The organism is Cupriavidus sp. 22TCCZM01-5, assembly GCF_057798915.1.
This window is the reverse complement of the sequence record NZ_JBYOJR010000013.1, coordinates 113,934-164,094: the sequence shown is the minus strand read 5'-3', so window position 1 is coordinate 164,094 and position 50,161 is coordinate 113,934. Positions and strand designations below refer to the sequence as shown.

Annotated in this window: 44 protein-coding genes and 5 pseudogenes (1 of these 49 running past the window's edge); 33 read left to right on the top strand and 16 right to left on the bottom strand. The window is 62.4% G+C overall.

What is annotated here, in order from left to right; genetic code table 11:
- A partial coding sequence (locus tag AC3FNH_RS15055; protein ID WP_488720595.1) for a S1 family peptidase occupies window positions 1–725 on the bottom strand: 725 nt, incomplete at its 3' end.
- Between the two features lie 761 nt (window positions 726–1,486).
- Window positions 1,487–1,672 (bottom strand): DUF2188 domain-containing protein, encoded by a 186-nt coding sequence (locus AC3FNH_RS15050; protein ID WP_276102092.1) that lies wholly within the window; start codon window positions 1,670–1,672, stop codon window positions 1,487–1,489.
- A gap of 531 nt (window positions 1,673–2,203) precedes the next feature.
- Here AC3FNH_RS15050 and AC3FNH_RS15045 point away from each other — a divergent pair.
- From AC3FNH_RS15045 to AC3FNH_RS15030, 4 genes and pseudogenes are all read left to right on the top strand, one after another.
- Window positions 2,204–2,371: a hypothetical protein gene (locus AC3FNH_RS15045; RefSeq protein WP_488720594.1), complete on the top strand. Its 168-nt coding sequence runs from the start codon at window positions 2,204–2,206 to the stop codon at window positions 2,369–2,371.
- A gap of 302 nt (window positions 2,372–2,673) precedes the next feature.
- A pseudogene (locus tag AC3FNH_RS15040) lies at window positions 2,674–3,012 on the top strand (acetate/propionate family kinase); the annotation flags it as partial.
- 489 nt (window positions 3,013–3,501) lie between these two features.
- A complete protein-coding gene (locus tag AC3FNH_RS15035; protein WP_488720593.1) occupies window positions 3,502–5,094 on the top strand; it encodes an aspartate:alanine exchanger family transporter in 1,593 nt (530 codons plus the stop codon).
- A gap of 52 nt (window positions 5,095–5,146) precedes the next feature.
- The gene (locus tag AC3FNH_RS15030; protein WP_276102089.1) at window positions 5,147–6,142 is read left to right on the top strand and encodes a 2-hydroxyacid dehydrogenase; all 996 of its coding nucleotides are present in this window, start codon (window positions 5,147–5,149) and stop codon (window positions 6,140–6,142) included.
- Between the two features lie 1,553 nt (window positions 6,143–7,695).
- Here the strand turns inward: AC3FNH_RS15030 and AC3FNH_RS15025 are convergent.
- Window positions 7,696–9,039, bottom strand: a complete 1,344-nt coding sequence (locus AC3FNH_RS15025) for a uracil-xanthine permease family protein (RefSeq protein ID WP_488720592.1) — start codon at window positions 9,037–9,039, stop codon at window positions 7,696–7,698.
- A 522-nt stretch (window positions 9,040–9,561) separates the two neighbouring features.
- Here AC3FNH_RS15025 and AC3FNH_RS15020 point away from each other — a divergent pair.
- From AC3FNH_RS15020 to AC3FNH_RS15005, 4 genes are all read left to right on the top strand, one after another.
- Window positions 9,562–9,780, top strand: coding sequence for a CHAD domain-containing protein (locus tag AC3FNH_RS15020; protein ID WP_488720591.1), 219 nt, complete (start codon window positions 9,562–9,564; stop codon window positions 9,778–9,780).
- Window positions 9,781–10,047: 267 nt separating this feature from the next.
- On the top strand, window positions 10,048–10,218 hold the full coding sequence (locus AC3FNH_RS15015) for a hypothetical protein (protein WP_488720590.1): 171 nt from the start codon (window positions 10,048–10,050) through the stop codon (window positions 10,216–10,218).
- A gap of 513 nt (window positions 10,219–10,731) precedes the next feature.
- Window positions 10,732–12,426: a SulP family inorganic anion transporter gene (locus AC3FNH_RS15010; protein WP_488720589.1), complete on the top strand. Its 1,695-nt coding sequence runs from the start codon at window positions 10,732–10,734 to the stop codon at window positions 12,424–12,426.
- A 267-nt stretch (window positions 12,427–12,693) separates the two neighbouring features.
- Entirely contained in the window at window positions 12,694–13,914 is a 1,221-nt protein-coding gene (locus AC3FNH_RS15005; RefSeq protein WP_488720588.1) for a DUF2252 domain-containing protein, read from the top strand.
- 149 nt (window positions 13,915–14,063) lie between these two features.
- Here AC3FNH_RS15005 and AC3FNH_RS15000 read toward each other — a convergent pair whose 3' ends face one another.
- Window positions 14,064–14,753 carry a lipid-binding SYLF domain-containing protein gene (locus tag AC3FNH_RS15000; protein ID WP_488720587.1) on the bottom strand — a complete coding sequence of 230 codons (690 nt, stop codon included), beginning with the start codon at window positions 14,751–14,753 and terminating at the stop codon, window positions 14,064–14,066.
- Between the two features lie 190 nt (window positions 14,754–14,943).
- Here AC3FNH_RS15000 and AC3FNH_RS14995 point away from each other — a divergent pair, with 190 nt between their 5' ends.
- The 5 genes from AC3FNH_RS14995 to wrbA all read left to right on the top strand — a co-directional run bounded on the left by AC3FNH_RS14995 (window position 14,944) and on the right by wrbA (window position 21,736).
- Entirely contained in the window at window positions 14,944–15,531 is a 588-nt protein-coding gene (locus tag AC3FNH_RS14995) for a hypothetical protein (protein ID WP_488720586.1), read from the top strand.
- A gap of 441 nt (window positions 15,532–15,972) precedes the next feature.
- Entirely contained in the window at window positions 15,973–17,961 is a 1,989-nt protein-coding gene (locus AC3FNH_RS14990) for a hypothetical protein (RefSeq protein WP_488720585.1), read from the top strand.
- 408 nt (window positions 17,962–18,369) lie between these two features.
- On the top strand, window positions 18,370–19,527 hold the full coding sequence (locus AC3FNH_RS14985) for a hypothetical protein (RefSeq protein ID WP_488720584.1): 1,158 nt from the start codon (window positions 18,370–18,372) through the stop codon (window positions 19,525–19,527).
- Between the two features lie 614 nt (window positions 19,528–20,141).
- Window positions 20,142–21,092, top strand: a complete 951-nt coding sequence (locus AC3FNH_RS14980; RefSeq protein WP_488720583.1) for a ring-cleaving dioxygenase — start codon at window positions 20,142–20,144, stop codon at window positions 21,090–21,092.
- Between the two features lie 17 nt (window positions 21,093–21,109).
- A complete protein-coding gene (gene wrbA / locus AC3FNH_RS14975) occupies window positions 21,110–21,736 on the top strand; it encodes an NAD(P)H:quinone oxidoreductase (protein ID WP_276103760.1) in 627 nt (208 codons plus the stop codon).
- A 555-nt stretch (window positions 21,737–22,291) separates the two neighbouring features.
- Here the strand turns inward: wrbA and AC3FNH_RS14970 are convergent.
- Together AC3FNH_RS14970 and AC3FNH_RS14965 are read right to left on the bottom strand one after the other, a co-directional pair.
- Window positions 22,292–23,200, bottom strand: a complete 909-nt coding sequence (locus AC3FNH_RS14970; protein WP_488720582.1) for a tryptophan 2,3-dioxygenase — start codon at window positions 23,198–23,200, stop codon at window positions 22,292–22,294.
- Window positions 23,201–23,250: 50 nt separating this feature from the next.
- Complete coding sequence (locus AC3FNH_RS14965) at window positions 23,251–24,369, bottom strand: iron-containing alcohol dehydrogenase (protein WP_488720581.1); 1,119 nt, start codon at window positions 24,367–24,369, stop codon at window positions 23,251–23,253.
- 255 nt (window positions 24,370–24,624) lie between these two features.
- Between AC3FNH_RS14965 and AC3FNH_RS14960 the strand changes: the two genes are divergently transcribed.
- Together AC3FNH_RS14960 and AC3FNH_RS14955 are read left to right on the top strand one after the other, a co-directional pair.
- On the top strand, window positions 24,625–25,308 hold the full coding sequence (locus tag AC3FNH_RS14960; RefSeq protein WP_276103763.1) for a nitroreductase: 684 nt from the start codon (window positions 24,625–24,627) through the stop codon (window positions 25,306–25,308).
- Window positions 25,309–25,486: 178 nt separating this feature from the next.
- Window positions 25,487–26,395 carry a SphA family protein gene (locus tag AC3FNH_RS14955; protein ID WP_488720580.1) on the top strand — a complete coding sequence of 303 codons (909 nt, stop codon included), beginning with the start codon at window positions 25,487–25,489 and terminating at the stop codon, window positions 26,393–26,395.
- Between the two features lie 47 nt (window positions 26,396–26,442).
- Here the strand turns inward: AC3FNH_RS14955 and AC3FNH_RS14950 are convergent.
- A pseudogene (locus AC3FNH_RS14950) lies at window positions 26,443–26,585 on the bottom strand (IS5/IS1182 family transposase); the annotation flags it as partial.
- A gap of 114 nt (window positions 26,586–26,699) precedes the next feature.
- Here AC3FNH_RS14950 and AC3FNH_RS14945 point away from each other — a divergent pair.
- The 11 genes from AC3FNH_RS14945 (at window position 26,700) to AC3FNH_RS14895 (ending at window position 34,786) form a co-directional block, all read left to right on the top strand.
- Window positions 26,700–27,611 (top strand): LysR substrate-binding domain-containing protein, encoded by a 912-nt coding sequence (locus AC3FNH_RS14945; protein ID WP_276104122.1) that lies wholly within the window; start codon window positions 26,700–26,702, stop codon window positions 27,609–27,611.
- 177 nt (window positions 27,612–27,788) lie between these two features.
- Entirely contained in the window at window positions 27,789–27,950 is a 162-nt protein-coding gene (locus AC3FNH_RS14940; protein ID WP_488720579.1) for a hypothetical protein, read from the top strand.
- A 41-nt stretch (window positions 27,951–27,991) separates the two neighbouring features.
- Window positions 27,992–29,332, top strand: coding sequence for an amidase (locus tag AC3FNH_RS14935; protein WP_488720578.1), 1,341 nt, complete (start codon window positions 27,992–27,994; stop codon window positions 29,330–29,332).
- Between the two features lie 67 nt (window positions 29,333–29,399).
- Window positions 29,400–30,419 (top strand): glutathione S-transferase family protein, encoded by a 1,020-nt coding sequence (locus AC3FNH_RS14930; protein WP_488720577.1) that lies wholly within the window; start codon window positions 29,400–29,402, stop codon window positions 30,417–30,419.
- A gap of 168 nt (window positions 30,420–30,587) precedes the next feature.
- Complete coding sequence (locus AC3FNH_RS14925; protein WP_488720576.1) at window positions 30,588–30,818, top strand: DUF2798 domain-containing protein; 231 nt, start codon at window positions 30,588–30,590, stop codon at window positions 30,816–30,818.
- Window positions 30,819–30,931: 113 nt separating this feature from the next.
- Window positions 30,932–31,369 carry a GNAT family N-acetyltransferase gene (locus AC3FNH_RS14920; RefSeq protein ID WP_488720575.1) on the top strand — a complete coding sequence of 146 codons (438 nt, stop codon included), beginning with the start codon at window positions 30,932–30,934 and terminating at the stop codon, window positions 31,367–31,369.
- Window positions 31,366–31,677, top strand: a complete 312-nt coding sequence (locus AC3FNH_RS14915) for an NADPH-dependent FMN reductase family protein (RefSeq protein WP_488720574.1) — start codon at window positions 31,366–31,368, stop codon at window positions 31,675–31,677. Before AC3FNH_RS14920 ends, AC3FNH_RS14915 begins: the two co-directional genes overlap by 4 nt.
- A gap of 39 nt (window positions 31,678–31,716) precedes the next feature.
- Window positions 31,717–32,469 carry an SDR family oxidoreductase gene (locus tag AC3FNH_RS14910; RefSeq protein ID WP_488720573.1) on the top strand — a complete coding sequence of 251 codons (753 nt, stop codon included), beginning with the start codon at window positions 31,717–31,719 and terminating at the stop codon, window positions 32,467–32,469.
- A gap of 74 nt (window positions 32,470–32,543) precedes the next feature.
- Window positions 32,544–33,023, top strand: coding sequence for a carboxymuconolactone decarboxylase family protein (locus AC3FNH_RS14905; protein WP_276103773.1), 480 nt, complete (start codon window positions 32,544–32,546; stop codon window positions 33,021–33,023).
- 4 nt (window positions 33,024–33,027) lie between these two features.
- Window positions 33,028–33,432: a cupin domain-containing protein gene (locus tag AC3FNH_RS14900; RefSeq protein WP_276103774.1), complete on the top strand. Its 405-nt coding sequence runs from the start codon at window positions 33,028–33,030 to the stop codon at window positions 33,430–33,432.
- A gap of 346 nt (window positions 33,433–33,778) precedes the next feature.
- Window positions 33,779–34,786, top strand: a complete 1,008-nt coding sequence (locus tag AC3FNH_RS14895; protein WP_488720572.1) for a bestrophin family protein — start codon at window positions 33,779–33,781, stop codon at window positions 34,784–34,786.
- 616 nt (window positions 34,787–35,402) lie between these two features.
- Here the strand turns inward: AC3FNH_RS14895 and AC3FNH_RS14890 are convergent.
- The 4 genes from AC3FNH_RS14890 to AC3FNH_RS14875 form a co-directional block, all read right to left on the bottom strand.
- The gene (locus AC3FNH_RS14890; RefSeq protein WP_488720571.1) at window positions 35,403–36,965 is read right to left on the bottom strand and encodes a DHA2 family efflux MFS transporter permease subunit; all 1,563 of its coding nucleotides are present in this window, start codon (window positions 36,963–36,965) and stop codon (window positions 35,403–35,405) included.
- Between the two features lie 69 nt (window positions 36,966–37,034).
- On the bottom strand, window positions 37,035–38,357 hold the full coding sequence (locus AC3FNH_RS14885; protein ID WP_488720570.1) for an EmrA/EmrK family multidrug efflux transporter periplasmic adaptor subunit: 1,323 nt from the start codon (window positions 38,355–38,357) through the stop codon (window positions 37,035–37,037).
- On the bottom strand, window positions 38,354–39,802 hold the full coding sequence (locus AC3FNH_RS14880) for an efflux transporter outer membrane subunit (RefSeq protein ID WP_488720569.1): 1,449 nt from the start codon (window positions 39,800–39,802) through the stop codon (window positions 38,354–38,356). The genes AC3FNH_RS14885 and AC3FNH_RS14880 overlap by 4 nt, the downstream gene beginning before the upstream one ends.
- 110 nt (window positions 39,803–39,912) lie before the next feature.
- Window positions 39,913–40,350, bottom strand: coding sequence for a MarR family winged helix-turn-helix transcriptional regulator (locus AC3FNH_RS14875; RefSeq protein ID WP_488720568.1), 438 nt, complete (start codon window positions 40,348–40,350; stop codon window positions 39,913–39,915).
- Window positions 40,351–40,453: 103 nt separating this feature from the next.
- Here AC3FNH_RS14875 and AC3FNH_RS14870 point away from each other — a divergent pair.
- The 4 genes and pseudogenes from AC3FNH_RS14870 to AC3FNH_RS14855 all read left to right on the top strand — a co-directional run.
- A pseudogene (locus AC3FNH_RS14870) lies at window positions 40,454–40,750 on the top strand (carboxymuconolactone decarboxylase family protein); the annotation flags it as partial.
- Between the two features lie 1,086 nt (window positions 40,751–41,836).
- Entirely contained in the window at window positions 41,837–42,316 is a 480-nt protein-coding gene (locus AC3FNH_RS14865) for a carboxymuconolactone decarboxylase family protein (RefSeq protein ID WP_488720567.1), read from the top strand.
- A 172-nt stretch (window positions 42,317–42,488) separates the two neighbouring features.
- On the top strand, window positions 42,489–44,186 hold the full coding sequence (locus AC3FNH_RS14860; protein ID WP_488720566.1) for an FAD-dependent oxidoreductase: 1,698 nt from the start codon (window positions 42,489–42,491) through the stop codon (window positions 44,184–44,186).
- A 207-nt stretch (window positions 44,187–44,393) separates the two neighbouring features.
- Window positions 44,394–44,594: pseudogene (locus AC3FNH_RS14855) on the top strand (catalase-related domain-containing protein); the annotation flags it as partial.
- 3 nt (window positions 44,595–44,597) lie between these two features.
- Here AC3FNH_RS14855 and AC3FNH_RS14850 read toward each other — a convergent pair.
- Window positions 44,598–44,837 carry an SDR family NAD(P)-dependent oxidoreductase gene (locus AC3FNH_RS14850; RefSeq protein ID WP_488720603.1) on the bottom strand — a complete coding sequence of 80 codons (240 nt, stop codon included), beginning with the start codon at window positions 44,835–44,837 and terminating at the stop codon, window positions 44,598–44,600.
- Window positions 44,817–44,879: pseudogene (locus tag AC3FNH_RS14845) on the bottom strand (catalase); the annotation flags it as partial. The pseudogene AC3FNH_RS14845 and the gene AC3FNH_RS14850, both read right to left, overlap by 21 nt.
- A gap of 158 nt (window positions 44,880–45,037) precedes the next feature.
- Here AC3FNH_RS14845 and AC3FNH_RS14840 point away from each other — a divergent pair.
- Window positions 45,038–45,250 carry an AMP-binding enzyme gene (locus AC3FNH_RS14840; protein ID WP_488720565.1) on the top strand — a complete coding sequence of 71 codons (213 nt, stop codon included), beginning with the start codon at window positions 45,038–45,040 and terminating at the stop codon, window positions 45,248–45,250.
- A gap of 19 nt (window positions 45,251–45,269) precedes the next feature.
- On the opposite strand, the gene cynS is transcribed toward AC3FNH_RS14840, so the two are convergent.
- From cynS to AC3FNH_RS14825, 3 genes are all read right to left on the bottom strand, one after another.
- Window positions 45,270–45,740, bottom strand: a complete 471-nt coding sequence (gene cynS, locus AC3FNH_RS14835) for a cyanase (protein ID WP_488720564.1) — start codon at window positions 45,738–45,740, stop codon at window positions 45,270–45,272.
- A gap of 28 nt (window positions 45,741–45,768) precedes the next feature.
- A complete protein-coding gene (locus AC3FNH_RS14830; RefSeq protein ID WP_276103786.1) occupies window positions 45,769–46,428 on the bottom strand; it encodes a carbonic anhydrase in 660 nt (219 codons plus the stop codon).
- Window positions 46,429–46,655: 227 nt separating this feature from the next.
- Window positions 46,656–47,516 carry an isochorismatase family protein gene (locus AC3FNH_RS14825; RefSeq protein WP_488720563.1) on the bottom strand — a complete coding sequence of 287 codons (861 nt, stop codon included), beginning with the start codon at window positions 47,514–47,516 and terminating at the stop codon, window positions 46,656–46,658.
- Between the two features lie 530 nt (window positions 47,517–48,046).
- On the opposite strand from AC3FNH_RS14825, the gene AC3FNH_RS14820 reads away from it, so the two are divergent.
- Together AC3FNH_RS14820 and AC3FNH_RS14815 are read left to right on the top strand one after the other, a co-directional pair.
- Window positions 48,047–48,877, top strand: coding sequence for an alpha/beta fold hydrolase (locus AC3FNH_RS14820; protein ID WP_488720562.1), 831 nt, complete (start codon window positions 48,047–48,049; stop codon window positions 48,875–48,877).
- A gap of 123 nt (window positions 48,878–49,000) precedes the next feature.
- Window positions 49,001–50,161, top strand: the 5' portion of a protein-coding gene (locus AC3FNH_RS14815) for a catalase (RefSeq protein ID WP_488720561.1). Its footprint extends 270 nt past the window's final position; only the first 1,161 of its 1,431 coding nucleotides appear in the window; it begins with the start codon at window positions 49,001–49,003; its stop codon lies beyond the right edge, outside the window.

Sequence of the window (50,161 nt, the reverse complement as noted above, 5' to 3'; positions counted from 1 at the left end):
TCGGTCAGAGGCAGCAGGATGTCGGCATACCAGGCGGAATTCAAGCCCAGGGCTTCGTCCAGTTCAAAGTCCCGCGAACCCACGTCCAGTCTAGCCGAATGGGTGCCGAGCAGCATCCACGGCAGAATGCGCGTGGATGCATCGGTCCTTGGCATGCGCATGACCACCGGTGCTCCGCTCGTGCCGCGATGCGTCCTCGCATCGGTCAGGAAGTAGCCATGCCCCTGAAAGCGCATGCCGAACGAGGATGAGATGACTGCCTGGCGTACGACAGGCAAATGATGAAGCGTGTCATGGAAACCCAGCGGGAAGCCGACGATCAGCACCGGAGTGCCTGCTTCGATGAGGTCGCGTGGCCGGTAAAGGTGGGTCGGCGTAAAGGCCCGGTAGACCATACTCGACGGCAGAGCGGTGCGGTCGAGTTCGATCACGGCCACGTCGATACCGCCGCCGCCATCGAGCCCATCGCGCCAAACACTCTTGCCGTCGCGATACAGTGGAATTGAGAAGCCGATAGACTCTGCCACGTTGTCCGGATTGACATGCAGCTCTATCTCGATCCGGTCGGGGAAGTGCCTGGTCGGCTCGTCGATCAGCACATGCCGGCTTGTCACAACGAACAGACGCTGCCCTCGCTTGAAGAAAAAGCCAGTGGCGTTTGTCTTTGCTTGTTGATCCTCGAATGTGGCAACGCGCGTGACGGCCAGCAGGATAGATTCGATCATGATTTGGTGGTTACTCCCTGCTTGCTCAACAACATGGTTGGAATGCGCCGTGGTTCAGTGCTTGCCAATTCGATTCGCCGTTCTTGCATGAAAAAATCGTGCTGGCGTTGGCACCCATCCACTACAGACTTGCGTTCAAGGCGCTACCTTCGCCTGTCTCTTCGCTCAACACCCGCGACCAGCCTTGTGGAGCGTTGTCCTTTGCTTCGCGGTAGGGCCAGATCGCGCCACAGTCGGAGCAGCGGAATGTGCTGATAGTGACCGTGGCAGCTCGGGGGAGCTTACTTCGCCGTGTATCGATGATATCAACGCCAGATGTCCAGGGGCATTGGAGGCGTCACGCGCCACCAGATTGTTCGCATTATGGAAGATTCCAAGAAAACGAAGCCAAATTCAAAGTACGCTCATATCAAACTGCGGTATGGCCGTGCATGCAGAAAGAGCTGGTCAGCTCCTGACACACCGATTGAGTATCCTTGAGCGTCGAATTTGGCAGTCACGGCGGCGTCTGCGCGCGCAGATTTCCCGCGTAAGGAGCGCACAGATTGAAGGTGGAGACGTCGTCTTGGCTATGCGTGGCGGGTAAGCTACTCCATCCTTGTGCAGCTTAAGCGGGGGATGGGGCGCATGTAGCGCTCCCACAACTGGCGAATCAGGTTTGTTTTCGTCGTAGGCCAAGCCTTCGAGCGGGCCTATGACCGCGCTGACGGTGGAGACCTTGCGGCGGCACGGTCAGCCCTTGAGGTTAGGTGGGTCGTAGCTTACGTGCTGTGCCTTTGGATTCTGCCGTCCCGGCTGTGAATATAGAGTTGCACGCCGTCTCGGTTAGCGATCCGCAAGCTGGCAGCAATAGCTTCCTCTTGAGTGTCGTAGTGCGACTTCGGCGTGCCCTCGCGGGTGACGACCCAGCCCTCGCCCTGCGGCATCACGTGGATGTTCCGTGGCATGGTGCGTCCTCCTGCCCCCCTAATTCATCTTTACACCTGCGGGCAGCAGATGGTTATCGGGTGCCGTCCTACAGGCGTGCCAAATGTCCGCCGTGTCAACAGGTGCAGGAATCTTGGCTGAACATGCTCACGGCCGCCCGTCTCAGTCAAGTCGAATAGCTGCAACGGCCGATGATGAGGCATGCATCTCTGGCCAATCGAAAGTCCATTAGCTTGGCGGGGAGCGACGTTCGAACGACCGAGGGATCGCGAGGGCAACGACCCTTCCTGGCCGGGTGCGGCCCCGACGCCGAGCACCACCGAGCGTTCCTCGTGGACCAGTCCGCGTAGGGTAGAAGACGACCCGCTGCCGTCATTCGCCCCAGCACCGCTCAGGCGTCAGCTTCCGAAGTACAGCGGTCATTCAGCGCTTCGTCACGGCCCGCAAATCATCGGCCGACACGCATAGGGTAAGGAGTCGGGAAACGCCGTTTCGGAAGGTCCGATTGCGTTCCATCGAATACTTGGCGGCTGAAGCCGAACTCATCTCCCATGTCCTCTTCGAAAGACGCCACATACAGCAGCGTCATCTATCGGGGCAAGACCTACACCTTCACCCTCAACCTCCTGATCTTGGAGGAGCACCGGCACATGAATATCAGCATGGGCGGCATGGGCAAGGCCACGGCCACCGTTCCTATGCCCTGCCGCCAAACATAACCACATCACGGCTTAAGCGAGCAGAGAGCACCAAACCATCGGCACACGCGGTTTGGCTCGTCAACGGAGGGCAGCGGCCGTGACGTCGATTTGACCTGCTCCCAGGGTTGATGACCCCGTCGAGCTGCCCAGCCACCGCCAGGCGCTGGCCACGCCGTACGGCTTGCGCGACGTGATGATCCAGCGCGAGCAGCAGCACGGCCGCGCGGACCTGCGCAGGCCTGCGCCACGCCCGACGCTCCGGCGTGGCCATGGACCGCGCGGTCGACGCGCTGCGCCAGCTCGAAGGGCCTGGGCACGCCCTGCGCGCGCTGCTCGCCAGCAACGATACGCAAGCCCACTTTGCCGTCGAGTTGTACACCTACCGTATTGCCCGGGAGCTTGGTTCGCTGGCCGCCGCGGCCCAGGGACTGGATGCGCTGGTCTTTACCGCCGGCATTGGCGAGCATGCGCCAATCCGCGAACGCGTATGCCGGCTGGCGACATGGCTCGGGGTGAGCGTCGATCCCGCGACGAATGCCAGCGACGGACCGCGCATCAGCGCGGCCTCCGGAAGGGTGCCTGTCTGGGTAATTCCGACCAACGAGGAGTTGATGATCGCCAGGCATACCCGGGAGGCGATCGCGGCGCCGAAGCGATGACCGCCACAATCGCTGACCAAGGGAGCGACATGGTCATCGCCGGCCCCCCGGGGGCAACTTAGCGCGTTCGGGAGACTGGGTCGCCGGCTGGAGGCGGAACAGGCCACCGACGCACGGCAGCAGGCGGAGGTGGCCGCGAGCGTTGGTTCGCATGCGGGTCAGGGGACGTCTCTGTGGTGCTCGGTCATGGCCATGCCCGCGTTCGGAATGAAAACCCACATGAAGGATATCCTGGGAAGTTTGGTAGCCCCGCTGCCGCGCCGCTTCAATTCTTGAATTCGTGCGGCGCATCGTATATTTTCGAGGGGCATTCCGGTGGTTGCCGCCGTGCCGGCCAGTGCCTGTCACGATGATCGGGTTCATACAAGCCGCACTCGATAACGCATGCCCGGAACAAGGGCTGTCGACCCCGTCCGCGCAGTGCGCGCGTGACCCTGCGCAGTTGCTTATCGCTGCCCCCTTGCTCCTGCCCATCAGAAAGGAGCTGCCATGGATGCAGTCCGGACATTGCTCGAAACCCAGCCGCTGCTCACACTGTTCCTCACGGTTGCACTGGGGTATGTCGTAGGCGAGATCAATATCAAGGGCGTGTCGCTCGGTTCGGGCGCGGTGCTGTTCGTGGGGCTGGCGATCGGCGGGTTCGCGCCGAAGTCCGCGCCGCCTGCCATCCTTGGCACCTTAGGTCTACTGCTCTTTCTCTATGGCATTGGGATCCAGTACGGGGAGCAGTTTTTTAAGGGTCTGACCAGCCCCGATGGCATCAAGGCCAACGCCGCTGCGGTCCTTGGCGTGGTTGGCTCCGGACTGGTCGCGGTTGCGTTGGTGCCACTGGTCGGCGTGAAGCTAGACGAGTCGCTAGGCATGTTCGCCGGCGCGGGCACCAGCACGGCAAGCCTGCAGGCCGCGATGGCGGCGATGAAGAGCGACGGCGCCGCGGTGGGCTACAGCGTCGCATACCCAGTCGGCGTGGCGGGGCCGATCCTGTTTCTGTATGCCCTCACCGCGCTGCTCAAGCCGAATATCGTGCGGCCGCCACCAAAGCTGATCGAGACCGCCGAGATTGCGCTGACAAACCCGGCGTTTATCGGCGTGCGGCTGTCGGAGGTGGTAGCGCGCCTACCGGACGGGGTGGCGATTGCCGCCGTGCGTCGCGCCCACCACAACCACCCGTCCGCCGACGACCTGGTCCTGCAGGCCAACGACGTGCTGCTCGCGACCGCCACCGACCCGGCCGTGCTGCGTGAAGCCACTTCGCTGTGCGGGGAACTGCAGCCGGGCCGCATGACAAGCCATCGCGAAGACCTAGACTATATGCGCGTGTTCGCCTCAAGCAGGCTCGTGGTCGGGCACACGCTGCGCGATATCCGTTTTCCCGAGGGCATGGTCTGCTCGATCGCCCATGTGCGGCGCGGCGATGCGGACCTGATGCCCCGCGATGACCTCACCCTCGAGTTCGGTGACCGCGTCGGCCTGCTGGTCAATCGCGCCCACATGAAGCCGATTCGCGCGCTGTTCGGCGACTCCATCAAGGGCACCGCCGAGCTGAGCTTTATCTCGATCGGCATCGGCGCGGCCCTCGGGCTGCTGGTGGGGCTGATCCCGGTGCCGATTCCCGGCGTCGGCACGCTGGCGCTGGGGCTAGCGGCGCTGCTGCTGGTCGCCCTCGTGCTCGGCCGGGTGCGCCGTCTCGGACCGTTCGTCTGGACCATGCCGCTGTCGGCCAACCTGGTCCTGCGCAACTTCGGGCTGACCATCTTCCTGGCACAGGTGGGCATTGCATCCGGGCCGAAGTTCTTCGCCACCATCGGCGTAACCGGGGTGTCCTTCCTGATCTATGGCGTAGTGATCCTGCTTGCCCTGCTGCTGATTACTGCGATTTTCTGCCTCTGGGTCTTCAGGCTGCCGTTCGACCTGGCGGTGGGCGTGATCTGCGGCGCGACCGGCAATCCCGCCATCCTTGCCTTTGCCAACCGCGTTGCGCCCACCGACCGGCCCGACCTCGGCTACTCGATGATCTTCCCGTCAATGACCATCGTGAAAATCCTGTTCGTACAGGTCGCCGCCACACTGGCTGGCGGATAGTGCAGGGCAACCTGGGCGAAGCGCGCCATGCGATTCGCCGCGGAGACACATCATGGAAATCGCCGTCTTCAGCGCAAAGTCCTACGATCGTCAACATCTCGATGCCGCGAATGCGGCTGAAGGCCATCAGCTCAAGTACTTCGAAGTTCCCCTGGACAGTGAGACGGTGGGCCTCGCCGCGGGCCACGGCGCAGTGTGCATCTTCGTCAATGACCGGGCCGATGCGACCGTGCTGGAAGCGCTCGGACGCGGCGGCACCAAGCTGGTCGCGCTGCGCTGCACGGGGTTCAACAACGTCGACCTGAAAGCCGCGCAGGCGCTCGGGATCAAGGTAGTGCGCGTTGTCGACTACTCGCCCAACTCGGTCGCCGAGCACGCGGTGGCCCTGCTGATGGCGGTCAACCGCAAGATCCACCGGGCCTACAACCGCACGCGGGACTTCAATTTCTCGCTCGAAGGCCTGATGGGCTTCGACCTGTGCGGCAAGACCGTGGCCGTGATCGGCACCGGTAAGATCGGCCGCGTGTTTGCGAAGATCATGGTCGGGTTCGGTTGCAACGTGATCGGCTATGACAAGTACCCATCCCCGGAATTCGAGGCCCTTGGTGGACGCTACGCGGACGAGGGAGAAATCGGCGCAAGCGCGGACTGCATCTCGCTGCACTGCCCGCTCACGCCCGAGACTCATCACATCATCAATGCCGAAACGCTGTCTCGCGCCAAGCCAGGCGCCTTGCTGATCAACACCAGTCGCGGCGGGCTGATCGACACGGAAGCAGTCATCGCGGCGCTCAGGAGCGGGCAACTCGGCGGGCTGGCGATCGACGTGTACGAGCAGGAGGCGGGTCTGTTCTTCCGCGACCTATCCGGCACCATCGTCGACGACTCCGTGCTGCAGCAGCTGATCACGTTCCCTAACGTGATCGTGACCGGGCACCAAGCCTTCCTCACGCGCGAAGCCGTGATGACCATTTGCGAAACAACCTTGCGCAGCGTGACGGAGTTCGAAAGCGGCAAGTCGCTCACGAACGAAGTCCGCGCCAGTTGAACGCGGCCGTCGGCCTCATGTCGCGCCCCGCTAATGGCTCAAACCGCTCCCCGAAAAGCCCGCCGCCCAATCCACGATCGCGCGCACTCGGGACGCCAGATGCTGGGGGAACGAATACAGCGCCACCGGCAAATCTGGCCACCGCCACGGCCAACAACTGCGACCAGCCGGCCAGCACGGATCGCGCAGCGTGCCGTGCGCGGCTAGCGAATCGGGACTGGCACACAGCACCGGGCCAAACATCCGGGCGACGACGCGCCGCGGGAAGAGGCCTACCATTCGTGGCGCAGATACGACGGCGGGGTAACCGGATTCTCATGGAAATATGGAAAACCGACCCGCAACCATCGCTTTGTTCCTACACTCAATGCGGTGGAGCATTCTGGAGAGCCACGTGTTAATCCCAACAAGAATCCTTTCTGTCTGCGTGGTGACAATGCTGGCTTCCGCATGCTCGACCACGCCCATACCGGCGAGTGAGGCGACGCCGGTACCTTCAGAGAGACTTAGCGGTTTGCAAAGCCCGCCGCCCGGCGAGTTTGCAACGTTAGTCGTGACCCGAGATCAAGGGTTTTACGGCAGCGCTTGCGATACAGTCCTATCAGTTGAAGGGAAGGAAGTGGGCCGACTCCGATCGGGTGAAGTAGCTCGGTTCTACGCCAAGCCGGGGACGATCATTGTTGGCGCTCAGACTTCGGCAATGTGTCTCGGTGGGTTGAAGGAGAGGGAGGTAAAGCTCAATCCAGCCTCGACGATCCGTTATCGCATTTCGATCGATTCGAGCGGCGGCTTGGATCTGTCGCCGACCGCATTCTGACGGAAGAGTCTCTTCACGGCACGGCGGACTCCGGAGCGCTGACGGATCCCTCGGTGGCGAATTGACGCGTGGGCGAGCGGTTTGGCACCCGCTTCGTCGAGCCGTCGTGTTCTCTCCGACATGGGTGCAAGGACACGCCTGCACACTCCCATGAGTTTAGCCCGCTTCCTCCGCGCACATGCCAGCGCGCATGGTCCGGCCTGCGGGGGTTGGGGCAGAAATAGGGACCGGGTTTTGACGAACCGGTGTTCATTACCGCATCCGCTGTGAGAAGCGCTGCCGCACCGCATAGACGGGCCGATAAACGTACGTGTTTTAGACGGGCGAAGATTGGGGTCTTATGATGACGCGAGCGATCAGTAGTTGGTCGCCGCTCGGCCAAGTGCTGGAGCTATTGAACATAGCGCCCGAACATCGAAATTTTGCCGGTTCCTGGGAAGGTTATGTTGAGGGGGAGGGCGAACGTCTGTCCGACAGTCAGCCCCTCAGTCGACCGTCGACCCCATGGCGGATGGGGCGTAGCCCAGTAGTGGCCCCTCCGCAGGGGCGCGATCGCCTTTGGCATGGCCGTCAGGCCCGGCGCGGGGCGGGGGGGTACACACCGCGCGTGAGACATGCTGAGCTTTGGCAAGCGCTTGCGGTCTCAGTGACTGTTGGAGATGCCTGAATACCGCAAGCTCGTTTTGAGCTGTGCTGGGCCGGGATGCGTAGGCTCTAGGCGTGGGAAGCCATCGGATCAGCCTTCTTGCTGAACCAGGTCGTGGATACTCCCTTCCTCCTCGCCTTCCAGGTCCTCAGCCAGCCGACCGGGCAAGAGGAGGTTAAGCGCGACGGCTACAAGGGCGCCCACCGTGATGCCAGAGCCAAGCACTTCCTTGACGAAAGCCGGCAATTTTGACAAAAGCTCCGGGCGCATGGTAACGGCGAGACCGCAGCCAATGGATACTGCCACGATTACGCTGTTGCGCTTGGTATGCTCCGACTTGCCGAGCATCTGAATGCCGGCCGAGATGATCATCGCGAACATCATCAGCCCAGCACCACCAAGCACGGGTTGCGGAATCGTAACCACCACGGCACCAAGGACCGGGAAAAGTCCCGCCAAGAAAAGCATCACGCCGGTTAGTGCTACGACAGCGCGGCTAGCGACGCCGGTCAGGGACACCACACCAACGTTCTGCGCAAACGTCGTGACAGGCGGGCTCGACATCAGCGCAGCAAAGGCGGAGCCAATACCGTCACACAGGATGCCGCGAGCCAACTTCTTGCCGGGCATCGAGGTTTGTGTGGCCGCACCCAGGGCCATGAAGGTACCGGTGGTTTCCACAATAGAAACGAGGAACGCGAGCGACATCGCAACGATGCCGGAGATTGGGAAGCTCATTCCAAAATGCATTGGCTGCGGCAACGCAAACACCGGTGCGCTGCGGACTTGGGTGAAATCCACCATGCCAAGCGACACGCACACCATGTATCCGATGAGAATACCGAGCACGACGGCTGATGCCGAGACTATGCCTTTGCCCCATTGCACAAATGCAATGACCAGCAGCAGCACGAATCCTGCAATCGACAGATTTGCAAGGGCGCCGTAGTTGCTGCTGCCAAAGCCGCCAGCGGCCCAGTCCACGGCAACGGGTGTTAGCGATAGGCCGATCATGGCTACTACCACACCAGTCACGGTATGAGGAAATAACTTGCGGATGGTTGGCATGAAGAAGCTGCCGACAATCATGACCAAGGAACCCGCCAGCGATGCACCGAGAATCCCCGGCACGCCATGCTCCAGTCCGACGCTGATTCCCGCTCCGACAAAGGTGAAGCTGGTTCCCATCACGCATGGCAGGCGAATGCCGATCGGTCCTGCGCCCCTGCACTGGATGACAGTCACAATTCCCGAACCGAGGAGCGCAGCATTCACCAACGCGATCACTTGGTCGGGCGGCAACTTGAGGGCTCCTCCTAGCACCAGAGGCACGGCAATGATCCCGCCAAGCGCAGCAAGCAAATGCTGTGTGGCCAAAAGCGTGGTCGTGAGGATCGGCGGGCGGTCCTCGACTTGGTATAGCAATTTTTCCATTCTTCGGTCTCCTCGTTTTGTTATGTGAGCAAGCCGTTTTATCACCGCGAATTGGAGACAGTATTTGGGAGTGGTGATGTGCCCCATGGCGGGCACCACTATCAATTTGGCATGAAATGCTAAGGCGTTGGCACGAGTTGCAATGCCCGATTTGTGTGCGGTGATCGTTTATGGATGGCGTCGGCGAGCGAGCAGGCGAGCAACTGCGAAAGCCCGGTGCGGGTGCGGGTCAGTTGGGGGAGCGACGTGTGTCGCATTCCAGACTCACAACGGTCATAGGACTGACTTCGACAGATGACCGTAACTGGCGGGCTGCGGCCCGACGCCGAGCACAGCGCAGCGTTCCTCCTGGACCAGTCCGCGTAGGGCGGAAGACGACCCGTCTGGACATCCGACCGCTTAGAGCATAGTGGCCGGTTCGGCCAGAACGCGGTCATCCGAGACGAGAGAAGGAGAGAGAGAGTCATACCGTCGCAGGCTGAATGCTCAGGGCGAGGGCCATTTGTCACTGGCGAATGACAAATGCGGAATTCCGGGAACGAACGCGCCATAGTCGATGGCGCCAACCCAGAAAGCGTGCATCAGACGCGCGTCGGCTTGTGCCGATTGCGCTCAGCGCTTGACAGCTTCGGGAATGCGAGTCGGACTCTCGAAGCCCGCTTCACCCTGAGGAGCGCCGGACGGTTGGCGATTGCCTCGTCCGGTCTCCGGACTCTCACCTTGTGCGGCCATGAGCCTTGACCTATCTTTGCTCACACCGGTGCATGACAACCGTATCCCAAACGGGCATCATCGGTGCTTTTTGCGATTCGATATGGAGCTAATAAGATGAAAAGTCTACTTATCGTCGCTCTGTTGGCAACCGCTGTCGCGGGTTGCGCAACATCGCCATACACACCTCCCCCAACACAGGACACCCGCGCCGTTGGCGAAAGCAAACTCGCGCCAATGGCTGCCGCTCAATGCATCGGGGAAAAGTGGGCGCAAAGCTCAGGGCAGCAAGTATGGATGCAATACATGCTCGCCAATAACCAGGCGTTCGATGTTTACGTTCCAGGGCAACAGCCGCCGAGCGGTGCAGCCGCCGTCGTGCGAGCGGCGCCCGCCGGAGCGGGCTCGTGGCTGGGCTTCCGCGGCGGCGACAGCGGTGCGGCCGGAGCACTCAGCCAGTGCCAGTGAGTCTGCCGGCGAGGCAATCTCCGCTGCGCTTCGCGAGCCAGCGCCATACCGCTGCAGAACTTGCCTGGCAATCTCATCCAGACGGCAATCTGGGCAGCGCTGTTCCTGCTCGTCGGTGAATTCTCCAGCTCGCCACGGTAACGTCGCACGCCATAGGCGTGCTGGGACCTTGTGTCGGAGCCTTCCTTTCGGCACAGGCGTGCGCTGCGCGGATCCCGAGTCGGGGATAAGCGGGCAGCGAGTTGTAAGGCCCGCACGGGCGCGTGCCAAACGGACGTCAATGATCGAGTCCGCCGGTCGGCGTGTGCCAAACTTGCTCGATGCCTGCGCAAATGTGACGCTATGATGTAAGCGCAGGGGCGAGAGTATTCCTCCGCATTTACGATCCGAGCGGGGGAACCCGCGGGCCAGTCAGTCGAGTGACTTTGCGACCGCACGCGCCGGATCGTGCAACCTCGGATGGAGGTGCACAACATCATGCCGAGTTCCCCCACCGTGGCACCCCACAGTCGCATGCCTCTCCTGAAAGGGCTGCTGCCGGTAAATCGCGCGCAACTGCCGCACGACATCATCGCTGGCATCACCCTGGCCGCCCTGGGGATTCCTGAAGTGATGGGGTACACCAAGATCTCGGGCACGCCGACCGTCACGGGCCTCTACACGATCTTGCTGCCGCTGGTGGTCTTTGCCCTTCTGGGGGCGTCGCGCCATCTGGTTGTCGCCGCCGATTCCGCAACCGCAGCCCTCCTCGCCAGTTCCCTGGTTGCGGTGGCGACGCTTGGCAGTCCGGAATATGTCGGCCTGACGAGCGCCGTTGCACTCGCTGTTGCCGTCATGCTGGTTCTGGCGCGCATCCTTCGCCTGGGGTTCCTGGCCGACTTCCTGTCCCGCAGCGCCCTGATCGGTTTCCTGACTGGTGTCGGCGTACAGGTCGCTGTTGGCGAGCTTGCCGGGCTGATCGGACTGCCCAAACAGGGACATGGTCCGCTCATGCAGTTCGCCTCGGTTTTTCAGCGCATTGGCGAAGCCAGTTATGTCACGTCTGCCCTGTCGTTTTCAGTGCTGGCAGTGATCCTGGGATGCAAACGCTTCGCGCCGCGTGCACCCGGCCCGCTGATTGCCGTGGTCGGCGCGATCGCCTGCAGTGCGGCATTCGATTTCGGGAAGCACGGCATCGAGCTGGTCGGCAAGGTGCCCAGCGGATTGCCATCGCTGTCGCTGCCGCCGCTGCATCTCGCCCATCTGGAACAGGTACTGATAACCGCCGCCTCCTGCTTCATCGTCATCATCGCGCAAAGCGCCGCGACCGCACGGGCTTACGCCAACCGCTACAACGAGCGCGGCGACGACAACCAGGACATCGTTGGCCTTGCCGGCGCCAATGCAGTGGCCGCGCTGACCGGCACCTTCGTGGTCAACGGGAGCCCGACCAAGACCGAGATGGTCGACGATGCAGGCGGTCGAACCCAGTTCGCCCACCTGACAACCGCCGTCATCGTGCTGCTGGTGCTGCTGTTCATGACCGGGCCGCTAGGCTTCCTCCCGGCTGCCGTCCTGTCGGCAATCGTGTTCATGATCGGCGTCAAGCTGATCGACGTGAAAGGCATGACCGAGCTTTACAATCTGCAGAAGGATGAATTCGTCGTTGCCCTGATCACGACGGGCGTGGTGGTGTTCGTCGACGTCATGCACGGCATCCTCGCGGCCGTGCTGTTGTCCCTGATCGACCATACGCGCTATAGCTACCGGCTGCGCACCCGTGTGCTGACACCCCACCCGAGTGGTCAGTGGACGGCAAATGAGGTGGCGCCAGACCTGTTCGCGTCGCCGGGCATCGTCGCCTATCGTTTCGAGGCCGATCTGTTCTATGCGAACGCGGGCCGCTTCATGGAGGAGGTGCTGAGGCTGGTCGAGCAGACGGATTCGAAAGTGAGCTGGGTCGTCATCGATGCCTCGCAAATCTTCAACGTCGACTATAGCGCTGGCAAGACGCTGGAGCAGCTTCGACGTGAACTGGAGCGGCGCGGCATCGGTATCGCCGCTGTCGCGATTCCCGAAGGCGTACTGGACGAACTTCAGCGCTATCGCACCTTTAGTGGTGTAACCGGGCATCAGGAGATTTTCGTGACCGTGGACGACGCCATCAAGGCCCTGCGTGACCGGCCGCCGCCAGAATCAGGGCCGGAGCCTGCCGGCAGGCCAGGTTGACACGCAAGGTCACGCGCCTTTCGAGGGCATGCCATGCCAAAGACTGCCGAGGTGCAACAAGGTAGGTCGCCGGCGGTGCACGCAGAGCCGCATGCCGCCCAAGCGCACGAGGATCTCTCCGAACTGTTTGGTGGCCGCGGCTCACCAACATCGCGTATCGACGCTGGAAGGGCCGCACGTCAGCTTGCGCCGCGGGCCAAGCTTGCAACATGTACGCTGTCCGACCGCGATCCGATTGCACTGCTCGAGGCTTCCAATGCAGGCAGGTTGCCAAGCCTCATACCGATCCGCTACGGCCGCATGGTGGCCAGTCCATTCGCCTTCTATCGTGGGGCCGCGCCGCTGATGGCCTTCGACCTGGCCCGGTTGCCGAATTCGGGAATCATCGTGCAGCTAGGCGGTGATGCCCACCTGGCAAACTTCGGCTTGTTCGCCAGTCCGGAGCGCAGGGTACTGTTCGGGCCGAATGATTTCGATGAAACGTTGCCCGGGCCTTTCGACTGGGATGTGCGCAGGCTGGCTGCATCCTTCGTCATTGCCGGACGCGAACGCGGCCTTGGCACGCGAGAGCAGCGCGCCATTGTGCGCCGGCTGTGTGCGACCTTCCGCGAGTGCATGACCACGTTCAGCGCGATGGACACGCTCGATGTCTGGTACTACCAGTTCGGTGCGGAGAGCATGCTGGCCATTGCGGACACAGTCGATGAGCGGAAGAAGGAGGAGGCGGTGATCAGCAGGGCCAGGCAGCAATCGTCGCGGCTCGTGCTGAGCCATGCCGCGGAAGTTGTCAACGGCAAGCTGCGTATCAAGGAGCAGCCGCCTCTGGTCTATCACTTTCCTGTAAAGAACCGGAAGGAAGCGAAGCAGTTCGACGATTCAGTCAGGCGCTTCTTTGCCGAGTATCGCCTGACTGTGACGGGTTCGGTACGCGCTCTGTTTGATCGCTACGAGTTGGTCGACACGGCGGTGCGCGTCGTCGGCGTGGGTTCGGTTGGCACGCGCTGCTATGAAGCGCTTTTCATGGCGGATGGCCAAAGTCCACTTTTCCTGCAGGTCAAGGAGGCACGTGCATCGGTGCTGGAGGAATACCTGCCAGCGAGCAAGTTTCCCAACCACGGTGAGCGAGTCGTGAACGGGCAGCGCCTGTTGCAGTCGTCCAGCGACATCTTCCTCGGTTGGTCCAGGGTGCGCACAACGGGCTACGACTTTTACGTGCGCCAGTTGCGCGACATGAAGGGCGCTTTCGACTTCAACACCTTCAATGCGAAGGATCTCAGCGAGTATGCGGTGTCTTGCGGGCACGCGCTGGCCCATTCGATGGCTAAGGCCGGCGATCCGGCCATGATCCTTGGGTACGTGGGCAAGTCGGATGCGTTCGACGAAGCCATCCAGCAGTTTGCCATTGCCTACGCCGAGCGCAATGAAATGGACTGGTCGGCCCTGAAGGCGGCGGTGAAGTCAGGGAGGGTGCAGGCGCTGCGCGAATGAAGCTTGGCAGTACCGCGCTCCCTTGCCTTATAGCCGGCTGCCGACCGTTTCGCCCCGCGGACGGCCCCAGCCGCTGCTGCCGACAACTCGGTCGACTCTGGCCGAGCCCGGAGAACAAAGTCATTGATCCTTGCCCTCCGTAGCGAGAGTCAACGAGGCTTGTAGCTGAATTTCTGTCCTCCAATGCTCGCCTCGTACATCAAGCCGCCCTTTGTCACGGTAAATGTCGCCATGCCCTTGTGATAGCCACCCGCAGTTTTGGCGTCTTTCTTGCCGGCGCTCGCACGCGCGGAAGTACCGGTTGTGCTTGTCTGCGCACCCGCTGCCGCTGTGATCGCAACCGCGGAGGCATCGGCGCCAAACTCAAAGTTACCGCCGGTAAATTCCTTGAGCGCCTGTTCATTTTCGAACACGATCATCTCGCTATAGGCTTCGCCGCCAAGCTGAAGGCCCACCGTGACCTGAGTCATCGAGGTGTCGCCGATATACTTTCCCTTTTCGTACACACGGCCTTTGCCATGGGCGCCTCCTATGCCGACAGCTCCCTTGCCAATCGTAGGAAATACGGCGTAGCCGTAAGCAGATTTGAGGAGCTCGCCACTTTCTCCCGCATTCCTGAACAGCTTGATCGTGTCCGTATACTCGTCCGCCCAGGCAGAAGAAATCGGTAACAGCCATGACAAGACTGTGAGAATCGATATCAGACGTTTAAGCATGATTTGTTCTCCATCATGGTTGAAATTCATCGTGTACAGCACCAGAGCTTGTTGTAGCTCGATATCAGGATAGGCGAGATATGGCTCAGGAGAACCCTCCGACCGGGGAGTAATGCCGTTCACCCGGAAGCGGGTACGACGCGCGCGAACTACCGCGCGTTTCAATGCCCCAGGGGCTCGCGTCGGGTTTGCAATTGCGTTTTGGACAAACTAATGTGAAGCACTGACATGTTCTGGAAGTGACGCAAACGCAAGCGATTCGGTCAGTGCGCTGCCCATATACGACGAACCCGATAAAAAGAAGGAGAGCGGCATGAGAAGGAAGACACTGCTGGGCGTGGCCATGATGATGGCAGTAGCCGGCGCTGCATGGGCCCAGCCTGAAACGAAGGTGGATGTCACGCAAGCTCCTGGACAGGTGAGCGCCACGAGCACCGCCAAGGTGACGGCCAAGATTGTCAAGATTGTCCCGGTAACACGAACAGTCTCGCTGAAGACAGACCAGGGCAAGGTTTTGGACTTGGTCGTGGGCGAGGAAGCCAGGAACTTCGACCAACTTAAGCTCGGCGATGTCGTCACCGTGGAGTACAGGGAAGCGCTGACGCTCAGCCTCAAGAAGGGCAGCGGCCCATTGTCCAGCCATGAGCGCGCGATCTCTGACAGATCCGCGCCAGGAGCAAAACCTGGCGGGACAATCGGGCGGGAAGTGACTGTCACCGCCGATGTCGTCGCAGTGAACGCCGAGGCCAAGACCGTTACGCTGAAGGGGCCGAAGGGGCGCACGGTAGACCTGATGGTTGAAGATCCGGACCGTCTCAAGCAGATCAAGAAGGGCGACCGGGTCCAGGCCGTCTATACGGAGGCCATGGCGGTTTCCGTACAGCCTGAATCCAGCAAATAGTTGTTCGCAGGCGGCACCGGGATTCGCCCGTGCAGCCTTGCCTAAGGGGGGAAAGGAGGCGACCATGCCACGACATGCCCTGCAGGCTTCGCGGCCGTAATGACTATGGGTTTCCAACTGTAGTCGGTCCGCAGTGCTGCGTCTGCCATCGACGATGGCGATCCTGTATCGCCTGTCTCCCCCCGCGTACCCCGAGAAATGGTATGCCGGCTCGGGGACCACTGGCCATGAGTAGGGCTCGTCTAGTGAGCGGTGGCGAACCAATATTTGGGGTTTTCTCCCATCCCCGAATCTGGCGTGTACTACTCTTGCCCATGAATGAATCGTCCCATCCAGCTTTGCATCGGGACCGCATAGCGGACGAGACAGGTCTGTGCCTCCGCCGGCGGCCGGCAGCCCTGCGCGTTACAGGAGGCCTCATGCGAGAGGGGCATCGTCCTAATGCGCTTGCTGTTTCCTGTTGCACGGCTATTGCTCCCTTACCTGTTCGCGGCCGCGAGCCTGGCCGCTGCTCCGGCGTTCGCGTGGATTTACCCTGAGCACCGGGATCTTACGCTGCTCGCTTTACAAGGGCTCGATGAGGCGCACATGTCAGTGTTTGACCGGCTCTGGCAGGACGCCCGCACCGGCGATGCGGAGCGCCTCTGTGCCCAAGGCGCCGATAGCGGGCAGGGCCTGACGCCGTCGTGCATCGACTGGGCGGCGCTACCGGCCATCGCCGGTGATCATTCATGCTCAAGCCGGGAGATGTTCGAAACGGCGAGGGCATCGTCGTGGATACTGCTTGTCGCCGATGTTGCCGCGCAACTCAAGGTGGACCTATCTCGGATTCCCGTGACGATGCCGCCCGACACCATCAGTGGCTCGAAAGGATTGGTCACTGATGCGCGGCGACGTATTGCCAGCCAGGGAGCCCGCGCCGAACGCGTGAACGTGCTGCGCACTGCCGATATTCGCTTTGAGCGATCTGATCCCGGCTACGCCACGCGAGCGGGCGCGAACAATGCGCATTTCCTGATGTCGCGTCCGTCTACTGACATCTCGCTCTACGACTACGCGCGCCTGACCCTGCGGCCCGGGTCGGAACTCAACGCGGTCGGCGTTTATTCCTTCTTCCATCTCAGCGCTTTGCAAAAGGCCAGCCGCCTTGCGAATGAGCGGCACACCGCGCAGCAGAGGCAGGCGCTTGCGCGCGCTGCCATGGCGGACGAGGCGTTCGCGCTGCATTTCCTGGAGGATGCATACGCAGCGGGCCATATCGCCGGTTCATGGGGCGACGCTTCGCAGCGGCAGGGAACGCACGATTACTACAACCAGAATGGGCTGGAAGTATTCACGTGGAGCAATGGAGGCCAGTCGGTCGTCCTGATGGGGGATGCGAACCTGCGTCCGGAGGACGCCTCCGTGGTGGCGACGTCCGTGCGCCGTAGCCTCGAGCAGGTGCTGGATGCCGCGACAGGCAGCGGCAATGCATTCGCCCACACGCCAGACGCCGTGGCCGAGCTGAACAACTTCGACATATGCCGCAACAACAAGCTGCCAGACCGCGCTCCCGGCACAGGGCCAAGGCCCGAGGATGTACGGTTTTTCGAGGCGACGCTGCGCGAAACCCCGGTACCGGGGCTCGGGCCAGGCCTCGGGGCCATGCCGCGCTTTCGCAGCGAGGTCGGACCGTTCATCGGGCTGGCCGGTTCGATCGATGCGCGCTGGGTCGACGGCGGCTTCGTAGCCTCCCAGGGTTGGGGCGGCTTCGTCGGCGGCCTCGATCTTTCCGTGCGGGCCGGCTTCGGCCTCGATGGCGTGATGGGCGAGGCGGGCGACGGGCTGGTCTATGCCTCGGTAGGCTTCCGCACCGATTCGCCATCCAGCAACCGCTTCGGCGCGCAAGTCGCGTCCGGCGGCAATCTTGGCGCGGCGATACCAGCCCGCTCAGGACTGGCGCTGCGCCTGCGCATGCCATTCTATGTGGTGCCGGGCGACCTGCTGCTGCTGGCTCCGCTGTATTTGGTCAATCCGTCCGCCTATACGCAAGTCGCCGTCCGCGCCGCTAATGGCGGCCTGATCCCGTGGGAGAGCGGATGGTCGACTGCAATCGGACGCTTCCAGTTCGTCCTGGGTCGCGAGATCGGTGTGACGCTGTACGGGCTGAGCGGGAGGGATCAGCTCATTGCGCCCGGTGGCCCGGACACAGGCGTTGGGCAATTCGTGAGCTTCAAGTCAACCATGTTCGAGATTCCCATTCTCGAATACCGGCCGTATCGTGCGTTTTCGACTAACCAGAGTTCGTCGGTGGTCTTCCAGCTCTTTGCCGCTGCCGACGTGCCGCACGGGGGAAGCGTAAATTTCCCTCGCGGCTCGGCTGCGCCGCCGTTGCATACAGTCTGGTCGATTGGCCTGAGGCTGGTGTTTGATTGGCGCTATTACTACTAAACCCTACGGTACCGAGGAGAGGACTGCGTTGCCGCTTGCTGGTCATATCCGTCTTTGGATTAGATTTGAATTTTCAAATTTTAAAATGCATAGCCAATCACCCCCAATAGCCCATCTGCGATTCATCCCATTCATAGCGGATGCCTGCCACGACCACTGCACTGACCTGCCGTTTCGATTGGCAGAATTCGACGGTCTTGCACACGCCTGCAGGTCCGCTGCTCACTTGGGTCCGAGCCTCATCGCAAGTACGGTAGTGGCGGCGGGTCGGTCTCCGGGTCTGGAGCGCGGCGCAGTAGATTTCACGAAAGCGACCCGCTTATCCCTCATCCCAGCGGAAGGTATTCAAGACGATTTCCTCATCTGACATTAATAATTCACAATGGCATTTCCAAGGCGGGGAGAGCGATGACGCAGCCCGACGCGCAGGACACTAAATGGCGAGCCGCTGGCCCGAGGCAGGCCTTCCGCGCGATCCGTACATGGTTGAGGGGCTTCGCGTACCTGACGGCGCTCGCGTGGACCCTATTTCTCGGCGCGTGCGCATCGATGCCGCTCGTCCCGTATTCGACCGATACACCACCGCTTGTGCTGGCGCCAGCGACCCTTGCCGGAGTGACCGACAAGCGGGGCCGCTTTCGCGAAGTCTACTGTGCCGTGCTGCAGGCGCGAGGCTCCACGCTTCCCGACTACCGTCCTTGCGAAGAGGCACTGACCCGCGTGGGCACCGAGCCCGCCGGCACGGACAGGCCCGTCGAACTCGGCCCGTCGAAACGGCATCTCATTGCGGCAGTCGTGGCGGGCGTCGGGTACGAGTGCTTCAGGCCATGGCTGGATCCGCAGGGGACTGTCGCAACCCATGTGCGCGAGTTTGGCTATGACGCGACGATGATCACTGTCGACGCACTGTCAAGCTCGACGAACAACGCTCGCCAGATCCGCGATGCAATCATGGCCATGCCGCACGCAGTCGACGAACCGCGCATTGTATTGATCGGCTATTCCAAGGGCGCACCGGATATCCTCGAGGCTGTCGTCACGTACCCCGAGATCCGCAGTCGCGTGGCCGCCGTGGTCACCGCGGCCGGTGCCGTCGGCGGTTCGCCGCTCGCCGACGATGCCGAGCAGTATCAGGCCGACCTTCTGCGGCACTTCCCTGGTGCGACATGCTCGCCTGGAGATGGCGGCGCGGTGGAGAGCCTGCGGCCGCGGACACGCAAGGCATGGCTTGCGCAGAACCCGCTTCCCAACGATCTGCCCATCTATTCGATCGTCACGTTCCCGCAGCCGGAGCGCATTTCATCGATTCTCAGATCAAGCTACGACAAGCTGTCCCGCGTCGACGCGCGCAACGACAGCCAGATGATCTTCTATGACCAGATCGTGTCCGGGAGCACGCTGTTGGGCTACGTCAACGCTGACCATTGGGCGCTCGCCGTGCCAATCGCCCGGAAGCATGACACGATCGGTTCGCTGTTCGTCACGCAAAATGCCTATCCACGGGAGGCGCTGGTAGAGGCTTTGCTTCGTTTCATCGAGGAGGAACGCATCAGCGATGGCAAGTGACCAGCGCAGCGTGATCCGGACATGACGGTCCGTTGATGGCGCGAATCGGTCGCTTGAACGACCGTATGACCGCGAGGGCGAAGGGCCGCTTATGGCCGGGAGCGGCCACAACCGAGCGTTCCGCCTGGACCAGTACGCGTAGGGCAGAAGTCGACCCTTCTCCGCCATTGCACCTTGATAAGGCAACGGCCGCGCTACGCTACAGAACGGCCGTCCGAAGATTGCGCAGTCTTATCCCCGAACCAACCGCATGTACGCCGTCCGCGCGGAGAACTGGAAACCTGTGGGGGGGAGAGTCCACGGGCGGCGTAATTCAATTTTCGGGCTGACGTTCGCTCTCGGCGTCATTGTGGGCAAAACCCTTCTGCGCTGTCTCCCCGATCTTCCTAGATCTCCGCTCGACATCTGCTTTGGCAGCATTGAGTACGTCCTTCACCGCAGACCCCTCCTGCGCCATCGCGCGCACCGCCCCTCACAGGAGCGGCATTGTCCAAGTTTGCCGAACCTTGTGTACAACCCATGACGGCTGCCCAATCGGTATCTGCCGTCATAAGCTGTCGCACAGGAGCGGCTATGCGCTGTTTCTACATGTCTATTTCAAACTGGAGAGGACAATGTTAATGCTCAAGGGATTTCATCATCTGACCCTCGGCGTAAGGCACGCACAGGAGGATGTGGACTTCTACGTCAAGCTGCTCGGGCAGAGCCTCGTGAAGAAGACCGTGCTTCTCGATGGCGAGGATCCCATCTACCACCTCTATTATGGCAACGCGAATGGCGATCCAGGGACCCTGGTGACGTCGTTCCCGTTCCGTCAGCGGGGCGTCATGGCGCGTCCGGGATCGGGCCAGGTGCGGGTCATCAACTACTCGGTTCCCAAGGGCTCGCTCGAATTCTGGCGCAGCCGCTTCGATGCCATGGACGTGCCGTATGACAGCGAGATTGTGGAGCGCTTCGGAGAGCGCCGCCAGCGCTTCCAGCATCCGTGCGGCATCGAGTTCGATCTCGTCGAAACGGATCTCGATTCGCGTCCGGCTTGCGTGGCCAGCGATATCCCCGAAGCCCATGCCATCCGCGGCGTGCACAGCATTACGCTGTCGCTGCGGGAAGTCGCCGAATCGATCCGCTTCATGAGCGAAGCCATCGGTTTCCGCAACGCAGGCCAGGCGGGATCCTACTACCGCTTCGAGACGTACCACGGCGGCCCGGGCATGATCGTCGAGTTCCTGCATGAGCCGGACCGGCACCAGGGTTCGTCGATCTACGGCGAAGGCACGGTCCACCATGTGGCCTTCGCGGTGGACAATGTGGAGCAGCAGGCGATCCTGAAGGAGAGAATGTTTGCTCTGGGCTACATCGATACGTCCGAATCGGTGCACCGCAACTACTTCCGCTCGATGTACTTCAAGATGCCCGGCGGCGTGATGTTCGAGGCGACCACCACCGACATCGGCTTCGCGATCGATGAAGAGCCCGGCCATTTTGGCGAGGAGTTCCAGCTCCCGCCGTGGCTGGCGGATCGCAAGGACGAGTTGCTGGGCCGGCTCGAGCCCATCTCTGTATGACGTTGCCGGGGATCACCATGCAAAAACCGAAAGTACTGATTGTTTTCTACTCACGAAACAGCTCCACCGAGATGCTGGCCAAGGCTGTCGCCGAGGGCGCCCTCGAGGCTGGCGCAGAAGTCCGCATGCGGCGTGTGCGGGAGTTCGTCGGCCCCGATGTCATGCGGCAGGCGCCGGGCTGGCTCGAGAACGCCACGGAGATGAACGCGAAATATGAGGCGCCGACCGAAGCCGATGCCGAGTGGGCTGACGCCATCGTATTCGGCACGCCGACGCGGTTCGGGACGATTTCGGCCGAACTCAAGTCATATATCGACGGGCTCGGCGGCCTCTGGTTCGCGGGCAAGCTGAACGGCAAGGTGGGCTCGGTCTTTGGCACGACGTCCTCGCGCCATGGTGGCAATGAAGCCACGCTGCTGGCGACCTACGCGCCCATGGCGCACCTGGGCCTGATCATCGTGCCGCTGGGCTACGCCGACGCGGCGATGTTCAAGGCCGGCACCCCGTACGGCGCGACTCACGTCTCGCACCGTGACACCGTCAAGCCCGACGACGATCACCTGGCGGTTGCCCGGTTCCAGGGCAGCAGGGTGACGACGGTCGCCCGTGCCTTGCACGTCCAGCCGCAGCCCGTGGCAGCCTGAAAGTAAAAGCCTGAAGGCAAAAAGGGCGGAGACTCGCAGTCTTCGCCCGACTCCTGCATCCGGCACCGGCCGATGGCGCGATGGCAAGCGCTCAAGCTGGCGCAGTCTCCACGCGGCTTTCCATGGCATCGATCTGGCACGATGAAGGTAGCGGGTCGCTCGTGGCGCGGACTCCCCTCATTGCAGAGGGAATGGCGCTCGAACAGCGCTCGACGTAGCGGGCAACGTTGGGCCGGCCGCCGCAAATCGAGGCGAGCGCGCCTCATGAGGTTCCCCCCAAAAAGCACGTCACTAAGATCGAACGTTCCTCCCGCAAGATAAGGGGCTGCTGCTGAACCCGGCGTGGGTCCAGCGCCTTCAACACGCCTTCGACATGAAGGCGTGCTGTGCGCTGGAATGCCGGCATCGTGGCGGACGGCGATGCCGCCACGTTCCTTAGCGATCCTGATGCGACCGGCGGCAAAAAGTCCCGCGTTCCCGCCATGGTCGACGATCATGGACTCGAGCGCCGCGATCTTGTGATCGCGGACCAATTCCATGACCGACTTGAGTGCGTCACTCAGCAGCCCGGGCGTTACCCTGTCCGCGTGCGTGCGGACACACCGCAGGCGGATCGCCGATGAAGCCACGCGCAGACCAGAGTTCGGGGAACGGGATCTCGTTCATGGTTGGCAGGAGCCAGGCAATGCCCTCGGTGCCGAAGTAGGCCGGCCTGGCGCCGAACGTCCGGCGCGTTGCCATCAGGTGCAGGTGCTTCCACGCGGAGAATCCCTCCGCGATATCGGCCAGCGTCTCGCCGAGCTGCTGCAATTCCCGGTGCTCGTCCGGGTCGGCGTAGACGTCGCGCCAGACGTTCTCGACCGCCTTGTCCGGCGTGTAGGGCACACTGAAATCGCGGTCGAGTACCACCTCCGGAACGGCGAAGCCCTTGCGGCCCAGGTGAGCAAGCACGTCGTCATACAGGCTCGGCTCTGCCAGCGCCTTGCTGAGTTGTTCCCAACGCCGGGGTTGCGGCAGGAAGTGCTGCAGGTGCTCCCCCTGCTTGATGCCGAGCAGGTAGACCATCTGCCGGAACGTCCAGCCCTGGAGGGCGGTGTCCTTGCCGAACTTCGGGCCAACGCAGGACAGGATGGCCAACAGGTCGACAGGCGTCATCCACGCGATGGAGCGCCATGTGGCATTGAGCGGCTCGTGGTGGGCGACGACGCGCCGCAGCGTCCGGCAGGCCCCGGTCAGATCATCGGCACGCAATTGCGCCTGCGCGGCCTGTATTTCCTTGATGATCAGCATCCAGTAGAGCTCGGACACCTGCGCCGATACGATCCAGGCGTGTTCGCCGGGATGGTCGCTGACCGGGTGCTGCAGCGAGTGCAGCACGTCTGTCTGCAACCAGTCACTGTATGGTGTACGCCCGGCTGGCGTTCCGGCCGGCGCGGGGAATCCGGGCTTGACGGTATCGTTCACTTTGATCTCCTCGTGGTGGTGGGGTCAGGCAATTTCTTTGGAACGGCGAATTACCACAGGCTCTCCAATAGCGCATCCAGCTTCGTGCCGGCATCCTCGCCAAGGTCGCCGACCTCGGAGGGATAGTTCTGCCTGAGCAGCGCCGCCATCTCGGGAAGCTTCGCCCGATCGAAATCGAGGTCGCCGAGCCGGCTCGGCAATTCCAGTGCGTCCACGGCTGCCTCGATGCGGTCTGCGAGGAATGCGGCGGGCGTGCGGCTGCCACGGTCCGTGGAGAAAATCTCGAGCTTTCGGCCATAGACGTCGGCGCAGGCGCGGATGACGGGTGCCAGCGCAATGCACGATGTCACGCTGTGCGGTACCTCGAACGTCCCGCCGAGGATGTGCCCGATGCGATGGCTCAGGCCGTAGATGACCGAAGCAGGATAGAAATAACACTGCCAGGCGGCCAACTGAAGCTGCAACAGGTCGTCGGTCGATACGTGTCCGCCCGCGATGGCCTCGCGCGTTTCGAGCTTGCGCGGCCACTTCTCCAGCACGGCAAGGAAGCGCTCCACGCCCCTGGCGGCCAGGATGGCGTGAGGGTGGTCTACCTCGACCCGGCGCATGCCTTCCACCGCATGGTCGATCCCCTTGATGGCCGAACTCAGCAGCAGCATGCGTGGCGTGTCGACGATCATCCGGGGATCGAGCACCACCAGCGCGGGTGTGGTTTCGCGCACGGCATAGCTGCGCTTGAATTTCTGCGGACCGTCCGTTTCCGTCACGCCGAAGTAGTGGGAGAACTCCGAACCCGACAGGGTCGTCGGAATCGCGGCAATGGGCAGGTAGCGGCCGGTCTGCCTGAAATGCTGGTAGGAGACTGCCTTTGCGGCGTCGAGTACAGAGCCGCCGCCGAGGGCGATGATCGATTCCGCACCGGCCTCGATGCAGGCAAGCAGTCCGTCGCGTACGGCGAAATCGGGTACATGCGGCGGCAGGCCGGTGAAGGTGCCAACGCCGTCGCTGATGGCAGGCTGCAGGTGCTCGCGGTTCAATGCCTCAAGGAATTCCACCGTGAACGTCATTGGACGGCGGATGCCGTAATTCCCCAAGGCGGGGGCGACGGCTTTCAGCACGTCGCGCCCCCAGACAATCTCTTCCTGCGGCAAGCATTTCAACTGGTCCATTCCACTTCTCCACCGTGTCTTCGTAGGCGATCGGGGCTCCGATCCCGACTAGGAAGATAGGCGAATCGCGTTCGCGCGTGCGCGCGGGATTGAGGAACGGAGCGTTCAGGAATTTGGACGCCGCACATGCGCGAATGTACGCCTGTCGTTCGTTGTTTCCGAACGAAGCTTTCAGTATTGCCATCTTCACAAGGCAGGGGGCGTGTCTGATCCTTTCCACCGTAGCGACCCCAACACAAGAACGGAGACCTGAAGATGGAGACAATCCAGATAACAGAAGCGCTGATTCGCGGACGCCACAGCAAGCGCGGCTTCCTTGACCAGCCGGTGCCAATCGAGACTGTCAGGGACATCCTGTCGGTCGCGAAATACGCGCCGAGTTCGAGCAACACGCAACCGTGGCGCTGCCATGTGCTGACCGGAAAGGCTCGCGAGAAGATTTCCGGAGCAGCGGTCGAGGCGTATCGTGCCGCGCCCGAGGGACTGGTGCCCGATTACCCGTTCTTCCCCAAGGAACTGCCGGCGCCATTCTCGTCGCGCTTCAATACGTTTCGCGGGATGCTGGGCGATGCGCAGGGCGTGCAAAGGTGCGATATCGCCGGGCGGCGGCGGGACGTCGAACGGCAGTTCCGGTTCTTCGATGCGCCCGTGGGACTGATCTTCACCATGGACCGGCGCCTGGAATGGGCCAGCTTCATCTGCTACGGCTGCTTTCTCCAGAACATCATGCTGGCCGCGCGCGCCCGGGGGCTGGACACCTGCCCGCAGCAGATCTGGTCGCTGCAATCGGCGGTCCTTCGTGAAAGCCTCGACATTCCCGACGGCGAGATGATCGTGGCCGGCATGTCACTCGGCTATGCGGACAACAGTATTCCGGAAAACAACATGGAGCTTGGCAAGCTGGAACTGGACGAGTTCGTCTCGTTCGTCGACCGGTGACACGCGGAACCGTCCGGGTCGCGCCCTGACCTGGAAAAGCGCGAAGAAGCGATGGCCATCGTTAGCGGGTTTCGCCAAGTTGCGGAGATGTCGAATCGCTAATGCTGGCGCGCTTCACCGGCTGATGCGGATGCCCCGAGCCCTCAGCCGAAAAATAGAATACAGAGACGGAGGAGACATGATTAAAGTGCCCGCGAGGTTTTCCGCGGTGGTTGCGCTCGCATGCTTGCTGGCCTCGAACGCCGAGGCAACCGAGAATGGTCAGACCAGTTACCCTGTTGGCGTCAATACCGTATTGAATGGAATCTTGCCACCGCCTGGTGAAACCCAGTTTTACAATTACACGCTCTACTACGATGCCGGAAAGTTCGCTGGCCCGAATGGAGGGAGTCTCGTGCCCGGGTTCCAGTTGAAGGCGTTTATCGACGCCCCGCGTATCGTTCACACATGGGGCACTACATTTGGCCCCTTTACTCTGTCCAGTGGTGCAATCTTCCCGCTCGTTCATGTTCGGGCGGACACGCCAGGCGGTAGCGACAAGCGCAGTGGAATCGGAGATATCATCGTTGAGCCGTTGTACATCGGTTACTCAAATCCATCGCGATCATTCTTCGCCTACCTCACCACCGAAATTTCAGTGCCGAGCGGGTCCTACTCCGCGAACCGAGTGGCGAACACTGGCCGGAATGTCTATGCGCTAACGCCGCAACTCAGTACGACATGGTTCCCCACGCCCGCAGTAGAAGTCTCTACCACCATGTCGGTAGAGTTCAGTTCACCGAATTCAGCGACTCGATATCACTCTGGCGCCGTTGCGGCACTTGAGTATCTTGTTGGCTATTCGCTTGACAGCAAGTTCCAGCTCGGACTTCAGGGATATCTGCTGAAGCAGATCACCGATGACAAGGTCAACGGCACGCCCATACCCGGGGATGGGTTTCGCGGAAGAGCTGTCGCAATCGGCCCGCAACTACGATACATGTGGTCCCAGGCGTCCGGCATTGTGTTCAAGTATCAGCGCGAGTTCGACGTGCGGAATCGGCCACAAGGCAACAAGTTCTGGGTTGAGCTGTGCTTCCCTCTTTGATCGGAATGCTCCCTCGACCTGTCGGGAGCAGATGACAGCGCCGGCATGAGCAGCGCGAGAGGGATAGCGAGGCGACGTTCGAAGCGAATGCGCAGCTTGCCGAACCGGCAAGCTGCGCATGCGTGCGCTCGACAATCCGGCGATGTCGGGCAAGGCGGTCGTTCTTCTCGATGCCACTGCGTGCGTTTCGGTGGCGCGCCACGCATTGGCGGTGGCGCGAGTGGGCGGCGGCGCACCCGTTGCAGTACCATGCGATGGAAAGCACACGCCATTGGCCCGACCCAACCGCTACCAAGGCAGCCTCATGCTGGACCTGAAAGACGTTTTTTACTTCGTGCAAGTTGTCGACCGCGGTGGCTTTACGTCTGCCGGCAATCGGCTGGGGCTGCCCAAGTCCACGTTAAGTCACAGGGTCAAGGAGCTGGAGGCTTCGCTGGGCGTTCGCCTGATCAACCGGACCTCGCGCCAGTTTGCCTTGACCGACGTAGGCGCTGAGTTCTACCAGTACGCCGTCGCCTTGCTGCAGAGCGCCGACGTCGCGGAACAGGCGATGCGCCAGAGGCTCGCGGAACCCAGCGGGATCATTCGCGTGACGGTAGCGGTCGAACTTGCGCAGTTTGCGCTGCGCCAGGTCCTGCCGACGTTCCTGAGCAGCAATCCCAAGGTCAGCATCGTGGAAGTCGCCACGGACAGGCTCGTCGATGTTGTCGGCGAGGGCTTCGACCTGGCGCTGCGCGGACATACCTCGGCACTGCAGGATTCCAACCTGGTCCAACGGCCCATTGTCAGGGCGCCATGGTACCTGTTTGCGGGTGCCGACTACCTCGAACGGATGCCAGTCCTGGAGGAACCGGAGCAACTTGCGTCCCATGCCATCGTCTCGATGGTGCGCAAAGGGCCGCTGCAGTGGCAACTGCGCGGCCCCGACGACAGGCTCGTCACCGTCCCGATCGAACCAAGATTCCAGAGCAACAGCATGATGTCCCTGAAGGAGGCCGCCTGCGCCAACGTTGGCGTGGCAGCCTTGCCCGGATATATCTGCCGGTCCGAGTTGCAGGCTGGCGTGCTGCGGCAAGTACTGCCGGGCTGGATCGCCGCAGATGCGCGCATCTCCGCGCTCATGCCCTATCGGACCGGACTACTGCCCGCGGTGCGGTCGCTGGTCGATTACCTCGCCGTAGAACTGCCCAAGGTCACCGCGTTCGACGGCCGCTGAGCCGGCGCTACCTCCTCTTACTCCAGTGCTACGCGGGCTGCGTGCCTTGTGGCTCGCGGGGCGTTCCATCTTCATGGACGCTGCGTTCGGCGCCAGCCAGCTTCCAAGGCCGGGCCGATCCACTATCGTTTCCAATCAGGGATAAGCCATCCGCAACTTCACCCTGGAGTGGAATACATGAAGCAACTGAGCTGCCTGCCACAAGACGCGATCTTCTGGGGCCACGACATACTTCCGACGGCTGTCGCGTCGCCCGGCCAGCACGGCATCCGCCGACCGCTGACCGGCGGCAATGCGGGCCAGAAGCTGGAAGCCCTGCCCGAGAGCCTGTGGCAATGACCGACCTCCATCAACCCTCCCGAACGAGGGCCCCGCATTCCATGGGCTTGCGCAACGCGCTGGATGCGCTTGCCACGCGGCAGATCACCGCGACAGCATTGACGGAGCAGGCACTCGAACGCGCGGAGGCCAGCAAGCGGCTGCTCAATGCATTCTCGGCAATCGATTGGGACCGGGCCCTGAAGGCGGCCGCGGAAAGCGATCGCCGCTACGGCGAAGGCCGGCAGCGGACATTGGAGGGCCTGCCCATTGCGGTCAAGGATCTGATCGACACCAGGGGCATGGAAACCCGCTACGGTTCCGCAGCCTATCTCGGCCATGTGCCCGCAGCCGATGCCGACATCGTGAAAGCACTGGTGGAACGCGGCGCGATCATCATCGGCAAGACTACGACGCACGAATTCGCGTGGGGCGTGACAACCGCCAGCGCAAGGTTTGGCGATACCCTGAATCCGCTGGACCCTACGCGCATACCCGGGGGGTCCAGTGGTGGCGCCGCGGCGGCGATTGCGCACGGTGCCATCAAGGCGGGCGTGGGCACGGATACCGGCGGCTCGGTCCGGATTCCTGCCGCGCTGTGCGGCGTTGTCGGATTCAAGCCCACGCTCGGCACGCTATCCACGCGCGGCGTGTTCCCCCTGGCGCACACTTGCGACCACGTCGGCCTGCTCGGCGAGCAGGTCGACGACGTGCTGTTGCTCGCCGATGCCCTTGACATCCAGGTCCCCGAGAGCGATGCGTGGCTGTCCGCACGGCTGGGCGTCATTCGTGACATCGCACCGGTTCCAGTCAGTCCGGAAATTGCTTTGGCATTTGACGGCGCGATGAAGCGGCTGGCGCAAGTCTTTTCCTGTGTGAACGTCAGCACGTCCGGCCTGTTCGACGCGGTATTCGGTGCCTTCGCGAGCATCGTCCTGATCGAGGGCGGCATCGAGCATTTCCGCCGCAACGACTGGGACCGTATCTCGACGCACTACAACCCGGAAACCGTCGACCGGCTGAAGCGCGCCGAGACCATGGACCTGCGCGCCTATGCGGCGGCCCAGCAGACCAGGCGAAGTTTCACAGCACGGCTGCACGAGGTGATGTCGACGGTTGACTATCTCGTGCTGCCGACATGCCCGTGCACCGCACCGCATCTCGATGCCGGCACCGTCAGCATTGGCGCGTGGACCGGCACCGTCCGCGAGGCGCTGATGACCTATACCGCACCGTTCAATGTCGCGGGATTTCCTGCCATTTCGATTCCCCTGGCGACCGGCGAGCGCAGCCTTCCCCCTGCATTGCAGGTCGTCGCGAAGCCCGGCGACGACGGTGCGCTGCTGCAGGTCGCGCAGCAGATGGAACTGATGCTGCGAACGGGCAGCGCCCCCAAGGGTTGACAGACGCCAACCCCACAACGAGGAGACAACGATGAGCGATGCAATGATTCACGACAAATTGATGAATATGGCGGCCGGCGCCCGTGCCGCGATCGCGGACCCCGCGCGAATCTCCCTCGTGGGTAGTGACGCCAACCCGCGCTTCGAACTGTTCCACGCGGCCAGTTCGCTCTGCTCGCAGAAAGTGCGCGCGGTATTGTTCGAGAAGCAACTGCCATATCGTTCGAACAATATGATGATCCTCGGTTCGATGGGCCCGGATGGCCTTGTTCCAGCCGAGCACTACCATCCCCCCTACGTCCGGCTGCGGCTGATTGCAGGCCGGGAAGTGGGGCAGGGTCTTGTCAGCAGCTATAGCGGGCGCACTTCGGTGGAGACCGAAGGCTTTGATCCCTGCACGGTCCCGTTGCTGGTGGACTACGAGGCTGGCCGCGTCATTGCCGATTCCAAACGGATCTGCTGCTATCTCGATGCGGCGTCGCGCGATCCCATTCCTCTGGTGCCGGAAGATGCCGATGCGCGTGCCCGGGTGATGCATCAGGTGAGCATCGTCGATCAGATCCCGAACGGCACGTTGCTCTACGGCTTTCATCCCGATGCCGACCTGCGGCCTGAAGCGCTCAAGACCGCCATGGAGACGGTCTACGACTACAAGATCAAGGCGCTCGAAGCCATGATTGACGCCAATGCCGACGATGCCGAACTTGTTGCAGCCTATCGCGCGAAGATCGCGAAGGAGCGGGGCGGCAAGTCGGTCCGCCACGATGCGGCATTTCAGCGCGCCGCACGTGAGCACGTCGCGGGCGTCCTGACGGACCTCGATCATGCGCTTGGTTCGTCTTCGCCGTACCTCCTGGGGGAATCGTTCTCGCTCGGCGATGTGCTGTGGGGCGTCAACCTGGTGCGGATGGCTTATCTGGGACTTGCGTCGATGTGGCAAAACCTGCCCAACGTCGAGCGATATGTGAGCGCGCTGGCGAAGCGTCCGTCCCTGTGCACGGAAGCGGTCCAGGCCACGGTCGATTCCATGCCGCCTTCGCGCTACATGCATGTCATTGCGGGCTGCGGGGAAGCGGTGCCGGGGTAGTCCTCCATCCCGGTGCGCCGTATGGCTCACCGACACCCACAAGGACAGGTTCAACGCCGACCTGTTGGCATTCATCCGTAGTTGAAACGACACCACATCCGCCGGGCCCCACGAAGGCGCCGGCGGACTGGCTCGTCCTAAGAGGGACTTCCCATAGAGGCGACTCGCATGCCCAAGATTCCTTCGCGCTACAGCCATTTCGCCTATGGCGTTATCCAGGCCGGCCTGACCTGCTCCGTCGCTGCAGCCATCGCAAGCATTCCATTTGCGGAAGAAGGCCGGTTCTTTCAGCACTGGCTGAGGTCCTGGAGCGTTTCCTGGCTGACCATGCTGCCGGTTGTCGTGTCGGCCACACCCATCATTCGCCGCCTGGTCGATCGCATCACAAGCCACCCCTAGGTCACACGGCGTCCTATGTCGATGGCCTAGTTGAAAGCGATAAACATGTGCCTGTCGAATGAGTCATCGCTCCACTACATTGAAGCCTGCACAAACCAGTACGCATTGGCACCATGACCAGGAACCTGACTCTCAGACATGCGGAAACGGAGGCCGAGATCCGTGCCTGTTTCCCTGTCATGCGGCAACTGCGCCCCGAGCTGCAAATGCCGGAAGCCTTTCTCGACACTGTCACGTTGCAAGGCGGACAAGGGTACCGGCTGCTAGCGCTCTGGGACGATGGCAAGGCTGTTGCAGTGGCCGGATATCGACGTCTTGACAACCTGATCCACGGGCGCTTCCTGTACGTCGACGATCTGATCACCGATGCCGAAGGTCGGGGGAAGGGTCACGGCGAGCGTCTGCTGCAGGCGCTTTGCGAGCTGGGACGCACAGAAGGCTGCCAAAGACTTGTCCTGGATACCGGACTCGCGAACGCGCTGGCCCAGCGCTTCTATTTCCGTTCCGGCCTGCTCGCCAAGGGCCTCCACTTCTGCATGGAGCTCCAATGAAGCCCCTCAACCTGCTGCTGCTTGATTGCAGCCCGCGCCGTGACTATTCGACGAGCCGGCACCTGAGCGGGCAACTGCTGCCTGCGTTGTCCGCGCATTTCGGGCGGGAGATTCGTGTCATGCGACGCAACCTTGGTACCGAGCCGCTGCCGGCCATCACCGCGGAGTACGCGGAGTCGCTGCTCCTGCCCGCCGCCGAGGCAAAGGAACGCCATGGCGCCGCGCTCGCCGGGTCGGATGCGTCCGACTCGGAGCGCATGTGTTTCCTGTCTGGTATCGATCTGGCGCGGGCATGCCGCGTTCCCTAACATGGAATCGTTTCACCTTCCTCAGCAAGGAGAAGCATCATGAAGATTGTCATCATTGGCGGGACCGGCCTGATCGGCTCGAAGACCGTCGCCCTCCTGCGCCAGGGAGGCCACGAGGTCGTGGCCGCCTCGCCCAGGAGCGGTGTCAACAGCATCACTGGCGAGGGGCTCAAGGAAGCCCTGACCGGCGCCCAGGTGGTGATCGACCTTGCCAATTCCCCGTCGTTTGAAGACAAGGCGGTGCTGGAATTCTTCGAGACTTCCGGCCGCAACCTTCACGCGGCGGAGATCGCAGCGGGCGTTCAGCACCACGTCGCGCTATCCATTGTCGGCACCGACCGGACGCCCGAAAACGGCTATTTCCGCGCCAAGGTCGCGCAGGAAAGACTGATCAAGGCCTCCGGCATTCCTTACACCATCATCCGCTCGACCCAGTTCATGGAGTTCATCGGGGGCATCGCCGATTCCAGTGCGCAAGGCGATGTCGTCCGCATTTCTCCCGGGCTGTTCCAGCCGATTGCCTCGGACGACGTTGCTGCCCTCGTTGCCGATGTAGCGCTCGCGTCCCCCAGAAATGGCATCGTCGAGATCGCCGGGCCGGAACGAGCCCCGTTCAACGAGATCGTCGCCCGCTATCTCAAGGCGGTTGGCGACCCGCGTGAAGTCGTGCGCGACCCCGACGCCCGCTACTTCGGCGGCCTGGTCGAGGAACATTCGCTCGTGCCGCTGGGCGAGGCACGCCTCGGCCGCATCGGCCTGGACGAATGGTTGCGGCAATCGCAGCAACGATAGTCCCCAGGGCGCATGCACACACATGCAACACCGGTTTCGCAAGCACAACATTGATCAGATCACCAGGAGCAAACATGACCCAACGTACCAATTACTTCCAGCAATCCCAGGAACTGTCCAAGAAGCTCATGGAGTTCGGGCCGCTGTTCCAGAAGACCACGATCGAAGCGCCCATTCGCGAGCTCGTCGAGATTCGCGCATCGCAACTCAATGGCTGCGCGTTCTGCGTCGACATGCATATCAAGATGGCGAAGATCCATGGAGAGCGCGAATTGCGCCTGCATCATGTGGCGATCTGGCGCGAGTCGACGCTGTTCTCGCCGCGCGAACGCGCCGCGCTGGCCTGGACCGAGGTGTTGACCAGGCTTCCCGCCGACGGCGTGCCCGACGATATCTACGAGCGCGTGCGCACCCAGTACAGCGAGAAGGAACTGTCGGACCTCACCTTCCTCGTGGGGACGATCAATACCTGGAACCGCCTGAACGTGGCATTCCGCATGGTGCCCGGTTCGTCGGACAAGGCGTTCGGGCTCGACAAGGCCAACCTGGAGTGATGCCATGAAGACGGTCACTTCCGTTGCGGCAGCACTTGTGTTCTCGTGCCTGACGGTTGCACTGCCGGCCGCCGCCGCGCCGGAGGCAAGCGTCATGCCCTTGCTCACGGAGGCGTTGCCCGAATACCCGGGGAAGGAGGCCACGATGATCGTGGTGGACTATCCGCCGGGCGCCGTCGATCCCGTGCATCGCCATGACGCGCACGCCTTCGTCTATGTGCTCGAGGGCAGCATCGTCATGGGCGTCAGGGGCGGCAAGGAGGTGACGCTCAAGGCGGGTGAAACCTTCCACGAACGTCCCGACGATGTCCACACCGTCGGACGCAACGCCAGCAATACACAGCCGGCAAAATTTGTCGTGTTCCTGCTCAAGAAAAAGGGCGCGCCAATCCTGACGCCGGTGAAGTAGCCGCCCTCCATCCAGGCGCAGGCAATGCCGGTGCGCGCCCTCCGGCCGGCAAGAGCGGTGCTAGCGCATGCTCTTGCCGGCCGCTGTTTTCCAGTGTGGCGTGACAATCACGATGAAGCGTCTGGCACGGCGCCGCGGGGCAGGTTTTCGCTCGCCCACAATCGGCCATCTTGCGCGTCGATGATCGAACGGCAGATCGACAGCCCCCATCCAGGGTCGGTGCGCTTCGTGGTGTGGCAATATCACCATTAAAGATCAGGTCCCGGGCAGCGATCCGGCCGGTGGTGAGGGCGGATGGCGGACCTCGGACCTGCGACCGGCCGCGCCGCAGCGAGATGCACACACCATGCACCTGGGAAAATCGTACTCAATATCCGAGTTCACGTTCTGGTCGAGACGGCTGATCTATGCCTCGCTAGCGTGCGGTTCGCTGCCGGTTGTCCTCTATCAGTTCCTCGGACTCAAATGGCTGTCGATCCCGGTCTCAGTTGTGGTGTTGCTAGGCACGGCCACCTCATTCATCGTGGGTTTCAGGAACGTGCAGACCTACAGCAGGGCCCTGGAGGCACAGCAGATCTGGATTGAGATTCTGAATGGCAGCCGGTGTCTGGGTGTGATGAGCCGGGACTTCCTGGCAGGGCAGGCGGGTGGGCGAGAACTGATTTTCCGGCATTGCGCGTGGCTGACGGCGCTGCGCTACCAGCTGAGGACGCCAAGGATCTGGGAAACCGCGGGCAAGGCATCCAACCTGGAGTACCGGAAGTACTACCGGATTCCCGAGTGGGAGACTCCCTTGGACGAGGCGCTTGCACGGTATCTGCCACAGGCAGAACTCGACTTGCTTGCGTACGCCGAGAGCAAGACAAGCCGGTTGCTGGGAACGCAGTCAGCGACGCTCAGGCGGTTCCTTGACGCTGGCGAGATCAGCAATGCCTTCTATCTGGAGTTGGTAGCATCGATCAAGGGCCTCTTCGCGCAGCAGGGGCGGGCGGAGCGTATCAAGGACTATCCGTATCCCAGGCAATATGCGGTCATTAACAAGCTCTTTGTCCGTACCTTTTGTCTGCTGCTGCCTTTTGGCATTCTTACGGAGTTTGAAAAGCTCGATGCCAGCGTTTCGGGCTTCATGCATGGCAACATGATCTGGCTGGTCATTCCGTTCAGCACGATGATCTCGTGGATGTACCTTGCGCTGGAGCAGGTAGGCGAAAGCACGGAGAATCCGTTCGAAGGCATGCCCAATGACGTGCCCATGGCACAGATCTCCCGGAAGATCGAACGCGAACTCATGGACATGATTGGCGAGACGAGCGATATCTCCGAGCCAACCGGAGAGAACGGTATTGTCCTCTAGACCATTCCATGGCTGGCGCTTTCCCGGAGACTGCGGCAAAGCGAGGGGCAACGGATCGTATGCGGACGGATTCTCCGGATCTCAGCGCTTGTCAGATTTCGCGGTGAAGAGGGCGCTGTCGCGAAATATCGCGCCCGCCTGCCCCGCATTCAGGCGGTACACCCGCGCTCTCGAACCGTTGCAGCACTTGCAACGCCGGCTCTCCCAGTGCCGTCTCCAGCGCCGATTGCAGCCGCTGGCTCATCGGCATTTCGAGTGAGTCCAGCAAGTCGCGGCCTGCATGACTGAGCGCTAGCGAAACGCTGCGCCGGTCCTGCCGCACCCGGGCCGCGGCGATGAGCTGACGCTGTTGCAGCAGATGCGCCGCGCGCGAAAGTGCGCCGGCATCGTGGTAGCTGCTATCGCGGTCAGGGTCTGCGCGTCTCGTTCGCGAAGATGACAAAGGATCAACCACTGCGACACGGTGAGGTCCGAGGCCGCCTGCCAGCAGGCTCCGACCAGCCGGTGAGAGGCTCGATGGAGTTCTGCCAGGCTGGAGGAAGGGACGAGGTTGTGCGACATCGCTGTTGAACGAAGCGGTCTGGCGATCCGCTTCTGCGTTGCGGCCGAGCGGCTCTCAGTGGGCCGCGGCGGCGGCGTCTGACGCCTGGCCCCTGCCTGGCTTGGTCAGCCAGACCAGCGGCACGATGGCGACGAAGATGACTCCTGATATCCAGAAGATGTCGTTCAGGCCCAGCATGATGGCCTGCGCGTTCAGGCTGCGCTCGAAGTAGGCGACGGCCTGCCCCGGCGTGAAGCCCATTGTCGACTGGATCGAATCGAGCGCGGCACTGTACAGGGGGTTGTTCGGGCCAGCTTGCTCCGCGAGGCGTGCATGGTGCAACACGGCACGATTGTTCCACGCGGTGGTGGCGAGCGACGTGCCCACGGCGCCGCAGAAGACGCGCACGAAGTTCGACAGGCCGGCGGCGGCAGGGATTTTCGCCGGGGCCTGGCCGGAGAGGATGATCGCCGTCAGCGGAACGAAGAACAGCGCCATCGGAATGCCCTGCAACAGGGTCGGCAGTACCAGCGTGTAGGTGTCCACGCCGGTGGTGTAGTGCGAGCGCATAAGGAACACGGCCGCAAAGCCGACAAAAGAGAGCGTGGCGAGTACGCGCAGTTCCGACTTCGGCAGGATCTTGCCGATCACCGGCGCCAGCAGCACGGCGAAGATGCCCAGCGGCGCGGTAGCCAGCCCGGCGTTGACGGCGGGGTAGGCCAGGTACTGCTGCATCCACTGCGGCAGTACCACCAGGTTGGCGAAGAACACGGCGAAGGCCACCGAGATCGCGACGGTGCCGGCCAGGAAGTTGCGGCCCATGAACAGGCGCAAGTCGACGATGGGATTCGGTTCCGTCAGTTCCCAGATCACGAAGAAGAGGAAGCTGAGCAGGGCGACGATGGCCAGGGTGATGATCACGGGCGAGCTGAACCAGTCGAGGTCCTTGCCCTTGTCGAGCATGATCTGCAGCGATGCCACCCAGGTGATCAGCGAAGCGAGGCCTACCAGGTCGATGGGCAGCTTGCGCGTCGGGGTCTCGCGATCGCGGTAGATCGCCCATGTGACAGCCGCGGCGAACAGGCCTACCGGCACATTGATGTAGAAGATCCATGACCATGAATAGCTGTCGGTCATCCAGCCGCCCAGCGCCGGGCCGGCGATCGGCCCCACCGTTGCGGTCATGGCCCACAGGGCCAGGGCCGAGGCGCTCCTTTCCTTGGGGAAGGACGACAGCAGGATCGCCTGCGACAGCGGAATCAGCGGACCTGCCACCGCGCCCTGCAGGATGCGCGCGGCCAGCAGCACGGTCAGGTTGGGCGCAATGCCGCACAGCCACGACGACAGCACGAACAGCAGGATGGCGCCGACGAACAGGCGGATCTGGCCCACGCGTTGCGTGAGCCAGCCGGTCAGCGGAATTGCCACGGCATTGGCGGCGGCGAACAGGGTGATCACCCAGGTGCCTTCATCCACCGAAACACCGAGGTTGCCGGAAATCGTCGGGATCGCGACGTTGGCGATCGACGAGTCCAGCACATTCATGAAGGTGGCCAGGGCCACGGCAAAGCTCCCCATTACCAGCTTGCCGCCGGTGAGCGGCGCTGGCATGAGTGAGGTCTGGGCTCGGGATGACATGGTGCGCTCCGGCTGGGAATCTGATTCGTCAGATAAATGGGCAGGGCAAGGCGGTGGCGGGCGGCTCGCTCAGGCGCCGGAAGCCTCGCTGGCCGGCTGTCCGGCACGATGCGCCAGAGGCTGTGGCCGGACCTTGTTTCCCTGTTGCGTCACGTGTTCGGCCACCGGTTCTGCGCCGTCGCTGCCCTTGCTGTTTTGCGCGATGATTCGCCGGATTTCGCGATCGGCGTCTTCGCCGTACCGCTGGAACACATCGGTGCGGTAGGTGGTGCGGTACGGCGCCGCGTCGGCGCTCGCAAGGCGGGAGCCATCTTCCTTGCGCGTCTTTACATCGACCTGCATCGACAGGCCGATCTGCAGCGGGTGGGCGCGCAGTTCCTCCGGATCGATCCGAATGCGCACGGGCAGGCGCTGCACGACCTTGATCCAGTTGCCGGTGGCATTCTGCGCGGGCAGGGCAGAGAACGCGCTGCCGGTACCGGCCGAGAAGCCGACCACCTCGCCGTGGTAGGTCACCTTGCTGCCATACAGGTCGGCGTGCAGTTCAACCGGCTGGCCGATGCGGATGTGCTTGAGCTGGACTTCCTTGAAGTTGGCATCGACCCAGACGCCGTCGAGCGGCACGATGGCCATCAGCGGGTTTCCCGGCGCCACGCGCTGCCCGACCTGCACCGAGCGCCGCGCGACATAGCCGGCGACCGGGGCGGGAAGGGTATTGCGGGCATTGGCCAGGTAGGCCTCCCGCACCTTGGCCGCCGCGGTGAGCACGCTGGGATGGTCGACAACGCTGGCCAGGTCGGTCAGTGCGTGATTGGAGGCGAGCTGCTGGCGCGCAGTCTCGAGCGCGGCTTCGGCTGCCCTGACCGCATTGCGGGCGTGGGCCACGTCTTCCGCGGCCACGGCGCCCGCTTCAGCCACTTCAGAGCGGCGGCGCAGGTCGTCCTGGGCACGGGCCAGATCCGTCTGCCGCTGCTGCACCGTGGCTTCCAGCACGTTGTTGTTGACATAGAGCGCGCTGACCTGCCGCACGGTCTGACCGAGCGCCGCTTCGGCGTTGGCCAGCGCAATGCGGGAGTCGGCGGCATCGAGGGTGACCACGGCTTCCCCGGCCTTGACGATCTGCGTGTCGTCGGCGTTGACCGCGACGACGGTGCCACTCACCTGTGGCGTGAGCTGGACGAGGTTGCCGTTGACGTAAGCGTCATCGGTTTCCTCGTGGAAGCGCGCCTCGGTGTAGTAGTAGGTGCCATAGCCGGCCGCTGCCAGCGCGGTGGCCAGGCCGAGCATGGCAAGCAGGCGCTTGCGGGTGTTCTGCTTGGGGGGCAGTGCATGGGCGGCAGCCGGCGTGCCGGACTGTTCGGCCGCGAGGGTGGTATTGGTCGTTTCGTTCATGGCGTCACCTGTTCGTGTTCGTTGCGTGCGGATTCAGCGGACACGCGCCCTTGCCGGATCGGGTCGGAGGTATCCGCATAACCACCGCCCAGCGCGGCGGCCAGCGCGATCTTCCGGTCGCGTCGGGTCATGCGCAGATTGGCTAGCACCTGGCTGCTGCGCAGCGCGTTGGTCTGCGCATTCAGGACGGTCAACTGCGTGGTCAGGCCTGCCTTGTATTGCGCCAGCGCCAGGGCAAGGGCGCGTTGCGCGGCGGTGTCGGTGCGCACGGCGTTATCGATCTGCGTATCGATGGAGCGGATATCCGCGAGTTGCGTGGCGACGTCGGTCAGCGCATTGACCAGCATTTCGTTGTAGTTGGCCACGGCGAAGTCGAACTCGGCGTAGCGACCCTTGAGCTGGGCGCGCAGTGCGCCGCCATCGAAGATTGGCAGGTGAATCGCGGCACCGGCCGAAGCGGTGCGGCTGGCGGCCTGCAGGAAACGGCCCCAGCCGAAGGCATCGAGGCCGATCATGGCGCCCAGGTTAATGTCCGGATAGAACTCGGCCTTGGCGACCTTGATGTCGTGCAGCGTTGCATCGACGCGCCAGCGCGCGGCTACGATGTCGGGCCGGCGCGAGATCAGGTCGGCAGGGAGGTTGTCGGGCAGGCGGACTTCGTCGCCGGCGCCCAGGGCGGGGCGGGCGATCGCCATGCCCCGGTCCGGCCCTTGCCCGAGCAGCGCGCCGAGCTGGTAGCGCGTGCGCTGGATGCTGCCGTCGAGCGCTGACAGCGCGACTTCACTGGCGGCCAGGTTGGCTTCCGCGGTGCGCTTCTCGACCTCGGTGTCCAGCCCCATGCTGACGCGGCCATTGGTCACCCGCAGCACTTCCAGGCGCTGCTTCACCTCATCCTGCGCGATGTCATGCAGCGCATAGAGACGGGCCAGTTCGTTGTAAGCGCGCGCAACCGCGCTGCTGAGCGTCAGCTTCACCTGTTCCGACTCGGCCTCGCTGGCATGCAGCGCGGAGACGGCGGACTTGAGCGCCTCACGGTTCTTGCCCCACAGGTCAAGTTCGTATGACGCGCTGATGAACGCCTTGTTTTCCGATTGCCAGGAACCGGCGAAGGGGGGAGGCACCATCGCGTTTTCCGAGAAGCGCTGGCGCGTCCACGAATAACCGGCGCCCAACTGCGGCAGCGTGTTGGCGTTCGCGCTTTCGCTGAAGGCGGTGGCGGCGGCGACCCGTGCCCGGGCCTTTTCCAGTGAAGGGCTGCCCTGCAGCGCTTCAGCAACCAGCGCCTTGAGCTGCACGTCGCCGAACTGGTCGGCCCAGTCCGCGGAAGGCCAGTGGCCCCGCTCGGCAGGGATACTTTTCGTTGTGGCATAGGAGGCGGCGTCGGCGATGTGCTTGTCGCTCTTGATGCCGGCATAGTTTGCACAACCAGCCAGTACGGTGGCCATCAGGACAGAGAGGGCGGTGCCCGCGACCCGACGAGATCGGCCAAGGATGCCTTGTCTCTGAGTTTGCATTTTCTGATCTGTCAGATAAATCGACATAAAAAAAGACGCACTTACGCGTCCGCAAATTTGGCGAGTAGTCGGCGGAATTCGGCAAACTCCTCCCTGGTGAAGTGCTTGAGTCGGCGATTGAGCACCTTCGGTGCCACGTCCGGAATGCGCTTGGCGACTTCCTGACCCTTCTCCGTAAGGAGCAGGTTCACCACACGGCGATCGTCGACACTGCGGCTGCGGGCCAGAAGGCCCCTGACTTCCAGCTTGTCCAGCATGCGGGTCATCAAACCCGTGTCGATCTCCAGCAACTTGCTCAACTCGTACGGTGTGGACGCCGCGCCACTGGTCAGCGAAAGGAGAATCCCCATCTGCTGGCCGGTGATATCCAGATCCTTCAGCGCCGCATCCATTTCCATGAGCAGGGAATTGCGGGCACGGTTAAGGAAGAACCCAATGCTATGAGTGAGCTGGAAGTTCTCCTTTGAATAGTGGTCCATTGCGCACGTCCTGATTTTATTGATGTAACAATAGCTGATCTGTCAGATATTTGCAAGAAAAAAGGGAGGGGTGTCGCGTCGGTCCATGATCGCGCTCCAGGCTATGCGTATCCGTGACCTGATCAGGAAAGGTGTGCCGCCCGCGAGGCTAGCGCTTGTCCAGGCCTGGAGCGAAGCGGGCGCATTGTTCAGCGAACGTGAGAAAGCGGCGCATGCATGGGCGGACTCGGTCACCCGCGTGGCAGACACCCATGTGCCAGACGCAGACTTCGAAGCTGCGTCCGCGGTGTTCAATGAAAAGGAGCTTGCTGACCTAACGATGGCCATTAGCCTGATGGATGCGTATAACCGACTGGCCATAAGTTTCCGTCGTGTGCCGGATTCCGTGTTGACTGCGTGAGTCCGAAGCGGTCCGGCATGAATTGGAGCAAGTCGCGGAGCGCTCTCCCGACAGGTGCGTTCGGAGTTGGCTTGCGGGTGTCGCACGGTAGATTTCAATGACCGCAAGTGGCCGGACTCGGCCTTCGACCAGAAACACCCGAGGGCGCCGCCACGGTCGGCCACTGCCGGCCGCGGATTGAGCCGCTTACGCAAATTCCTTTTCAGCGACGAGCGCGCTTCTCGGCAACGCGTTTGTTCATCGGCTTACCGTGATCTGCTTAGCCAGTGTCTGCACGGCGTTTCACGACAGAGGGCGGATGATGTTCTCATGCAACTCTCAAGAGTACTTCTCCTGTATGCGAAACTCGAAACAGATCTTTGTCGATCAACTCGACGAGTTCGCCGCTGGACAAGCGCCAATTCTTGGCGCCTGGGTAGACGCGCAGGCCTCTAGGGGTCATGACTGATGTGAAGTAGCGACACTCAAGCACAAAAACGCAACGGTCGTCGTCGCCAGCGCAAGTCAGACGCTGGATAACTTTGTTGCCACGGCGCGGGCCGGATCGGGGGTGCTGCAGCGTGATAGCCATGTATGGATAAGTGCATGGGACAAACAAGTCCTATCGTGATGAGGGGTCGGCATATTCCCTTGGTCGATTGCCATTTACTGAATAGTGCACGCTAATTTGTCTCCAGGCATATTTTTCACACCTGATCGGGCTGAGGCGGACGTTTCCCTGCAAGCCATGGCGGAAGCCGGAAAGAGGCCGGTTACGAACTTGAACCGGGCGACTTGCGGCCAGCGTGCAATGGAGACTATTCCGGATCCCCTAACCATTCAACTCTGCAGGTCTCGCCCAACGACTACGAATCTTTCTGTTGCGGACATTCGTTGTTGGCGCATTCGCGCGTCACAACACGGCTTGCGAATTTTGCACCATGCAAAACGCTGCGATTGGTGCCGATGCGACAACAGAGTTGGTACCGTGAGAGCACTACCGCGTGGTCTGTCGAAGCGTATTATTTTGTCCAAGCCGACCCCTAGGCAAATAATGCCGCGCAGCCTCGGTGAGCTCAACTTTTAGTCAACTGCCAGGAGAGAATCATGATGCAACGCCTTAACTACTTCCAACAGTCCTCCGAACTGACCAAGAAGCTCATGGAGTTCGGCGCGCTGTTCCAGAAGACCACGATTGAAGAGCCCATTCGCGAGCTCGTCGAGATTCGGGCATCGCAGCTCAATGGCTGCGCGTTCTGCGTCGACATGCATATCAAGATGGCAAAGATCCACGGCGAGCGCGAACTGCGCCTGCATCATGTGGCGATCTGGCGCGAGTCGACGCTGTTCTCGCCACGCGAACGCGCCGCGCTGGCCTGGACCGAGGTGCTGACCAGGCTTCCCGTCGACGGCGTGCCCGACGATATCTACGAGCGCGTGCGCACCCAGTACAGCGAGAAGGAACTGTCGGACCTCACCTTCCTCGTGGGGGCGATCAATACCTGGAACCGACTGAACGTGGCGTTCCGCATGGTGCCTGGTTCGTCGGACAAGGCGTTCGGGCTCGACAAGGCCAATATCGAGTGACATCAAGAAGGCGATCGTCGCGTTTGCCGCATGCGGCTAGTGATGCTTCGCCCCTCCGTTCCGACGCGCTCCTATACGCAAGTCTTGTCATGGCACGCCCGATGCATGACTGCGTTTCGAGGACTGGACTGCTACGCATTGCACGCAATGCAGACCACCACATCCATCCGCCATGGACATCTCCGCCCAACACAAGTCGTCCGCCGATGCATCCGACGCCGTGCCGGAAGCGGCCCCGGACGTCGTAGTCTTGCACCAGCGGCAGATGTATCCGCACTTATCTGCCGCCGATATCGCGCGCATCGCGCCCTATGGCCGGGAACAGACCTGGCGGGCCGGCGAGTACGTGGTACGTACCGGGGATCCGGCCAATGGCATGATCCTCGTCATTGAAGGACGTGTGCGCATCATGCAGCGCGATGGCATCGGTGACAGCGCTCTGGCCTCCGAGCACGGGCCCGGCAATTTTCTGGCCGAAATCGGCCAGCTTTCCGGCACGCCCGAACTCGTCGACGGCATCGCCATCGAGGATGTGCGCGCCATCGTCGTGCGCCCGGCATGCTTGCGCGCGCTGATGGTGGCGGAGGCCGCGCTCGGCGAGTTGATCATGCAGGCGATGATGCTGCGCCGCACGGCGCTGATCCAGCGTGGACGCGGGCCGACGCTGATCGGCCGTGGGAGCGATCCGGCCATGTTCGACCTCCAGGCGCTCCTGCGGCGTAACAACTATCCGTACTCGGTGGTTGATGTCGACGCCGATGCTGAAGCGGCGGAAATGCCCGGCAAGTTCGATGCCACCGATGACGATCTGCCCCTCGTCATCGACCCCAATGGCACGGTGCTGCGCCGTCCCGATACCACGCAGGTGCTGTCGTGCCTGGGGTTGCTGCCGCATATCGATGGCAGCCCGATCTATGATGTGGCGATCATCGGCGCGGGCCCGGCCGGGCTGGCGGCGGCGGTCTATGCGGCGTCGGAAGGGTTGCGCGTGATCGTGCTCGATGCGTTGTCGCCGGGCGGTCAGGCCGGTGCCAGTGCGCGCATCGAGAACTACCTGGGATTTCCCGCCGGCATTTCGGGCCATGCGCTTACCACCAATGCATGTGCGCAGGCGCAGAAGTTCGGCGCGCACATCGCCTTTCCCACGGAAATCGAACGGCTCGATTGCGGCGCCGTACACCAGTTGCGTACGCGGGCCGGCGACACGATCCAGGCGCTAACCGTCATCATCGCCAGCGGCGCCGCGTACCGCCGGCCGCCGATTCCGCGCCGGGCGGAGTTTGAAGGGAGTGGCGTCTACTACTGGGCGTCGCCGGTGGAAGCCAAGCTCTGCGCCAACCGGGAAGTCATGCTGGTGGGAGGCGGCAATTCCGCCGGGCAGGCCGCCGTGTTCCTGGGCGCCCATGTCGCGCACGTCCACGTTGTGATTCGCGGCGATAGCCTCGACACCAGCATGTCGCGCTACCTGGTCGACCGCATCGGCGCGCAGCGCAACATCACGGTCCATGCCCGCACCGAAGTGGTGGACCTCGAAGGCAATACGCGGCTGACAGGCGTAACCCTGCGTGATTGCAATATGGGCACGCAGATGACGATGCGGGTGCAGCACGTGTTCCTGTTTACTGGCGCGCAGCCGAACACATCGTGGCTGGACGGCTGCGATGTGGGGGTAGATGCCAAGGGGTTCGTGCTGACCGGCATAGACGCCGGGCTGCAGTCCAATACGCTGGAAACCTGCGTGTCGGGCGTCTTCGCCATCGGCGATGTCCGCTCGGGCTCGACCAAGCGAGTGGCCACTGCGGTGGGCGAGGGCGCAGCGGTTGTGTCGCAGATCCACGGCTATCTCGCTGTCGCTCGGGAAGCGGCCTGAGGCCCTCGGGGCAGGCTCTCTGGGCGCCCGTGTTGTCTCGCTACTGGTGATTGGTACACGTCCCTGGGTATGCGCGAGGTGGGCCATGGCGTCGAAGGCTGTACACTGCAGGGCACACGCCGCTGTGCGGCACAGGCGATCACGCGAATCGATCCGGACTCCTGCGTCGGACGTTTGTGAAAGCTTACTGAATGTCTTCCGAATGCCCATCGCGCGGACGAGGACTACTACTCACAGCCTGGGGCGCTGTTCCGACTGATGTCGCCCGAGCAGAAGCTGCAACTCTTCGACAACACGGCGCGCTCGCTCGGCGGTGCGAGCGAGGAGGTGCAGCAGCGGCATATCCGCAATTGCACGATGGCCGATCGCGCCTATGGCGCAGGGGTTGCCGAGGCGCTGAAGAACCGCGAGTCAGGCACCGGGCGCGTTGGTGCAGGCCCTGCCGCAGGCGTGTCGCCCTCTCCCTGCCGCCCCCATTCGCCAAGGCAGACTGCTCTTGCAGCCCGCCAGGTTCACATTAATCAATGACGTGAAATCTTCGGCCGTGTATTCGGCGAAAGGCTTCGCGACGAAAATGCCGGTATTGTTCACTAGCGTGTCGACACGTCCAAAGCATTTGATCGTTTCATCGAAGAGCCGCCCCTGCAGCATCTTGTCCGGCGAGAAGCCAATGCCCGGCACGATGTTGGCAGGCGAGTGGCCCCGGTCCTCGGGTGCGTACTGTGGCATGGAGTGAACCAGTTTCCCGTCGCGCAGCAGATCGCAGATCAGGTACCCGCCCAACTGAGCGATGCCTTTGCCTTGGAGGACGGCCTCCAGCACTAGCCCGTCATCGTTACATTGTCGACCGTTTGAAGGACATGATCATCAGCGGCGGCTTCAACGTCTATGCGATTGAAGTTGAAGCGGCACTGGCCTCCCACCCAGCCGCCATGATGTCCGCTGTGGTCGGCATTCCGCATCCGGAGTGGGGTGAGGCCGTCCACTCTGCGCTGGACTGGCCCACCCCGCCGATGCGCCCCGCATCCCACATCGGCGATCCTTCCGAGGGTCAGCCACCCTAGCGCCGAGGATGGCCTACAGTCAGAATGGCCTGGTCGGCAAATACTTGCCGTCAAGGGTAATCACCGCGCGGTGACCGCCTTCCGGATCCGGTACCTTCTGGATGTTCAGCTTGAAGTTGATCGCGCTGATGATGCCGTCGCCGAATTTCTCGTGGATCAGGGCCTTGAGCGTGGATCCATAGATCTGGACAATCTCGTAGAAGCGGTAGATGGTGGGGTCAGTTGGAACTCCGCCGGGAATGCTGCCGCGCACGGGGATTGTCTGGAGCCGTTGCACGGCATCTTCACCGAGCTCAAGCTTGTCGGCGACCTTCTTCGCTGCCTCTGCAGGCAGCGGGTGCTGGCCGAGCAGCGCTGCTGTCACGAAGGCCAGCGATAGCCCGGTGTCCTCGTTGATCTGTTCGAAAGTCAGATTCTTGCGAATCTTCGCCTCAACGATGGCGTCAGTGAGGGCCTGGCGATCGGCTTGGTTGTATTGCGATTGGGGCATTTTCAAACTCCTGAAGGATGGGGAGAACTCAGACAGTTGCGTTAAGTCGGGGTGGATTTGCAGAGACCCGGGGGTTCTCCGCCAGAGAAACGAAGCCGTTCGTGATGCCGTCCAGCACACTAATGGAGCCGGTTTCAATGTCGTACACCCAGCCGTGCAGGTTCAACCGTCCCTGCTCGACAGCGAGTGCCACAGAAGGGTGGGTTCGTAGATTGACAAGCTGGGCAATGACGTTCTCTCGCACCATGGAGTCAATGCGCGCCCGCTCGGATGCATGCACTCGCGATTCATTGACGGCCTTTGCGGCGCCGGCGTGGCACAGCCAGCCAGAAACAGCAGGCATATGGTCCAGGCACATGCATGTCGCGACTGCCGTCATGGCACCGCAGTCGGAGTGACCGCAGATGACGACATCGGCGACGCTAAGGCCGGCGACCGCGTACTCGACACTGGCCGAGACGCCGCCAGGTTGCACTCCGTAGGACGGGACGATGTTTCCGGCGTTGCGGATGACGAACAGTTCGCCCGGTTCCTGTTGTGTCAGAAGTTCAGGTATGACGCGACTGTCCGAGCACGCAATAAACAGGGTGCGAGGGTTCTGGGTGGTGGCCAGATGCTTGAATAGCTTTGTGCGCTTGGGAAACTCCTCGCGCTGAAACTTCAAAAAGCCTTCGACAAGGTTTTGCATGGGGGACGCTTCTGTCATTGGGTGCAAAGTCGACGTGCTGCGGTCGCAGCCACAGCTCGCTGTGATCTGATCGGCTGTCTGTGTGGTGAAGCAATTCTTCATCCTTCCGCAGCCGCAGTCCTTTGGAAGGCACCTGCGGCCGCATTCTCAGAGCCCACTGGAACGGCCGTGGATTGGTGCGGTTACCTCAGCCAAATGCTCGCGCCGCAGAGCGAGGCAATCACTGGTCACCGCGCAGTGGGCTTCGCGAGCCGGGCGACAACCTCATCGGTCGTCCATAGCGCGTTGGCGATGTAGCGGAAGTTGATGAGCGCGCTGAGATTTCCATCGCCCTCAGGCAACTTCGGGGCCGCGACCGCATCACGCACGACGGCCACCTCGAAGCCTTGCTCCTCAAACTCGCGCAAGTGGGACTCCACACACAGGTTGGCTAGCATCCCGGCGAGGACGATCTTGGTGATGCCCTGCTTGCGAAGCTGGAACGTGAGATCGTTGGTCTGGGGGCTGTAGAGCTTGTGGGGCGAAGCGACGATGGTCTTGCCGTCCTCGATGTAGGGCTTGAACTCGGGCATGAAGTCTGCGCCCGAACCGCGGAACCCATCCAGGCTCAGTGCGCTGGGCCTGTCGAAGATCTTGATCTTGTGCTGGAAGAGCTCAACAGGCCCCTGGAACTTCCAATGCTGATCGTGCGGGTAGTAGTAGTGAGGCGAGATCGCGACGACGATGCCCGCTTTCTTCGAGGACTCGAACAGGCGCAGCAGGTTCGGCACCAGCCGTTGTTGGGTGACGGCTTCACCCACGGCGGACCAAGCGGCGCCCTTCGGGCTCATGAAGTCGATCTGGGGATCGATCACGACCAGGGCGGTGTGTTCCGGATCGAGTGTCATCGTGGGAACGGGCATGGCGCGCTCGGTCGGGTCGTTGTACTGCGCCGGTTGGACCGGATGCGGATGTGCTGTGGCGGTCGCGATGCTTGCAACGGCCATCGCAAGCGCGGCCGTCAACCGAAGCGTCGCCCGAGCAGCGCATTGGTGACCATGGTTCTTGAAAGGTTCCGGCGACTGGTTTTGGTTGCTACGTTGGGTCATGTTGGTTCCTGGGACTGGGGTGGACGACAAACACGCCGCGGGGCTCTCGAGCCTTTGCATCGATGCTGACGTGATGCGCTGAAATCTAGAAGCAAATGCCTGCCTGCACTAGGCGCTGCGGGCGGATATGTCTGTTGATCGCGAGGTACCAATCGCGCTCAGCGAGAGTCAATCAAGAATGAGCCGGCGCATTTGCAGATCCGGTCGCGTGGATGGCTGAGCTCAGTGAACGACCCAGCGGAGCGCGCTGGATGCGTTGCCGCGACATTGGTGAAGATCCTGCAACATCGAATTGACCGTGATGCATATCGCATGTCGAGGAGACCATGCCTAGACTAATCGCGTCTCCACTCAGGTCTATAGCCATGAAGATTGATCCCGCGCCAATTCAGCCTGGATTCGCTAGCGTCACGCGCCGTCAGTTGTTGGTCATTGGGGCAGGCACTGCAGCAGCAGTGGCGCTGCCATTCGCAGCGTACGCTGCTCCTACTGCGCCGAATGGCGCTGAAACTCCGGAAGGAAATCCACCCATGAGCTACGTCACCACCAAAGACGGGGTCCAGATCTTCTACAAGGATTTGGGTCCCTCCAATGGCACTCCGATCGTCTTCTCGCACGGATGGCCTCTGAGCTCCGACGATTGGGACGCGCAGATGATGTTCTTCCTCTCCAAGGGCTATCGTGTGGTCGCGCACGATCGGCGCGGCCATGGCCGCTCGGCGCAAGTCTGGAACGGCCACGACATGGATCACTACGCCGACGACCTCGCCGCGGTCGTGAACCATCTCAACCTCAAGGGCGCGATCCACGTCGGCCACTCCACCGGCGGCGGCGAGGTCGTGCGCTATCTGGCTCGCCACGGCGAGAAGCGGGCCGCGAAGGCCTGCCTCATTAACGCCGTGCCGCCGCTGATGGTCAAGACCGCGTCGAATCCCGGCGGCCTGCCGAAGGATGTATTCGACGGCCTGCAAATGCAGACGGCCACGAACCGGGCGCAGTTCTACCGCGACATTCCCGCCGGGCCGTTCTACGGCTTCAACCGGCCGGGCGTGAAGCCGCAGGAAGGCATCATCCAGAACTGGTGGCGCCAGGGGATGATGGGCAGCGCCAAGGCGCACTACGACGGCGTCGTCGCGTTCTCCCAGACCGACTTCACCGACGACCTGAAGAAGATCGGACTGCCGGTGCTGGTGATGCACGGCGACGACGACCAGATCGTCCCCTACGCCGATTCCGCCCCTCTCTCGGCCACGCTGCTGAAGAACGGCACGTTGAAGACCTACAAGGGCTTCCCGCACGGCATGCCGACAACGCACGCGGACCTCATCAACGCGGACCTGCTGGCTTTTATCAAGGCCTGATTGCGTCGAATCAGTCGGCACCGTCGATGGCCGGTAGGCCATCGACGCGACTCCCACTCTCTGGACGTCCAGTCCTCCCTCCTGAAGACGCTCTACTGAAGCCCTCATCTTGCCCACATTGCCATGACCAAACTCACTCATGCCAGCGGCGCCCCCGTTGTCGACAACTTCAACATCGAGACCGCCGGTGCGCGCGGCCCCGCGCTGCTGCAAGACATCTGGCTGCTCGAGAAGCTCGCCCACTTCGACCGCGAGGTGATCCCCGAGCGGCGCATGCACGCCAAGGGCTCCGGCGCTTTTGGCCACTTCACGGTGACGCACGACATCTCGGCGTACTCGAGGGCCAGGCTCTTTTCCGGCATCGGCAAGAAGACGGACGTCTTCGTGCGCTTCTCCACGGTGGCCGGCGAGCGCGGCGCGGCGGATGCCGAGCGAGACATCCGCGGCTTCGCGGTGAAGTTCTATACCGAGGAAGGCAACTGGGACCTGGTGGGCAACAACACGCCTGTGTTCTTCCTGCGCGACCCGCTGCGATTTCCCGATCTGAACCACGCGGTCAAGCGCGACCCGCGCAGCAACCTGCGCAGCGCCCAGAACAACTGGGACTTCTGGACGCTGCTACCCGAAGCGCTGCACCAGGTGACCATCGTGATGAGCGATCGCGGCCTGCCCGATGGCTATCGCTACATGCACGGTTTCGGCAGCCACACGTTCAGCCTCATCAATGCGGACAACGAGCGGCACTGGGTGAAATTTCACCTGCGCAGCCGGCAAGGTATCCGTAACCTCACCGACGCACAGGCCGCCGCGATCGTCGCCAACGACCGCGAGAGCGCGCAGCGCGACCTGCTCGAGGCGATCGACGGCGGCGACTTCCCGCGCTGGACGTTGTGCATCCAGGTGATGACCGAGCAGCAAGCGCAGGTCTGCCCGTTCAATCCCTTCGACCTCACCAAGGTCTGGCCGCACGGCGACTACCCGCTCGTTGAGGTCGGTGTGCTGGAGCTCAACCGCAACCCCGACAACTACTTCGCCGATGTGGAGCAGGCGGCGTTCTCGCCTGCCAACATCGTGCCGGGCATTGGCTTCTCACCGGACAAGATGCTGCAGGGGCGGCTCTTCAGCTACGGCGATGCGGTCCGCTACCGGCTGGGCGTGAACGCGCACCAGATCCCGGTGAACGCCCCGCGCTGCCCGGTGCACAGCTATCACCGCGACGGCGCGATGCGCGTGGACGGCAACCAGGGCGGGCTGCCCGGCATCGTGCCCAACAGCCGCGGCGAG

Excerpts from the sequence above, each read along its gene's own strand:
- AC3FNH_RS14820 (WP_488720562.1), top strand. The coding sequence starts at position 48,047 with ATGAGCTACGTCACCACCAAAGACGGGGTCCAGATCTTCTACAAGGAT.
- wrbA (WP_276103760.1), top strand. The coding sequence starts at position 21,110 with ATGCAAAAACCGAAAGTACTGATTGTTTTCTACTCACGAAACAGCTCC.
- AC3FNH_RS14895 (WP_488720572.1), top strand. The coding sequence starts at position 33,779 with ATGCACCTGGGAAAATCGTACTCAATATCCGAGTTCACGTTCTGGTCG.
- cynS (WP_488720564.1), bottom strand. The coding sequence starts at position 45,740 with ATGCCCCAATCGCAATACAACCAAGCCGATCGCCAGGCCCTCACTGAC.
- AC3FNH_RS14890 (WP_488720571.1), bottom strand. The coding sequence starts at position 36,965 with ATGTCATCCCGAGCCCAGACCTCACTCATGCCAGCGCCGCTCACCGGC.
- AC3FNH_RS14995 (WP_488720586.1), top strand. The coding sequence starts at position 14,944 with ATGAGAAGGAAGACACTGCTGGGCGTGGCCATGATGATGGCAGTAGCC.
- AC3FNH_RS15015 (WP_488720590.1), top strand. The coding sequence starts at position 10,048 with ATGCAATACATGCTCGCCAATAACCAGGCGTTCGATGTTTACGTTCCA.
- AC3FNH_RS14955 (WP_488720580.1), top strand. The coding sequence starts at position 25,487 with ATGATTAAAGTGCCCGCGAGGTTTTCCGCGGTGGTTGCGCTCGCATGC.
- AC3FNH_RS14910 (WP_488720573.1), top strand. The coding sequence starts at position 31,717 with ATGAAGATTGTCATCATTGGCGGGACCGGCCTGATCGGCTCGAAGACC.
- AC3FNH_RS14915 (WP_488720574.1), top strand. The coding sequence starts at position 31,366 with ATGAAGCCCCTCAACCTGCTGCTGCTTGATTGCAGCCCGCGCCGTGAC.
- AC3FNH_RS14980 (WP_488720583.1), top strand. The coding sequence starts at position 20,142 with ATGTTAATGCTCAAGGGATTTCATCATCTGACCCTCGGCGTAAGGCAC.
- AC3FNH_RS15030 (WP_276102089.1), top strand. The coding sequence starts at position 5,147 with ATGGAAATCGCCGTCTTCAGCGCAAAGTCCTACGATCGTCAACATCTC.
- AC3FNH_RS14960 (WP_276103763.1), top strand. The coding sequence starts at position 24,625 with ATGGAGACAATCCAGATAACAGAAGCGCTGATTCGCGGACGCCACAGC.
- AC3FNH_RS14905 (WP_276103773.1), top strand. The coding sequence starts at position 32,544 with ATGACCCAACGTACCAATTACTTCCAGCAATCCCAGGAACTGTCCAAG.
- AC3FNH_RS14945 (WP_276104122.1), top strand. The coding sequence starts at position 26,700 with ATGCTGGACCTGAAAGACGTTTTTTACTTCGTGCAAGTTGTCGACCGC.
- AC3FNH_RS14900 (WP_276103774.1), top strand. The coding sequence starts at position 33,028 with ATGAAGACGGTCACTTCCGTTGCGGCAGCACTTGTGTTCTCGTGCCTG.
- AC3FNH_RS14935 (WP_488720578.1), top strand. The coding sequence starts at position 27,992 with ATGGGCTTGCGCAACGCGCTGGATGCGCTTGCCACGCGGCAGATCACC.
- AC3FNH_RS15020 (WP_488720591.1), top strand. The coding sequence starts at position 9,562 with ATGCGGAATTCCGGGAACGAACGCGCCATAGTCGATGGCGCCAACCCA.
- AC3FNH_RS15010 (WP_488720589.1), top strand. The coding sequence starts at position 10,732 with ATGCCTCTCCTGAAAGGGCTGCTGCCGGTAAATCGCGCGCAACTGCCG.
- AC3FNH_RS14990 (WP_488720585.1), top strand. The coding sequence starts at position 15,973 with ATGCGCTTGCTGTTTCCTGTTGCACGGCTATTGCTCCCTTACCTGTTC.
- AC3FNH_RS14925 (WP_488720576.1), top strand. The coding sequence starts at position 30,588 with ATGCCCAAGATTCCTTCGCGCTACAGCCATTTCGCCTATGGCGTTATC.
- AC3FNH_RS14875 (WP_488720568.1), bottom strand. The coding sequence starts at position 40,350 with ATGGACCACTATTCAAAGGAGAACTTCCAGCTCACTCATAGCATTGGG.
- AC3FNH_RS14850 (WP_488720603.1), bottom strand. The coding sequence starts at position 44,837 with ATGCTGCAGGGGCGGCTCTTCGATGAAACGATCAAATGCTTTGGACGT.
- AC3FNH_RS14880 (WP_488720569.1), bottom strand. The coding sequence starts at position 39,802 with ATGGCCACCGTACTGGCTGGTTGTGCAAACTATGCCGGCATCAAGAGC.
- AC3FNH_RS14985 (WP_488720584.1), top strand. The coding sequence starts at position 18,370 with ATGACGCAGCCCGACGCGCAGGACACTAAATGGCGAGCCGCTGGCCCG.
- AC3FNH_RS14885 (WP_488720570.1), bottom strand. The coding sequence starts at position 38,357 with ATGAACGAAACGACCAATACCACCCTCGCGGCCGAACAGTCCGGCACG.
- AC3FNH_RS15035 (WP_488720593.1), top strand. The coding sequence starts at position 3,502 with ATGGATGCAGTCCGGACATTGCTCGAAACCCAGCCGCTGCTCACACTG.
- AC3FNH_RS14965 (WP_488720581.1), bottom strand. The coding sequence starts at position 24,369 with ATGGACCAGTTGAAATGCTTGCCGCAGGAAGAGATTGTCTGGGGGCGC.
- AC3FNH_RS14825 (WP_488720563.1), bottom strand. The coding sequence starts at position 47,516 with ATGACCCAACGTAGCAACCAAAACCAGTCGCCGGAACCTTTCAAGAAC.
- AC3FNH_RS15050 (WP_276102092.1), bottom strand. The coding sequence starts at position 1,672 with ATGCCACGGAACATCCACGTGATGCCGCAGGGCGAGGGCTGGGTCGTC.
- AC3FNH_RS15045 (WP_488720594.1), top strand. The coding sequence starts at position 2,204 with ATGTCCTCTTCGAAAGACGCCACATACAGCAGCGTCATCTATCGGGGC.
- AC3FNH_RS15025 (WP_488720592.1), bottom strand. The coding sequence starts at position 9,039 with ATGGAAAAATTGCTATACCAAGTCGAGGACCGCCCGCCGATCCTCACG.
- AC3FNH_RS14920 (WP_488720575.1), top strand. The coding sequence starts at position 30,932 with ATGACCAGGAACCTGACTCTCAGACATGCGGAAACGGAGGCCGAGATC.
- AC3FNH_RS14940 (WP_488720579.1), top strand. The coding sequence starts at position 27,789 with ATGAAGCAACTGAGCTGCCTGCCACAAGACGCGATCTTCTGGGGCCAC.
- AC3FNH_RS14860 (WP_488720566.1), top strand. The coding sequence starts at position 42,489 with ATGGACATCTCCGCCCAACACAAGTCGTCCGCCGATGCATCCGACGCC.
- AC3FNH_RS14865 (WP_488720567.1), top strand. The coding sequence starts at position 41,837 with ATGATGCAACGCCTTAACTACTTCCAACAGTCCTCCGAACTGACCAAG.
- AC3FNH_RS14930 (WP_488720577.1), top strand. The coding sequence starts at position 29,400 with ATGGCGGCCGGCGCCCGTGCCGCGATCGCGGACCCCGCGCGAATCTCC.
- AC3FNH_RS14830 (WP_276103786.1), bottom strand. The coding sequence starts at position 46,428 with ATGCAAAACCTTGTCGAAGGCTTTTTGAAGTTTCAGCGCGAGGAGTTT.